This is a genomic window from Gemella massiliensis (genome assembly GCF_900120125.1).
In the GTDB taxonomy this organism is placed as follows: domain Bacteria; phylum Bacillota; class Bacilli; order Staphylococcales; family Gemellaceae; genus Gemella; species Gemella massiliensis.
Window position 1 is genome coordinate 114113 of sequence record NZ_LT635546.1, and the last position, 57671, is coordinate 171783.

Annotated in this window: 60 protein-coding genes and 1 other annotated feature (2 of these 61 running past the window's edge); of the genes, 45 read left to right on the forward strand and 15 right to left on the reverse strand. The window is 30.5% G+C overall.

The window, feature by feature from the left end:
- The 4 genes in view from BQ7358_RS05470 to tnpA are tightly spaced (at most 31 nt apart) and all read left to right on the forward strand, a layout consistent with a single transcriptional unit that may run on beyond the window.
- Positions 1 to 30, forward strand: the final stretch of a protein-coding gene (locus BQ7358_RS05470) for a recombinase family protein (protein ID WP_234971567.1). Its footprint begins 891 nt before the window's first position; only the last 30 of its 921 coding nucleotides appear in the window; its start codon lies beyond the left edge, outside the window; the stop codon is at positions 28 to 30.
- A 1-nt stretch (position 31) separates the two neighbouring features.
- The gene (locus tag BQ7358_RS05475; RefSeq protein ID WP_072520314.1) at positions 32 to 1576 is read left to right on the forward strand and encodes a recombinase family protein; all 1545 of its coding nucleotides are present in this window, start codon (positions 32 to 34) and stop codon (positions 1574 to 1576) included.
- Positions 1515 to 2606, forward strand: a complete 1092-nt coding sequence (locus tag BQ7358_RS05480; RefSeq protein WP_061115189.1) for an ORF6N domain-containing protein — start codon at positions 1515 to 1517, stop codon at positions 2604 to 2606. The genes BQ7358_RS05475 and BQ7358_RS05480 overlap by 62 nt, the downstream gene beginning before the upstream one ends.
- Before the next feature lie 31 nt (positions 2607 to 2637).
- Complete coding sequence (tnpA, locus tag BQ7358_RS05485; RefSeq protein ID WP_072520315.1) at positions 2638 to 3093, forward strand: IS200/IS605 family transposase; 456 nt, start codon at positions 2638 to 2640, stop codon at positions 3091 to 3093.
- Between the two features lie 190 nt (positions 3094 to 3283).
- On the opposite strand, the gene BQ7358_RS05490 is transcribed toward tnpA, so the two are convergent.
- A complete protein-coding gene (locus BQ7358_RS05490) occupies positions 3284 to 3622 on the reverse strand; it encodes a hypothetical protein (RefSeq protein ID WP_062174035.1) in 339 nt (112 codons plus the stop codon).
- Positions 3623 to 4023: 401 nt separating this feature from the next.
- Between BQ7358_RS05490 and BQ7358_RS05495 the strand changes: the two genes are divergently transcribed.
- Complete coding sequence (locus BQ7358_RS05495; protein WP_062174034.1) at positions 4024 to 5304, forward strand: solute carrier family 23 protein; 1281 nt, start codon at positions 4024 to 4026, stop codon at positions 5302 to 5304.
- Positions 5305 to 5520: 216 nt separating this feature from the next.
- Here the strand turns inward: BQ7358_RS05495 and BQ7358_RS05500 are convergent, their stop codons facing one another.
- The 3 genes from BQ7358_RS05500 to BQ7358_RS05505 form a co-directional block, all read right to left on the reverse strand.
- A complete protein-coding gene (locus BQ7358_RS05500) occupies positions 5521 to 6450 on the reverse strand; it encodes an MFS transporter (RefSeq protein WP_231723764.1) in 930 nt (309 codons plus the stop codon).
- 101 nt (positions 6451 to 6551) lie between these two features.
- The gene (locus tag BQ7358_RS09045; RefSeq protein ID WP_021752409.1) at positions 6552 to 6734 is read right to left on the reverse strand and encodes a hypothetical protein; all 183 of its coding nucleotides are present in this window, start codon (positions 6732 to 6734) and stop codon (positions 6552 to 6554) included.
- A 25-nt stretch (positions 6735 to 6759) separates the two neighbouring features.
- Positions 6760 to 7149 carry an ArsR/SmtB family transcription factor gene (locus BQ7358_RS05505; protein WP_234971568.1) on the reverse strand — a complete coding sequence of 130 codons (390 nt, stop codon included), beginning with the start codon at positions 7147 to 7149 and terminating at the stop codon, positions 6760 to 6762.
- Positions 7150 to 7461: 312 nt separating this feature from the next.
- Between BQ7358_RS05505 and yidC the strand changes: the two genes are divergently transcribed.
- Positions 7462 to 8349 (forward strand): membrane protein insertase YidC, encoded by an 888-nt coding sequence (gene yidC / locus BQ7358_RS05510; RefSeq protein ID WP_021752407.1) that lies wholly within the window; start codon positions 7462 to 7464, stop codon positions 8347 to 8349.
- Between the two features lie 431 nt (positions 8350 to 8780).
- Here yidC and BQ7358_RS05515 read toward each other — a convergent pair whose 3' ends face one another.
- Complete coding sequence (locus tag BQ7358_RS05515) at positions 8781 to 9764, reverse strand: DDE-type integrase/transposase/recombinase (RefSeq protein ID WP_072520185.1); 984 nt, start codon at positions 9762 to 9764, stop codon at positions 8781 to 8783.
- Between the two features lie 180 nt (positions 9765 to 9944).
- Positions 9945 to 10016 (forward strand) — a sequence feature (ribosomal protein L21 leader region).
- Between the two features lie 17 nt (positions 10017 to 10033).
- Here BQ7358_RS05515 and rplU point away from each other — a divergent pair.
- The 5 genes from rplU (at position 10034) to BQ7358_RS05540 (ending at position 17298) form a co-directional block, all read left to right on the forward strand.
- Positions 10034 to 10342, forward strand: coding sequence for a 50S ribosomal protein L21 (rplU, locus tag BQ7358_RS05520; protein ID WP_021752406.1), 309 nt, complete (start codon positions 10034 to 10036; stop codon positions 10340 to 10342).
- 2 nt (positions 10343 to 10344) lie between these two features.
- Positions 10345 to 10674 (forward strand): ribosomal-processing cysteine protease Prp, encoded by a 330-nt coding sequence (locus BQ7358_RS05525; protein ID WP_021752405.1) that lies wholly within the window; start codon positions 10345 to 10347, stop codon positions 10672 to 10674.
- Between the two features lie 5 nt (positions 10675 to 10679).
- Positions 10680 to 10961, forward strand: a complete 282-nt coding sequence (rpmA, locus tag BQ7358_RS05530) for a 50S ribosomal protein L27 (RefSeq protein WP_027130209.1) — start codon at positions 10680 to 10682, stop codon at positions 10959 to 10961.
- Between the two features lie 257 nt (positions 10962 to 11218).
- The gene (locus tag BQ7358_RS05535; RefSeq protein ID WP_062174032.1) at positions 11219 to 12853 is read left to right on the forward strand and encodes a Na/Pi cotransporter family protein; all 1635 of its coding nucleotides are present in this window, start codon (positions 11219 to 11221) and stop codon (positions 12851 to 12853) included.
- Between the two features lie 593 nt (positions 12854 to 13446).
- Positions 13447 to 17298: a Cna B-type domain-containing protein gene (locus BQ7358_RS05540; RefSeq protein WP_072520316.1), complete on the forward strand. Its 3852-nt coding sequence runs from the start codon at positions 13447 to 13449 to the stop codon at positions 17296 to 17298.
- A 198-nt stretch (positions 17299 to 17496) separates the two neighbouring features.
- Here BQ7358_RS05540 and BQ7358_RS05545 read toward each other — a convergent pair whose 3' ends face one another.
- Both BQ7358_RS05545 and BQ7358_RS09295 read right to left on the reverse strand, forming a co-directional pair.
- Positions 17497 to 18783, reverse strand: coding sequence for an ISL3 family transposase (locus tag BQ7358_RS05545; protein ID WP_106388776.1), 1287 nt, complete (start codon positions 18781 to 18783; stop codon positions 17497 to 17499).
- 179 nt (positions 18784 to 18962) lie between these two features.
- On the reverse strand, positions 18963 to 19121 hold the full coding sequence (locus BQ7358_RS09295; protein ID WP_021752421.1) for a transposase: 159 nt from the start codon (positions 19119 to 19121) through the stop codon (positions 18963 to 18965).
- Positions 19122 to 19633: 512 nt separating this feature from the next.
- Between BQ7358_RS09295 and BQ7358_RS05555 the strand changes: the two genes are divergently transcribed.
- The 16 genes from BQ7358_RS05555 (at position 19634) to BQ7358_RS05625 (ending at position 36320) form a co-directional block, all read left to right on the forward strand.
- Positions 19634 to 22066: a Cna B-type domain-containing protein gene (locus tag BQ7358_RS05555; RefSeq protein ID WP_072520317.1), complete on the forward strand. Its 2433-nt coding sequence runs from the start codon at positions 19634 to 19636 to the stop codon at positions 22064 to 22066.
- A gap of 265 nt (positions 22067 to 22331) precedes the next feature.
- Entirely contained in the window at positions 22332 to 24419 is a 2088-nt protein-coding gene (gene pnp, locus BQ7358_RS05560) for a polyribonucleotide nucleotidyltransferase (protein ID WP_072520318.1), read from the forward strand.
- Between the two features lie 11 nt (positions 24420 to 24430).
- A complete protein-coding gene (locus tag BQ7358_RS05565; protein ID WP_062174023.1) occupies positions 24431 to 24700 on the forward strand; it encodes a DUF2129 domain-containing protein in 270 nt (89 codons plus the stop codon).
- A gap of 60 nt (positions 24701 to 24760) precedes the next feature.
- Positions 24761 to 25312: a 16S rRNA (guanine(966)-N(2))-methyltransferase RsmD gene (rsmD, locus tag BQ7358_RS05570; RefSeq protein ID WP_072520319.1), complete on the forward strand. Its 552-nt coding sequence runs from the start codon at positions 24761 to 24763 to the stop codon at positions 25310 to 25312.
- Between the two features lie 2 nt (positions 25313 to 25314).
- Positions 25315 to 25806, forward strand: a complete 492-nt coding sequence (coaD, locus tag BQ7358_RS05575; protein ID WP_062174019.1) for a pantetheine-phosphate adenylyltransferase — start codon at positions 25315 to 25317, stop codon at positions 25804 to 25806.
- 2 nt (positions 25807 to 25808) lie between these two features.
- Positions 25809 to 26891: an undecaprenyldiphospho-muramoylpentapeptide beta-N-acetylglucosaminyltransferase gene (locus tag BQ7358_RS05580; protein WP_062174017.1), complete on the forward strand. Its 1083-nt coding sequence runs from the start codon at positions 25809 to 25811 to the stop codon at positions 26889 to 26891.
- A gap of 1 nt (position 26892) precedes the next feature.
- Positions 26893 to 27495, forward strand: coding sequence for a phosphatase PAP2 family protein (locus BQ7358_RS05585; protein ID WP_062174014.1), 603 nt, complete (start codon positions 26893 to 26895; stop codon positions 27493 to 27495).
- The gene (locus BQ7358_RS05590) at positions 27488 to 27733 is read left to right on the forward strand and encodes a YhdT family protein (protein WP_062174011.1); all 246 of its coding nucleotides are present in this window, start codon (positions 27488 to 27490) and stop codon (positions 27731 to 27733) included. The genes BQ7358_RS05585 and BQ7358_RS05590 overlap by 8 nt, the downstream gene beginning before the upstream one ends.
- A complete protein-coding gene (gene panF, locus BQ7358_RS05595) occupies positions 27733 to 29190 on the forward strand; it encodes a sodium/pantothenate symporter (RefSeq protein ID WP_062174009.1) in 1458 nt (485 codons plus the stop codon). The genes BQ7358_RS05590 and panF overlap by 1 nt, the downstream gene beginning before the upstream one ends.
- Positions 29191 to 29236: 46 nt before the next feature.
- Complete coding sequence (locus tag BQ7358_RS08805; protein WP_169721097.1) at positions 29237 to 29413, forward strand: DUF6501 family protein; 177 nt, start codon at positions 29237 to 29239, stop codon at positions 29411 to 29413.
- Between the two features lie 16 nt (positions 29414 to 29429).
- Complete coding sequence (locus BQ7358_RS05600; protein ID WP_062174007.1) at positions 29430 to 29894, forward strand: LysM peptidoglycan-binding domain-containing protein; 465 nt, start codon at positions 29430 to 29432, stop codon at positions 29892 to 29894.
- A gap of 384 nt (positions 29895 to 30278) precedes the next feature.
- A complete protein-coding gene (locus tag BQ7358_RS05605) occupies positions 30279 to 32084 on the forward strand; it encodes an ABC transporter substrate-binding protein (RefSeq protein WP_072520320.1) in 1806 nt (601 codons plus the stop codon).
- A gap of 267 nt (positions 32085 to 32351) precedes the next feature.
- On the forward strand, positions 32352 to 34097 hold the full coding sequence (locus BQ7358_RS05610; protein WP_062174004.1) for a 2-oxoacid:acceptor oxidoreductase subunit alpha: 1746 nt from the start codon (positions 32352 to 32354) through the stop codon (positions 34095 to 34097).
- Position 34098: 1 nt separating this feature from the next.
- The gene (locus BQ7358_RS05615) at positions 34099 to 34971 is read left to right on the forward strand and encodes a 2-oxoacid:ferredoxin oxidoreductase subunit beta (RefSeq protein WP_062174002.1); all 873 of its coding nucleotides are present in this window, start codon (positions 34099 to 34101) and stop codon (positions 34969 to 34971) included.
- 10 nt (positions 34972 to 34981) lie between these two features.
- Positions 34982 to 35257 carry a hypothetical protein gene (locus BQ7358_RS05620; RefSeq protein ID WP_021752928.1) on the forward strand — a complete coding sequence of 92 codons (276 nt, stop codon included), beginning with the start codon at positions 34982 to 34984 and terminating at the stop codon, positions 35255 to 35257.
- A gap of 1 nt (position 35258) precedes the next feature.
- The gene (locus BQ7358_RS05625; protein ID WP_062174000.1) at positions 35259 to 36320 is read left to right on the forward strand and encodes a M42 family metallopeptidase; all 1062 of its coding nucleotides are present in this window, start codon (positions 35259 to 35261) and stop codon (positions 36318 to 36320) included.
- Positions 36321 to 36420: 100 nt separating this feature from the next.
- Here the strand turns inward: BQ7358_RS05625 and BQ7358_RS05630 are convergent, their stop codons facing one another.
- A complete protein-coding gene (locus tag BQ7358_RS05630) occupies positions 36421 to 36675 on the reverse strand; it encodes a NifU family protein (protein WP_062173998.1) in 255 nt (84 codons plus the stop codon).
- Positions 36676 to 36815: 140 nt separating this feature from the next.
- On the opposite strand from BQ7358_RS05630, the gene BQ7358_RS05635 reads away from it, so the two are divergent.
- The 11 genes from BQ7358_RS05635 to BQ7358_RS05685 all read left to right on the forward strand — a co-directional run bounded on the left by BQ7358_RS05635 (position 36816) and on the right by BQ7358_RS05685 (position 47553).
- Complete coding sequence (locus tag BQ7358_RS05635; protein ID WP_062173996.1) at positions 36816 to 37181, forward strand: HesB/IscA family protein; 366 nt, start codon at positions 36816 to 36818, stop codon at positions 37179 to 37181.
- Between the two features lie 37 nt (positions 37182 to 37218).
- Positions 37219 to 38409 (forward strand): NAD(P)/FAD-dependent oxidoreductase, encoded by a 1191-nt coding sequence (locus BQ7358_RS05640; RefSeq protein WP_072520321.1) that lies wholly within the window; start codon positions 37219 to 37221, stop codon positions 38407 to 38409.
- A 268-nt stretch (positions 38410 to 38677) separates the two neighbouring features.
- Positions 38678 to 40252 (forward strand): aminotransferase class V-fold PLP-dependent enzyme, encoded by a 1575-nt coding sequence (locus tag BQ7358_RS05645; protein WP_062173993.1) that lies wholly within the window; start codon positions 38678 to 38680, stop codon positions 40250 to 40252.
- Complete coding sequence (locus tag BQ7358_RS05650; RefSeq protein WP_062173990.1) at positions 40252 to 40470, forward strand: DNA-dependent RNA polymerase subunit epsilon; 219 nt, start codon at positions 40252 to 40254, stop codon at positions 40468 to 40470. Before BQ7358_RS05645 ends, BQ7358_RS05650 begins: the two co-directional genes overlap by 1 nt.
- Positions 40463 to 42133 carry a ribonuclease J1 gene (rnjA, locus tag BQ7358_RS05655; RefSeq protein ID WP_062173987.1) on the forward strand — a complete coding sequence of 557 codons (1671 nt, stop codon included), beginning with the start codon at positions 40463 to 40465 and terminating at the stop codon, positions 42131 to 42133. Before BQ7358_RS05650 ends, rnjA begins: the two co-directional genes overlap by 8 nt.
- Before the next feature lie 3 nt (positions 42134 to 42136).
- Positions 42137 to 42805: an L-serine ammonia-lyase, iron-sulfur-dependent subunit beta gene (gene sdaAB / locus BQ7358_RS05660; protein ID WP_062173985.1), complete on the forward strand. Its 669-nt coding sequence runs from the start codon at positions 42137 to 42139 to the stop codon at positions 42803 to 42805.
- 11 nt (positions 42806 to 42816) lie between these two features.
- Positions 42817 to 43689 carry an L-serine ammonia-lyase, iron-sulfur-dependent, subunit alpha gene (sdaAA, locus tag BQ7358_RS05665; RefSeq protein WP_021752937.1) on the forward strand — a complete coding sequence of 291 codons (873 nt, stop codon included), beginning with the start codon at positions 42817 to 42819 and terminating at the stop codon, positions 43687 to 43689.
- Positions 43682 to 45694, forward strand: coding sequence for an ATP-dependent DNA helicase RecG (recG, locus tag BQ7358_RS05670; RefSeq protein ID WP_062173983.1), 2013 nt, complete (start codon positions 43682 to 43684; stop codon positions 45692 to 45694). The genes sdaAA and recG overlap by 8 nt, the downstream gene beginning before the upstream one ends.
- A gap of 11 nt (positions 45695 to 45705) precedes the next feature.
- Entirely contained in the window at positions 45706 to 46341 is a 636-nt protein-coding gene (locus BQ7358_RS05675; protein ID WP_062173981.1) for a sortase, read from the forward strand.
- Between the two features lies 1 nt (position 46342).
- Positions 46343 to 47320, forward strand: a complete 978-nt coding sequence (plsX, locus tag BQ7358_RS05680) for a phosphate acyltransferase PlsX (protein WP_072520322.1) — start codon at positions 46343 to 46345, stop codon at positions 47318 to 47320.
- Between the two features lie 2 nt (positions 47321 to 47322).
- Entirely contained in the window at positions 47323 to 47553 is a 231-nt protein-coding gene (locus BQ7358_RS05685; RefSeq protein WP_062173976.1) for an acyl carrier protein, read from the forward strand.
- Between the two features lie 185 nt (positions 47554 to 47738).
- Here BQ7358_RS05685 and BQ7358_RS09050 read toward each other — a convergent pair whose 3' ends face one another.
- The 5 genes from BQ7358_RS09050 to BQ7358_RS05705 form a co-directional block, all read right to left on the reverse strand.
- Complete coding sequence (locus BQ7358_RS09050) at positions 47739 to 48347, reverse strand: transposase (protein ID WP_231723783.1); 609 nt, start codon at positions 48345 to 48347, stop codon at positions 47739 to 47741.
- On the reverse strand, positions 48316 to 49092 hold the full coding sequence (locus tag BQ7358_RS09055; RefSeq protein WP_327058542.1) for an ISL3 family transposase: 777 nt from the start codon (positions 49090 to 49092) through the stop codon (positions 48316 to 48318). The genes BQ7358_RS09050 and BQ7358_RS09055 overlap by 32 nt, the downstream gene beginning before the upstream one ends.
- A gap of 228 nt (positions 49093 to 49320) precedes the next feature.
- The gene (gene arsS, locus BQ7358_RS05695; RefSeq protein WP_062173974.1) at positions 49321 to 50268 is read right to left on the reverse strand and encodes an arsenosugar biosynthesis radical SAM (seleno)protein ArsS; all 948 of its coding nucleotides are present in this window, start codon (positions 50266 to 50268) and stop codon (positions 49321 to 49323) included.
- Positions 50269 to 50274: 6 nt separating this feature from the next.
- Positions 50275 to 50616: an arsenosugar biosynthesis-associated peroxidase-like protein gene (locus tag BQ7358_RS05700; RefSeq protein ID WP_021752943.1), complete on the reverse strand. Its 342-nt coding sequence runs from the start codon at positions 50614 to 50616 to the stop codon at positions 50275 to 50277.
- Positions 50617 to 50883: 267 nt separating this feature from the next.
- Positions 50884 to 51567, reverse strand: coding sequence for a TIGR04283 family arsenosugar biosynthesis glycosyltransferase (locus tag BQ7358_RS05705; RefSeq protein WP_062173972.1), 684 nt, complete (start codon positions 51565 to 51567; stop codon positions 50884 to 50886).
- A gap of 120 nt (positions 51568 to 51687) precedes the next feature.
- On the opposite strand from BQ7358_RS05705, the gene BQ7358_RS05710 reads away from it, so the two are divergent.
- The 6 genes from BQ7358_RS05710 to BQ7358_RS09210 all read left to right on the forward strand — a co-directional run bounded on the left by BQ7358_RS05710 (position 51688) and on the right by BQ7358_RS09210 (position 55000).
- Positions 51688 to 52080: a GntR family transcriptional regulator gene (locus tag BQ7358_RS05710; protein WP_062173970.1), complete on the forward strand. Its 393-nt coding sequence runs from the start codon at positions 51688 to 51690 to the stop codon at positions 52078 to 52080.
- A complete protein-coding gene (locus BQ7358_RS09060) occupies positions 52064 to 52462 on the forward strand; it encodes an ATP-binding cassette domain-containing protein (protein ID WP_231723762.1) in 399 nt (132 codons plus the stop codon). Before BQ7358_RS05710 ends, BQ7358_RS09060 begins: the two co-directional genes overlap by 17 nt.
- Before the next feature lie 44 nt (positions 52463 to 52506).
- Positions 52507 to 52779 (forward strand): P-loop NTPase family protein, encoded by a 273-nt coding sequence (locus BQ7358_RS09065; protein WP_231723761.1) that lies wholly within the window; start codon positions 52507 to 52509, stop codon positions 52777 to 52779.
- A complete protein-coding gene (locus BQ7358_RS05720; RefSeq protein ID WP_062173968.1) occupies positions 52772 to 53404 on the forward strand; it encodes a hypothetical protein in 633 nt (210 codons plus the stop codon). The genes BQ7358_RS09065 and BQ7358_RS05720 overlap by 8 nt, the downstream gene beginning before the upstream one ends.
- A gap of 305 nt (positions 53405 to 53709) precedes the next feature.
- Positions 53710 to 54423, forward strand: a complete 714-nt coding sequence (locus BQ7358_RS09205; RefSeq protein WP_231723815.1) for an ISL3 family transposase — start codon at positions 53710 to 53712, stop codon at positions 54421 to 54423.
- Entirely contained in the window at positions 54392 to 55000 is a 609-nt protein-coding gene (locus BQ7358_RS09210; RefSeq protein WP_234971554.1) for a transposase, read from the forward strand. Before BQ7358_RS09205 ends, BQ7358_RS09210 begins: the two co-directional genes overlap by 32 nt.
- Positions 55001 to 55059: 59 nt before the next feature.
- Here BQ7358_RS09210 and rplA read toward each other — a convergent pair whose 3' ends face one another.
- Both rplA and rplK read right to left on the reverse strand, forming a co-directional pair.
- Entirely contained in the window at positions 55060 to 55752 is a 693-nt protein-coding gene (gene rplA / locus BQ7358_RS05730) for a 50S ribosomal protein L1 (RefSeq protein WP_062173966.1), read from the reverse strand.
- A gap of 13 nt (positions 55753 to 55765) precedes the next feature.
- Positions 55766 to 56191: a 50S ribosomal protein L11 gene (gene rplK, locus BQ7358_RS05735; RefSeq protein WP_062173965.1), complete on the reverse strand. Its 426-nt coding sequence runs from the start codon at positions 56189 to 56191 to the stop codon at positions 55766 to 55768.
- A 399-nt stretch (positions 56192 to 56590) separates the two neighbouring features.
- On the opposite strand from rplK, the gene rny reads away from it, so the two are divergent.
- Positions 56591 to 57671, forward strand: the 5' portion of a protein-coding gene (rny, locus tag BQ7358_RS05740; RefSeq protein WP_021752950.1) for a ribonuclease Y. The gene runs 473 nt beyond the window's last position; only the first 1081 of its 1554 coding nucleotides appear in the window; the start codon lies at positions 56591 to 56593; its stop codon lies beyond the right edge, outside the window.

Below are 57671 nucleotides of genomic sequence, written 5' to 3' on the forward strand. Positions count from 1 at the left end.
AAACTCGGTAGAAAGACAAGGAGGAGCTGATATGAATACAGTAGATTTTTATTTAAGACTTTCCTTAGAAGATGACGACTTAAAAGACGAAAGTAACAGCATTACTTCCCAAAGAGAAATCTTAAAAGACTATATCAGTTCAAGAGAAGAATTTACTGGAGTGAAGATAAGAGAACATATTGATGATGGCTATACCGGAACAAATTTTAATCGTCCTGCATTTCAAAAGATGATAGGTCTTGTGAAGAAAAATGAGATAAGAACTATTCTTGTAAAGGATTTATCACGATTTGCAAGAGATTATATTGAATCCGGAGCATATATTGAGCAGATATTCCCTTTTATGCAGGTTCGTTTCATCTCTGTGAATGACAATTATGACAGTAATAACAATGAGAATGGAATCAGCAGTTTAGAAATTCCTTTTAAGAATCTTGTCTATGACTACTATTCCAAGGACATTTCACAAAAAATCAGTTCATCAGTAAGAGTAAGACAGGATAGAGGGTATTATTTCGGTTCAAAAGCACCGTATGGATATGTAAAAGATGAAAAAGACCATCATCAGCTACTTGTCGATGATAGAGTGAGAAACATCATTGAAGAAGTCTTTGAAAGATACCTTAGTGGTGAAAGTATGCTTTCCATTTCTAAAGATTTTAATCATAGAGGTGTTCTGACGCCGGCAAAACATATAGGGCTTAAAAGAGGAAGTGGAGTATGGACAGGACAGATTATTAGATATGTTTTAACACAAAGAGTTTATACAGGAGCTGTTGTTGGTGGAAAGACAAGGGTACAGGAAGTTGGTTCTGATAATAGAAAATGGGTTGATAGCAAAGACTGGATAATTAGAGAAGATATGCACGAAGCTATTATATCCAAAGAGGATTTTGACAAAGTGCAGGATATGCTAAACAGCAATACAAAACATATCAGCAGGGAGCGGAAGCATTTTCATATTCTTCAAGACAAAGTCTATTGTGGTAAGTGCTATCATAAAATGACCTATACGGTTAATTATGGAAAAACAGATGGATATTGCTGTCTCTATCGGTACAAAGCAAAAGACTGTGGCTGCATGAAAGGGAAGATAAAAGCAGAAACACTGGAAGATATTGTTTCAGAAGAGATTAAACTTTATACAGAGAGTTTTCTTGAAAAAGAACAGACAAGAAAGATTGAGCATAAAGTTATGGAAAGCATTTGTGAAAGCCTGCTTGACAGGAAGAAAAGACTGGAAGCGGAAAAGCAAAAGATTCAGGTTTCCAAAATGCAGCTTTATGAAAAGCATAAACAGGACGAAATAGATAAGGAAGCATATTTATCAAAGAAAGAAGATTTAAGCAGAAAACTTAAAAATACAGAACAGGAAATAACCATCATTACGGACAAGATAAAAGAAAATACATCTTCAGGACATAACCTTAATGTTGATAAGCTAAGAGAAGCGGTTGCAAAAGGAGAGCTTGTTTTAGACTGGATCAACGAAGTCATAGACAGGATTTATGTTTATGATAAAGACAAGGTGGAGATTATTTGGAAATTTGAGAAAGGGAATGGAAAAGATGGATAAAAAAGACGAAATTATGCTTGTAAATCAGGAATCCCTTGCAGAAAAAATTTATATCATAAGGGGACAGAAAGTAATGCTTGACTTTGAACTGGCAGAGATTTATGGGTATGAAACAAAAAGATTTAATGAGCAGGTCAAAAATAACATTGAGAAATTTGACGATGATTTCAGGTTTCAACTTACAAAAGAGGAATGGGAAAATTTGAGGTCGAAAATTTCGACCTCAAAATCGGAAACAGGTTCAGGAGGAAGAAGATACTTACCTTATGTTTTTAGTGAAGCCGGAATCTACATGCTGATGACGGTTCTTAAAGGAGAGCTTGCTGTCAAGCAGAGTAAAGCCTTAATACGTACTTTTAAGCAGATGAAAGACTATATTGTGGAAAACCAAGGCTTGATTGGACAAAGAGAATTTTTACAGCTTTCCATGCAGATAACAAGTAATGTCGTAGAAATGCAGGATTTAAGACGGGATTTAATGAATGTGGAAGATAAGGTGGCAGGATTGGTGGACAATTTAGGTAGTGTTGTGCATAAATCCGAACTGTCAGAGTTAATTCTTGACCTTAGCAATCCTCAGCTAAAATATGGATTTTTGCTTTTAAATGGAGAGCCGATTGAAGCGAACCTTGCTTATAAGGACATTTACAGCATAGCAAAAAAGAGCATTTATATTGTAGATAACTATATCGGAGTTAAGACACTGGTACTGCTGAAAGATATACCCTCATCGGTAGAAATCACTATATTTAGCGACAATGTTGGTAAAGGACTTCATACCCTTGAATACCAAGATTTTTGCAAAGAATATCCGTTTAGAAAGATAAAGTTTCAAAAATCCGGTGGAGAGTTCCATGACAGGTATATTATCATAGATTGGAATACGGATAAGCAAAGGATATACCACTGTGGAGCATCTTCCAAAGACGCAGGGCAAAGAATTACAACGATTTCGGAAGTAGTTGACCAAGTAGTATATGCAGACCTGATAAACAAGCTCTTGAAAAATCCAATTTTAAAGTTAAAATAGAGTAAAAAAAGTTGATTGGAAATTTGAAAAAATATGTATCCAATGCTTGACACAAGGGTGGATATGTAAATACCATATTGTATTTACCCCTAAGTATAGACGAAAAATAGAATTTAATCAATACAAACGAGATATAGTAGATATAATAAAAAGGTTATGTAAGTATAAAGGAGTGGAAATAATAGAAGGACATATAATGCCAGATCATATACATTTGCTGTTATCAATACCACCAAAATATAGTGTATCAAGTTTTATGGGATATTTGAAAGGAAAAAGTTCACTGATGATATTTGATATGCATGCAAACCTGAAGTATAAGTATGGGAATAGAAAGTTTTGGGCAGAAGGATACTATGTAAGTACTGTAGGTTTGAATGAAGGTACAATAAGAAAATACATCAAAGATCAAGAAGCGCATGATATTGCAATAGATAAACTGACAACAAAAGAATATACAAATCCATTTGGAAATAAGAAAAAATAGATAAACCCGTTTGACGGGTAGTGGGCGTAAAAATACAATAGGGCTTGAACGAATGTGAAAGCCAGCGCCTTGAGGTGCGTGTTAGTAACAAAGGGTTATACCCGAAGAGAAAACCACCCCTTTTCAGGGGTGGTCATTATTTATAAAATTGTTATTTTTATAATATTAGAGCCAGAATAATATATTTCTTTTAACATGCATAGATATAGCCAGTATATGTAGCTGATACCAAGTGTGAAAGAAATCCTAGTACATTTCCAAATGGTATAGAGCCTGAATATTGTAAATATCCTTTATATAATTTACCACCAATCCACTCTTGATGATAGTAATAATTAGGTAGTGACCACGGTGCCATTACAACCTGTTTGCTTCTGTACATAGAATATCCGCCACCACCATAGTCCCAGTTCATAGAAGAACGAAATGATATATTATTATCATTATTATTATCTTTTGCAAATGTAGCTGGTGTTATTGAAATAAATAGTAAACTTGTAATACTTAATATTTTGATAAATTTATTCATTGCTATTTCTCCTTTTCGTTATTAGTTAATCCTTTTATTAAAAAGTAGATTCCTAAACATGGAGATAATATTATACCTATAATTTCAAAAGTAGAAAAATTACTCATAATTATCACCTATGATCCCAGCTCTATCTAAATATATTGTATACTTTTTTGTAAACGTTGTCAACACTTAAGCGTAAGTACTTTATAGTATTTATAATATTAAATTGATATAATGAACTTAAATTATAATTGCAAAGAAAGTATAGTGAACATTAATAAGTAAATTCCCAAAGTAAATTCCGTGAACATTAATAGAAGAAAAAATTTAAAAAAACTCTTTTAATATATTTACACATGTGGTATAATTATGAAAGTTTGAGTATAAATATATATTCTTATATAAGGAGAAGAAAGATGACACAGCAATCAAGAGTAAGACCAATCTTAGATGTTCATGAGAAACCCAAATTAGCCTTGTGGATAACGCTCAGTTTACAACATTTGTTTGCAATGTTTGGAGCAACGGTTTTAGTACCTATCTTAACGGGATTACCTGCCAGTACGGCACTTACAACATCAGGTATTGGTACATTAACGTATTTATTCATTACACGTGGAAAAATTCCGGCATATTTAGGTTCATCATTTGCTTTTATTAATCCTATTATAGCGTTATCAACGACGCATAATATTGAAACAGCAATGTTGGGTGCATTTTTAGCCAGTTTAGTTTACGGAGTTGTAGCATTGTTTATCTATAAATTTGGAGTAGGGTGGTTGTTGAAATTGTTGCCACCGGTAGTAGTAGGACCTATTATTATTGTTATCGGTTTAGGAATATCACCTACGGCGGTTAATATGGCAATGTATAAAACAGTGAATGGTGCTAAAGTATATGATTTAAAATACTTTTTAGTAGCACTCGCTACATTAATAATTACAATTATTTGTGCAGTAGCATTAAAAGGTTTTGCTAAACAGATACCGGTATTATTAGGTATCGTTTTTGGATATATTGTGGCGGTATTTGCTGGATTGGTAGATTTTCAGCCGGTAATAGATGCACCGTGGTTTAGTTTACCAAAATTTACGGTACCCTTTATTACTTATACACCGGAGTGGAATGTTGCGGAACTTGCAATGGTTCCAATAGCAATAGTAACAATTAATGAACATATAGGACATCAAATGGTATTATCAGAAGTAGTTGGTAAAAACTTTTTAGAAGATCCGGGGTTACACCGTTCAATTTTAGCTGATGGAACGGCTATGATGTTTGCTTCGTTACTAGGTGGTCCGCCAAGTACGACATATGGAGAAAATATTGGAGTATTGGCTATTACAAGAATATTTTCAGTATTTGTTTTAGGTGGAGCTGCGATATTTGCTTTGATTTTAAGCTTTATTGGGAAGTTTTCTGCTTTGATTTCTACTATTCCATCACCGGTAATGGGTGGTGTATCGATACTATTGTTTGGTATTATCGCTTCAAGTGGGTTAAGAATGTTGGTTGATGAAAAAGTAGATTTAAGTATTAACAGAAACTTAGTAATTTCATCAGTAATTATTGTACTGGGTGTTGGTGGTGCAATGTTGAAATTTGAAAGTATTAATTTCGAATTACCGTCTATGGTATTAGCGGCGATTACAGGTGTACTTCTTAATGCGTGTTTACCAAAAAAAGATAAAGAGTAAGTGAAAAAATATATAGGTAAATCATGTTCAAAAAATTTTCGGTAAAGAAGTTTAAAAAGTACTGAAAAAAATTGTAATAGTTAAAGTAGTTATGCTTAAATATAGAGAATAATTATCTGAAAATAAATAAATTGTATTTTGCTGTAATTTTTAAAAAGGATAGCTGGCAACTTATCATAGAATAAGTCGTCAGCTATTTTCTATTTAATAATGATGTTATACATAAAATTCTCCTATTAAATTTTTAAAATTGGTTAATTTTCGTATATTTTTATTGAAAACCCAAAATAGAGTAACACCTAAAATTAAACTGGCAATAATTATAATAATTATATTTTTACTATATTGGGTGCTTAAAATTCCGGAAAAAATTGCACCAAGAGGAGTGAATGTTATAGATAATCCAATCATAGAAGACATAGCAATATCTAATTTATCTTTTTTTACAATACTTTGAATCATAGTTTGGGAGTATGTATTTAATATATCGATTAATATCCACCCAATTAAAAAAAGTAAAAAAATGAGTATCATATTTTTAATAGAATTATTTTTAATTATGCTTAAAATTCCCCAAGAAAGAGAAAGTCCTAATGTAAAGAAAATATATAGTGAACCTAGTTTTTGATGTTTTAATTTTTCTAAGTTGGAAAGTAATGCACCTATCAATGTTCCTAATCCAGAAGCACTAAGTAAAATTCCATAGAATATACTGCTTTCAGAAAACTCCGGAAGTAAAGTTAACAAAGAACTCGTAGAGAAATTTATAATTATAATACCTATAAGCAGAGGTTTTAATATCGGAGTGTTCCAAATCTTTATTCCAGAATATAGTTTAGAAAAATAGTTTTCATTCTCCTTAATAAGTGTAGTTTTTTTAGAAATTTTGTTTGATAAAAACATGAACAATATAGCATTTATAATGAACGTAAAACTATTTATAAAGAATGAAGATATGGTTCCTAAGACTGTAATAATAAAGCCTCCTATTGAATTAAACAATGCATCACTACCTTGATAAGCAATAGAAAATAGAGAGTTTGCCTTTATTAGATCTTTTTGTTTAACAATTTTGGGAAGAAGCGAAAGCTGGATAGGATATACAATCTGATTAGCAAGGCTAATAAATGCTATTATAGATATCAAAGTATATATGTAATTTGTTTATAAACATTAAATAAGGTATAAGCAGCAATATAATAGATTGAGAAAGCTGCGAACATATCAAAAATAATTTTATATTAATTTTACTTATTATAGGTGATATAAATATTTGTAATATTGCAGTAAAATAATGTTACTCCGGTATAAAAAGTAGAATTAGTCATTGTATACACTAAAGTTAAGGTTGCTATTGAATAAATGCTATCACCAAAGTTTGTGATAAATCTTCCTAAAAGTAAAAGAGAAAAATCTTTATTTTTAAACATAATATAAACTCCTTTCTGTAATAAATTATAATTTAACGATAAAATTCAATTTAACATCAAAATATAATCTAACGATTATTTTTTTTTTTGACGGTTTATTTATTATATCAGTATCTTTCTTAGAGAAAAATTTATTTTCGAGCTGCTTTAATTCATACCAAAATTTTTCTTCGTTTTCTTTATCAATATTAAAGTTCAATGAGATATTGTTAAAGAAATCATTAAAAATATTTGGTGCTGGAATAAATGTATGAGTAGTTGGTAAATAGTATTTTTGAATTATTCCGTTGATAGAATCGGTATCAACAACTTCGATAAAATTAAATTCTTCTAATATATTAAGGTGATAATGAATTCTAGTTCTATTTATTTTTAATAGTTTAGCAAGTTGTTGAGAATTTTTTTTCTGTACCAAGAGCGGTAAGAATATTTATTCTCAATGGATCAGAAATTACCTTTAATTTTTCGATATCTGTTATGTAATGTATGTCTTTAATAATAATCACCCCTTTCTTTAATTTTAATTGTAATATACTCTCCTTATATTGTTAATATTTTTTTTTTTTTAAAACATTTTTTTGTTGCGGCAATTGAGTAATAAATAAAAGGTTTGACTACCTCTTTTATATCTGTTATAATTTACTAGGTGAAAATGATCTGTAATTAGTTTTACAGTGTAAGAATTAGAAAATTAGTTATAGAAAAATTAAAATTAAGGAGATTAAAATTGAAAAAATTATTTGCACTTTTATTAGGTTTTGCAGGTGTATTCGTATTGTCAGGGTGTTCTCCACAAGATAGAAGTGGTACGTTTTATGATACATTTGTCAAACCTATGGACATAGCCTTAAGCAAAATTCATGAATATACCGGAAGTTGGGGCTGGTCAATCGTAATTATTACTCTTATTATAAGATTATTAGTATTACCATTTATGTTAAATAATTACAAAATACAAAATAAAGCACGTAAAGGGCAAGAGTTGGCACGCCCTGAATTAGAAGTTATTCAAGCAAAACAAAAAGCTGCACGTGAAAAAGAAGCTCGTGCAATTTCTAATGAAGAAAAAATGCAAGCTCGCAGCGAATTGATGGAAATTCAAAAAGAACAGTTTGCCATTATGAAAAAATATGGAGCAAATCCAATGAGTTTAGGTGGATGTTTACCATTATTCATTCCTCTTCCATTCTTAACGGCGTTGTTTTATACATTATCTAATCCGTTGTATTCAGCAGGAATTATTGATTCAACATTTTTGGGTATTTTCAATCTTGGGACACGTTCATACACATTACCTGTAATTGCGTTTATTGTTTACGCTATTCAAACACGCTTATCAATGAAGATGATGCCACAGGTTACTCAACCCGGTCAAGAACAAATGCAACAACAGATGAAACTTATGCAATGGTTAAGCCCGGTAATGATTACAATATTCTCATTCTGGGTAGCCGGAGCGGTTGCGGTGTACTATATTGTGGGGGGACTATTTTTAATATTCCAAACTTATGTAGGACATGCACTATATCCACCATATGTTCCGGAAAAACAAAAGAAACAAACTTTTGATCCTAATAAGGTGACTTTAGTTTCTAATAAGAAAAAACGTAAATAAAATAGAATAGAAAGGTTTAGTAGTAATGCTGCTGAACCTTTTTTAAATCTTGATATTAATTCTAAATTGTAAAAATTATAGAGATAAAATAATAAAGAATGTAGTAAAATTTTGCTTTATGAATTTTTAACTTTACAATTTAGGACTTTAATAAAGTTTTGCATTATCATTTTATATTTTGTACATTTGTAAATGATGTGAGACAAAAAAAGTAAAAAATAAATACCGGATATAATAGAATTACATAGAAGCTAGCTTCTATGTAAACCGTATGAAGCCCCCGACGTAAATTACATTATTTGATTAGATTTGCCAGCTTTAATTCCTTAGAGAACATTTCAGATTTCTAAAACTTATTTGTCAAGGATTTGAAAAAGGCGTAGCCCTTGTCCTTGACAAATAAGTTGTGAAATCTATTATCTAACAAGGAATTAAAGCCGGCATATTTTTATAGACTCTTTCCGTAACTCTTTTCTTTTTTCAACAGGAGAAAGCCAATTTAAAGTCTGCATAGGAAGACGGTTAGAGCGATATAGATACTTTTTCATCTGAGATATAAGATCATCATACGAAAAGAAAGATAAACGCCTGTAAAAACGTTCATTATCATTTCTATGACTACGTTCAACCTTACCGTTATGTCTAGGAGTTCTAGGTCTAATAAGTTGATGTTTAATGCCAAGATTATTACACAATACATCAAAAGGGTGTATTCGTTTAGTATCTTTAAAATGTGTAAATTCAAAACCATTATCAGTTTGAATTATCTTGGGTTTATACCCAAAATAATCAATAGCCATTTTAACAAATTGAACAGTAGAGTATGATGATTGTTCTTTAAAAGGGAAAATAAATCTTTCCCTAGTAGCTTCATCAATGATAGTATATTGATAAAATTTATCAGGAATTTCTCCTACATAACAACGTTTAGGAACATATTTCACATCAAGTTGCCATTTTTTACCAATTTCAGTAGGTGTATTATAGGGTTTAGGTTTATAAGGAATTACTTTTTTCTTAGTATCTTTATAAAAGCCTAATTTTCTAAGCACTCTAAATAAAGAACAAGGATGTCTTTTATAACCTTTGTTGAATTTAAGTTTAGCATATAATTCAATCATAGAAATATTAGGATTACGTTTAATAAGATTTTTAATCCAAGACAATTCTTCAACTGTATGGGCGTTAGGGTGAATGGAATGAGGTCTATGAGACTTATCTATAAGAGACTCTTTAGTACCGTCATATTTTTTATTCCAACGCAAAAGAGAGGCTTTTGATATTTTATAGCGCCTACAAACAAAACGAATAGAGTTACCGTTTCTATAAGTTTTAACTGCAGCTATTCTTGTTTGTAAAGTATGAGGTATATATCGTTGTGTTTTTTCTATATTTTCTGTTATAATAGTTTTCATAAGAGTAAATTCCTTTTTTTGATTTGTAGGTAACTTCATTATACAGGATTTACTCTTCTTTTTTTTATTATATGTCTCACATCTATTGTAACACTACAAGTTTTGCATTATCATTTTATATTTTTTATTGACTAGCAGGTATATCTGTGGTAGAATTGTTAATGTTGAGTAGCTCCTAAATAGCTACTACAACCGCACGTGTAAGGTAATTAAGTGAGAAATCCACCTTATATGGCGAGTCTTAGTAAAAAATTTAAGGAGGTGCAGATATGTACGCAGTAATCGAAACAGGTGGAAAACAATTACGTGTTGAAGAAGGTCAAACTATTCTAGTTGAAAAATTAGCAGTAGAAGTTGATTCAACAGTAACTTTCGACAAAGTATTACTAGTAGGTGGGGAAAATGCTAAAATTGGTGCTCCATTAGTAGCGGGTGCAACGGTAACAGCTAAAGTTGTTTCTCAAGGTAAAGGTAAAAAAATAACAGTATTTAAATACAAACCTAAGAAAAACAATCACCGTAAATTAGGTCATCGTCAACCATTCACTAAATTAGTAGTTGAAAAAATTAACGCTTAATTATGATTAAAGTCGAAATAACAAAAGGGGTTAATAACATAAAACAAATCATTGTTGATGGTCATGCAAATTTTGCTGAAGAAGGTTCAGATATTGTTTGTGCGGGTGTTTCAGCGATTATTTTTGGATTGATTAATTCGATTGATGAACTTGATGATGAGGTAGTGTTTGATATTTCAGTTAGTGAAGATGAAACAGGACATTTAACTTATCGTTCATTAAAATCTACAATGACGGAACAACTTCTTTTACAAGCGATGTTGGTATCGCTAAAAACAATTGAAGCAAATTATGCAGATTATATAACTATTGAAACAAGAGAGGTGAATTAGAGATGATGTTAAAATTAAATTTACAATTCTTCGCATCTAAAAAAGGGGTAGGTTCTACTAAAAACGGACGTGATTCTGAATCTAAACGTTTAGGTGCAAAAAGAGCTGACGGTCAGTACGTAACTGCAGGTTCTATATTATACAGACAACGTGGTACAAAAATTTATCCTGGAACTAACGTAGGAAAAGGTGGAGATGATACACTATTTTCACTAGTTGACGGAGTTGTTCGTTTCGAAAGATACGGACGTAGTCGTAAAAAAGTTTCAGTATATCCACAAGCATAATATATATGAAGAGAATTTTTATTTATGGTTAATCTTAAATAAAAGTTCTCTTTTTTATTTTTTCAATTTTTAGAATATATAAAATTTTTAATTTTTACTCAATATAGTCTTTAATATTTCACAAAAATACATTATGAAAACACTTTATTTATGTAATAATATTTTAATACTTTTATTAGTTGTATTTTTAATTTATATATGTTAAACTCTATTTGTGCATTTGACAGTGTACAGATATATTTTCAGGAGGAAAAAAAGTGTCAACATTAGGACAAGAAATTTTATTTTCTTTTTTAGGTGGACTGGGTTTATTTTTATTTAGTATTAAATATATGGGAGATGGTCTACAACTAATAGCAGGGGACAAGATGCGTTATGTGTTAGATAAATATACTTCTAAACCATTGATGGCATTATTCGCCGGGGTGTTAGTTACAGTTCTTATTCAGTCAAGTACCGGAACAATCGTTATTACGGTTAGTTTGGTAGGTGCCGGTTTATTAAAGACAAAACAGGCAATTGCAATTGTAATGGGATCTAATATCGGTACAACATTAACATCATTCATTATAGGTTTTAATGTATCGCATTATTCATTACCGCTTATATTTTTGGGAGCAGCATTTTTATTTTTTACAAGAGCAAAACTCATTAATAATATAGGGCGTGTAATTTTCGGTTTTGGTGGAATATTCTATGCTTTAAAAATGATGTCAACGGCCATGGGACCACTAAAAACTATGGATTGGTTTCAAACGATTTTAACACATATTGATGATAGTGCTTGGGTAGGTGTCGGAGTTGGTACATTGTTAACGGTAATGATTCAATCTTCTGCTGCAACTATCGCTATCCTCCAAAATTTATATGCCGAACATGCACTTAATTTACATGGTGCTATCCCCGTTATTTTTGGTGATAATATAGGGACTGCAATAACAACGGCAGCGTTGGCTATTGTTGGAACTAATATTGCAGCGAAACGTGTAGCAATTTCACATATTATGTTTAATGTAATAGGGACGGTAATATGTTTAATACTTTTAGAGCCGTATATTATGTTTATTGGGTATATGGAAAATCTGCTGGGGTTAGAACCGAAAATGGCAATAGCTTTTGGGCATGGTACATTTAATATATTTAATACCGTTTTACAATTCCCATTCATTTGGCTATTGGTTAAAATTATTACTAAAGCTATTCCCGGTGAAGATGAACAAATTAAATATACTACACAATATCTTGATAAGTCGTTAATAACAAGTGCACCGGCAGTAGCACTTGGTCAAGTGGAAAAAGAATTTGTGGAAATGTTAAAACTATCTAAAAAAAGCTTAAAAAATTCGGTTGAATATTTTATGACACGAGAAGAGCAGTTCAATGAAAAAGCTGAAACATTAGAAGAAGCTATTAATAATTTTGATGAGGAAATGACAGACTACTTAACTTTATTATTTAGAGAAAAACTAAGTCCAAAAGAGGGGTTACACGCGTCAGTTCTTCTAGATGGGACACGTGATATTGAACGTGTTGGCGATCACGCTAGAGATATAGTAGGATCTGTAAACTATCAAATTAAAAAGAAATTAAAATTCTCAGATGATGCGAAAGCAGAAGTTCAAGAAATGTTTGAATTATCAAACGGTATAATTGAAAAAACAATTAAATCATTAGAAGAAAAAAACATTGCAATTGCCGGTGCGGCACTGGCTGCTTGTGGAAATATTTATGAACTTGAGAAAAAAGCTCGTAAAAAGCATACACAGCGTATGAAAGACGGTGAATGCGAAATTCCGGCAGGAGTTGTATATATGGATTTAATTCAGCATTTTACAAGAATTTGTGAACACTCTAGAAATATTTTGGAAAAAGAAATTCAAGGAAATATTTAGATATGACTAATAAACAAAAGATGTATTTTATATTATTTGTAATAATATTATTAATAGTATTAGTTTTATATAAATTATATCAAATTCAAATAAGTTAAAGTAAGAATAACTAAAAAACGAAAGTGAAATTCCACTTTCGTTTTTTAATTATTAATAACTTAATTCAGGTGAAAAGATAAAGTACAGGATAAAAATACTTGCTATATGAAAAAAGAGAACTATATATAATAAAAATTATTCTTTTTTTGGTAAAAAAATATGGAGGCACAAGTCCCATGTTATTATGAGTATTTTCTCTAAGTGTAAATAAAATAGTATTTAATTTATGTAAAAATAATTCAATAACCATAACAAAAGGTTTTTATAAACAGTATAACTGTGTTCAAACACAAAATCAGTTTAATTAAATGGATATAAAAATAGGATTTATTTTACAATAAAACTACAGTATGTTACAATATATTTTGGGGTAGGTTGTTAGTTTGCATTGCTAATATGAGTGTGTTTGTCTTGTCAGGTATGTTATAATATATATCATATTTAAGGTGTAAAATAAATCCTACTTAAAAATACAAAGAAAGGAAGTATTATTCATGAAAAAGAAGATTTTTATATGGATAACGACTGTGCTTTTAATATGTAGCACAATATTGACTACAGTTATAAGCTCAAATACAAATATTGCTAGGGCAGAAGGTGGAAAACAGGGAGAGAATTTAACTACAAGTACAAAAGTACAAAAAAATGCAGTTAAAAAAGAAACTCAAGGCAAGAATACCGAAGCTACAGAAAAAAAAGTTAGCGATAAAGTTGATAATACAGCAAAAACAAATAAAAAAGCTGACAATACTGCGGACTTAGGTGTTAGTGCTAAAGGGACTACAAATATTGTATCAGAGAAAAGAGGTGAAACCGAAAATATCTCTGATAATATAATAAAATCTCTGGCAAGAAATGCTGCAATACATAATGATGTAATTACTAAAATGTATATTAAAAGTTATGATGGAGGGACAATACCTAATAATACGGTCGAAATGTGGAGAACATTTAGGGTATATGCGGAGTTTTCTCTTCCTAATAATAAAGTGAAGAAAGATGATACAACCACAATAAAATTACCTGAACAACTAACATTTGGCGGGAGCGCAATAAAATTTGAAGTAAAAGATGCTGATGGTAATTTAGTAGCAAATGCTGTAATAGATCCTAATACTAAAACTATTACTTTAACATATACGGATTATCCAGAAAAACACTCAGATGTAAAAGGGGAACTATTCTTCTACGCAAGGGTTGATGAAACTAGGGTTAAAGAAGAAAAAAATATTGATCTTAAATTCACTATAAGTAATGATGTAACAATTTCTGCAGGAACATTACATTATAAAGGTCCTAACCCAAAATATCATTCTATAATAGAAAAAGTTGGTTGGCAAGATAAAGATAATAAGAGTCTTTTTCATTATAGTATAGCCATTAATGAAAGTGAAGAAGATTTGAAGGGGGTAAGGGTTCAAGATAGACTGGATGATAATACTTATGGTGTGAAAATGTTACAAGATACTGTTAGGATATACAAAGTTAAATGGTATTGGGACAATGGACATTGGAAACATAAAGATGATAAAGATGTTACTAATAATTATAAAGCTAAGATAAAATGGGATCCTGACCAAAAAGGTTTTTCTCTTGAATTAGGAGATATTGGGAAAGAGGGCTATTATATAAAATATGATATAAAAGCTGATTATACCCCATCAGATGGAGAAATATTTAAAAATAAAGCTACATTAAAATATAATGGAAAAATTAATACTGATGCAGAATTCACTTTAAACTATTTGGCAGCCGGAGGAAAAGCGGAAGGATATGTATACTCTATTAATTTACTTAAAAAAGATAAAGACGGAGGAAAAGCACTAAAAGGTGCCGAATTCCAAGTAACACGTGATGCAACCGGACAAGTAATAGGGAAGTTTACAACAGATGCTGACGGAAAAATATCAATTAAAGGATTGTTAAAAGATAACTATACTATAAAAGAAACTAAAGCACCGGACGGTTATAAATTAGATCCGACAGAAATAAAAATCGGACCAAATGATTTCGGTAGTGATAAATCAGTAACTAAAGAAGTCCTTAACGAAAAAGCTAAAATAAAAATCTGTGGAACAAAAACATGGGACGACAACAATAACCAAGATGGGAAACGACCAAGTAAAATCAAAGTAAAACTACTAGCAGACGGAAAAGAAGTAGATTCAAAAGAAGTAACGGAAAAAGATGGCTGGAAATACAGCTTTGATAACTTGGACAAATACAACAAAGACGGAAAAGAAATTAAATACACAGTAGATGAAGAAGTAGTAGAATTCTACGAAAAAACAGTAGACGGCTTTAATCTAACAAACAAACACGTTCCTGAAAAAACAAAAGTTGAAGGACTAAAAACATGGAACGACAATAACAACCAAGATGGAAAACGACCAACAAAAATCAAAGTAAAACTACTAGCAGATGGAAAAGAAGTAGCTTCAAAAGAAGTGACAGAAAAAGACGGCTGGAAATATAGCTTTGATAACTTGGATAAATACAAAGACGGAAAAGAAATCAAATACACAATAGATGAAGAAGTAGTGGAATTCTACGAAAAAACAGTAGATGGCTTCAATCTAACAAACAAACACGTTCCTGAAAAAACAAAAGTTGAAGGACTAAAAACATGGAACGACAATAACAACCAAGATGGAAAACGACCAACAAAAATCAAAGTAAAACTACTAGCAGATGGAAAAGAAGTAGCTTCAAAAGAAGTGACAGAAAAAGACGGCTGGAAATATAGCTTTGATAACTTGGATAAATACAAAGACGGAAAAGAAATCAAATACACAATAGATGAGGAAGTAGTAGCGGGATATACAAAAGAAATAAACGGGTACAACCTGAAAAATAATTACACACCGGAAATAGTAAATATAGCCGGAACAAAAACATGGGACGACAATAACAACCAAGATGGAAAACGTCCAAGCAAAATTAAAGTAATTCTAAACAAAACAGTGGATGGAAACACAAGTAAAGTTGCAGAAAAAGAAGTAACAAAAGACAACTGGAATTACGAATTTAAAAACTTACCAAAATATGAAAATGGGAAAGAAGTTAAATACACAATAGATGAAGAAGTAGTGGAATTTTACGAAAAAACAGTAGATGGTTTCAATCTAACAAACAAACACGTTCCTGAAAAAACAAAAGTTGAAGGACTAAAAACTTGGGATGATAATAATAACCAAGACGGAAAACGACCAACAAAAATCAAAGTAAAATTACTAGCAGACGGAAAAGAAGTAGCTTCAAAAGAAGTAGCGGAAAAAGATGGCTGGGAATACAGCTTTGATAACTTGGATAAATACAAAGACGGAAAAGAAATCAAATACACAATAGATGAAGAAGTAGTGGAATTTTACGAAAAAACAGTAGATGGTTTCAATCTAACAAACAAACACGTTCCTGAAAAAACAAAAGTTGAAGGACTAAAAACTTGGGATGATAATAATAACCAAGACGGAAAACGACCAACAAAAATCAAAGTAAAATTACTAGCAGATGGAAAAGAAGTAGCTTCAAAAGAAGTGACAGAAAAAGACGGCTGGAAATACAGCTTTGATAACTTGGATAAATACAAAGACGGAAAAGAAATCAAATACACAATAGATGAAGAAGTAGTGGAATTCTACGAAAAAACAGTAGATGGTTTCAATCTAACAAACAAACACGTTCCTGAAAAAACAAAAGTTGAAGGACTAAAAACTTGGGATGATAATAATAACCAAGACGGAAAACGACCAACAAAAATCAAAGTAAAATTACTAGCAGATGGAAAAGAAGTAGCTTCAAAAGAAGTGACAGAAAAAGACGGCTGGAAATACAGCTTTGATAACTTGGATAAATACAAAGACGGAAAAGAAATCAAATACACAATAGATGAAGAAGTAGTGGAATTCTACGAAAAAACAGTAGATGGTTTCAATCTAACAAACAAACACGTTCCTGAAAAAACAAAAGTTGAAGGACTAAAAACATGGAACGACAATAACAACCAAGATGGAAAACGACCAACAAAAATCAAAGTAAAACTACTAGCAGATGGAAAAGAAGTAGCTTCAAAAGAAGTGACAGAAAAAGACGGCTGGAAATACAGCTTTGATAACTTGGATAAATACAAAGACGGAAAAGAAATTAACTATACAATAGATGAAGAAGATGTAGCAGGATATACAAAAGAAATAAATGGTTATAATTTAACAAATAAATTATTACCACCGCCACCAACACCGCCACTACCAAAAACAGGACTAACAGACAGTGGATTAGGAAACTTAGGAATAGCATTGTTGGCAGCTGCGTTATTAATAGTAGGTAGAAAAAAATATCTACGATAATTAATATCTTTGTAATAAAGTTAATGGAATAAATTATACAATAAAATTTAGTATGTAAATTTTGGTTCTATGTCAAATACGGGGCATAAGAAAAAATAAAGGTGAAATGCTAAGCAACACAATGTTGCTTAGCATTTTTCAAATCGCCCTTAAAAGGAATATTATTTTTATACTCAGAAACAAATAACCTGGAAACAACTAAAATACGTAATCTAAAGTTATAAAAGCTATTTTATAACCATAAGAAACTCTCTTTAAAACCTTAATCTTATTATTAATACCCTCTAATGAACCGTTAGAAATAGAATGTCTAACACTATTAAGCATATACTCCTTATACTTTCGCATTGTATTAACAGCCTTACAAACACCAATAGATAATCCGGAAGTAGATTCATCTATCAAATAACTAAGTAAGGTATTATTCCTATACTTAATCGCATATCTAATATCCTGAACCCTCTCATAGCTAGCCTTAAATATACAATCTAATCCTAATAAATAATCCAAAATATCACGGCTAGTAACTAAACTCCTAAAACTCCTATTAAAGAAAAACTTACCATGAGTAACATTACTTTCATCTTCTAATATCAACTTCCAATTATTCTTCAAAAGAGTATAATTAATGCCTTTTTGACCTTTAAAACAATTCATTAACTTAACTGTCTTATTAAGCTCTCTATTAATATTTTGGATAATATGAAGCCTATCTATAACAATTTCAGCATTAGGAAACTTACTTTTAATTAACTTCATATACGGAGTATAAATATCAATACAAATAGCCTTAACATTATATCTAGCCTCCTTAGAAAATCTGGAAAAATAATTATTTAAAATATACTCGGTTCTACCATCGACTGTATCAATAATCTCACGAGTTAAAGCATTAGAAAAGATAAAGCTCATACCATTTTTACTATCTTTAGTAAACTTTAACTCATCAAAACATAAATACTCAGGTAAGAAGGAATAATTAGTTATATCAACATGAGATTTACAATCATAAAGAGTTCGTATAACAGTATTAATCGATACATTATTCATTTTAGCAATTTGTTTAAAAGAAAGAGTATCAGCTAAATCACTCATTATAGAAAACTTAACATTTTTAGAAATACTACAGTATTTATCTACAAAAGAAGTAGTAGCTACAAACTTTTTATTACAAGATTTACATTTAAAACGTTGTTTTTTTAATTCCAAATAAGCAGGAATACCAGATATTTTTAATAGATTAATTCTAGTAAGTTCATTAAAGCCGTTTTTAACTACAGTATAACCTTTATTAAGACAACCACAGCATTCACACTTATTAGGAGTATAGGATAAAGTACCTTTAAATACAAAGAGCTTTTGATTATTTTTTATAATTTCGTTATGTGTTTTCTCAATAGTTATGTTTTTATCTTTTATTTGTAGTAGGTTTTTAATGAATTCTCCCTCTTTTATTTCTTTTGATTTTGTGTTAAAATTATTCATGACAGATATCCTTTCGTAGTTTATTTTTTTGCACTTTAATTATATTGGATATTTGTCTTTGTTTTGTTGTATTATTAGTCTTTTCATCCCATTATCAGCACTGTTTGCTAAAATATCACTCTCCATTTTTAAACTTTTGATTTTCTTTTCTTAATCGTAGTAGTTTTTTTCTTTTTCTATTAAGTTATCTGCGTGTTTGAATGAACATGTTTTTTTGATTGTTTTATCCATCTAGCTAGTGTGCTTGAGGATAATTCATATTCTCTCATTATCTCGCTTTTTCTTTTTCCTGTCTTGTATAATTCTACTATTTGTTTTATAAATTCTTGGCTAAACACTCTTCGTTCTCTTCGGTTTGACTCTCCTTTTTTTATTATATCTTTCTTACTAATATCTGTCTAGTTTATTCTAGCCCAATCACTAATAAAAAATATAATTGGATATTTATTAATTATAATAAAGAATGAAAATTAAAAATATGTAGAAGAGAAATAATAAAATAGTATGAAGAATAAATAAAAAATAATTGTAGATAATCAAAATCTCTAACACAGTAAAATTATATGAAAATTAGTAATTATTAATATTAAAAATAACTATTTTGAAATTATTTTATATAAATTATTCAACAATTTAAGGTGAAAAAATAATAAGAAAACAAAAAAGTATTATAATGAAACTCAAGAATTATTTTACAATATAATTTTGATGTGTTATAATCTACCGCATAGTGGGAATACTAGTTTGCACTATTTTATTAGATTAAATTAATTTACTGGTGTTTTATAATATCGTAAAAAATGTGTAAAATAAATCCTACTTAAAAATATAAAGAAAGGAAGCATTATTCATGAAAAAGAAAATTTTTATATGGATAGCAACTATACTTTTAATATGTAGTACAATACTAACTACAATTATAAGTTCAAATTCAAATATTGCTAATGCAGTAGGGGGAGAGCAGGGAAGAAATAGTGCTGGTGTGCTAAAAAAAGAAGTTAAAGATAAAGATTCCAAAGAACCTACAGAAAAGAAATCTAATGATAGAGCACTGGAACAGTTAAGAAATATAAATAAAGGGATTGAAAATATAACACTGAAAAAAAGAGATGATGTTAAGAATATTTCAGATAATATAATTAATGATCTATCTAGAGATGTTATGGAGAGAGATAATGTCATAAAAACTTTTAATGTAACAGATTTAAATGGGAAACCACTTAGTGGTGAAGTTGAGAAGTGGCAAAATTTTAAAGTAACTGGAACATTTGAATTGCCTAATAATGTAGTTCGAAAAGGAGATACAACTACAATAAAGTTACCTGAACAATTAACCTTTGGTGGGGGATCACTAAATTTTAGTATAAAAGATTCTAAAAATAATGTTGTTGCTAATGCTTTAATAAATCCAAATACTAAAACTATTACCTTGACGTATACAGATTATCCGGAAAAATATTCAGATGTAAAGGGAGAATTTTACTTTTATGCAAGGGTAGATGAATCTAGAATTAAGCAGGAAATAGATATAGACCTTAATTTTACTATAAATAATAAAGTAATTATTTCTTCTGGAAAATTACATTATAAAGGACCTAAAAGATATAATACTACAATGGGAAAAAGTGGTTGGCAAGACAGAAAAGATAAGAGTTTGTTGCATTATGATATCTCTATTAATAGAAGTATGATAGATTTGAAAAGTGTTAAGATTAAAGATAGATTAGATGATAATGTTCAAAATGTAAAAGTATTGCCGAATACCATTAAGATATATAAGTTAGACTGGTATTGGGACAAGGTGCGATGGAAATATAAAAATTTGGAAGAAGTTACAGCTAATTTTAAGGATAAAATAAAAGTAGATAATGATCAAAAAGGTTTTACTATTGATTTAGGAGATATTGGAAAAAAAGGTTATAAAATAACCTATGATATAAGAGCCGGTTATACACCCGCTGATGGAGAGATAATTAAAAATAAAGCTACATTAAAATATAATGGAAAAATTAATACTGATGCAGAATTCACTTTAAACTATTTGGCAGCCGGAGGAAAAGCGGAAGGATATGTATACTCTATTAATTTACTTAAAAAAGATAAAGATGGAGGAAAAGCACTAAAAGGTGCCGAATTCCAAGTAACACGTGATGCAACCGGGCAAGTAATAGGGAAGTTTACAACAGATGCTGACGGAAAAATATCAATTAAAGGATTGTTAAAAGATAACTATACTATAAAAGAAACCAAAGCACCTGACGGTTATAAATTGGATCCGACAGAAATAAAAATCGGTCCAAGTGACTTCGGTAGCGATAAATCAGTAACTAAAGAAGTCCTTAACGAAAAAGCTAAAATAAAAATCTGTGGAACAAAAACATGGGACGACAACAATAACCAAGATGGAAAACGTCCAACAAAAATCAAAGTAAAACTACTAGCAGACGGAAAAGAAGTAGATTCAAAAGAAGTAACGGAAAAAGATGGCTGGAAATACAGCTTTGATAACTTGGACAAATACAACAAAGACGGAAAAGAAATTAAATACACAGTAGATGAAGAAGTAGTAGAATTCTACGAAAAAACAGTAGACGGCTTTAATCTAACAAACAAACACGTTCCTGAAAAAACAAAAGTTGAAGGACTAAAAACATGGAACGACAATAACAACCAAGATGGAAAACGACCAACAAAAATCAAAGTAAAACTACTAGCAGATGGAAAAGAAGTAGCTTCAAAAGAAGTGACAGAAAAAGACGGCTGGAAATACAGCTTTGATAACTTGGATAAATACAAAGACGGAAAAGAAATCAAATACACAATAGATGAAGAAGTAGTGGAATTCTACGAAAAAACAGTAGACGGCTTCAATCTAACAAACAAACACGTTCCTGAAAAAACAAAAGTTGAAGGACTAAAAACATGGAACGACAATAACAACCAAGATGGAAAACGACCAACAAAAATCAAAGTAAAACTACTAGCAGACGGAAAAGAAGTAGCTTCAAAAGAAGTGACAGAAAAAGACGGCTGGAAATACAGCTTTGATAACTTGGATAAATACAAAGACGGAAAAGAAATTAGCTATACAATAGATGAAGAAGATGTAGCAGGATATACAAAAGAAATAAATGGTTATAATTTAACAAATAAATTATTACCACCGCCACCAACACCGCCACTACCAAAAACAGGACTAACAGACAGTGGATTAGGAAACTTAGGAATAGCATTGTTGGCAGCTGCATTATTTATAGTAGGTAGAAAAAAAAATCTACGATAATTAATATCTTTGTAGTAAAGTTAATGGAATAAATTATACAATAAAAACTTGATGTATGGATTTATATGTATAATAAATTTAAGGGTATGGATTTTTTTCCATACCCTATATTTATTATACAACCGAAAATTTTAAACATACTTAAAGAAAAAATGTTACCGTCGTTACTTCTATTCTTTTTTTTCTTTGTAAAAAAATGTATTCATGATATAATAAAATAGTCGATTTATATAAAGATTAGAAAAAATATTGAAAGGAAATAGAGATGTTTCAAGAGAAAAAAATTTATACAACTCAATGGGCAGGGAAACGATTAACTGTGGAGTTAGGTGAGATGGCGAAGCAAGCTAATGCAGCAGTAGTAGTTAAATATGGGGATACTGTTGTATTAACGACAGCGGTTGCTTCTAAAGAAGCAAAAGATGTAGATTTCTTTCCGTTAACAGTAAACTATGAAGAGAAAATGTATGCTGTCGGAAAAATTCCGGGCGGTTTTTTAAGACGTGAAGGACGTCCGGGGACAGAGGCGACGTTGGCGGCACGTTTGATTGATAGACCGATTAGACCATTGTTTGAAGATGGTTTTAGAAATGAAGTACAGGTTATTTCAACAGTCTTGTCAGTAGAGTATGATAGTGATCCGGTAATGGCAGCAATGTTAGGCAGCTCATTAGCATTATCAGTATCTAATATTCCGTTTAAAGGACCTATAGCCGGTGTTACTGTTGGATTTATAAATGGAGAATATATAATTAATCCAAGTGTTGAACAACTTGAAAAATCAGAAATAGATTTAAAAGTAGCCGGAACAATAGAAGCAATTAACATGGTTGAAGCCGGAGCAAAAGAGGTATCGGAAGAAGTAATGTTAAATGCTATTATGTTTGGACATGAAGAAATTAAACGTCTTATTACTTTCCAACAGAAAATTGTTAACGAAATTGGTCAAGAAAAAATGGAAATTGAGCTGAAAGTCATTGATGAAACTATTTATAATGAAGTGTTGGAACTTGCACTAACCGATATGAAAACTTCAATAGCAATAAAGGACAAACAAGAACGTGATGAAGCTATTAATTCTGTAAAAGAAAGAGTAACAGCGATATTTGAAGAACGTGTAAGCGATGAAGATGAACTAGATATAGTTAAAGAAGCAAAACTTTCATTAGATAAGATTGTAAAAGATGAAGTTCGTCGTGAAATAACTGAAGATAAAGTAAGACCTGACGGGCGAGCTTTAACGGAAATAAGACCACTGGCATCACGTATTGATGTATTACCGAGAACTCATGGATCAGCCTTATTTACTCGTGGACAAACGCAATCGTTAGGTGTCGTTACGCTAGGCAATATATCTGACGAACAAATAATTGACGATTTGACACAAGAAGAAAATAAACGTTTTATGCTTCATTATAATTTTCCGGCATTTTCTGTAGGTGAAGTAGGGTTCAGTCGTGCACCTGGCCGTCGTGAGATAGGACATGGTGCATTAGGTGAACGTGCATTATCACAGGTTATACCGTCAAAAGAAGATTTTCCTTATACAATTCGTGTTGTATCGGAAATTTTGGAATCAAACGGTTCAAGTTCGCAAGCAACAATTTGTTCAGGGTCTATGGCACTTATGGCAGCAGGGGTTCCAATTAAATCACAAGTAGCCGGTATAGCCATGGGACTTGTAAAAAAAGATGAACATTATACTATTTTAACGGATATTCAAGGTATGGAAGATCATCTTGGAGATATGGACTTTAAAGTAGCCGGGACAGCAGAAGGTATAACAGCACTTCAAATGGATATAAAAATTGATGGGCTTAGTGAGCAAATATTAAAAGAATCTTTGGAGCAAGCCCGTATAGGAAGACTTCAAATTCTAGCACACATGAATGAAGTAATTTCTGAACCACGTCAAGATGTTTCAGTATATGCACCAAAAATTAAAATTATTAAAATTAAACCTGAAAAAATTAAAGATGTTATAGGTTCCGGCGGTAAGGTTATTAATGAAATTATTGAACAAACAGGTGTTAAAATTGATATTGAACAGACGGGAGAAGTATTTATTTCATCACCGGATTTGGAGCAAATTAATAAAGCAATAGATATTATTGAAAATATAGTAAGAGAAGCAGAAGTAGGGGAAATTTATTTAGCGGAAGTAAAACGTATTGAAAAATTCGGCGCTTTTGTTGAGTTATTCCCCGGTGTCGACGCCCTTGTACATATTTCGAAATTAGCTAAAGAACGTGTAAATAAAGTGGAAGATGTTGTAAAAATCGGTGATACTTTAAAAGTTAAAGTTATAAAAATTGACGAAAAAGGTCGTGTCGATGCCACTGCTAATTTCTAGGAGAACAAGTTATGGAATTATTTGAGAAAGAAAGACGTGGTATTTACGTTTATTTTAAAAGTTTTAAAGATTTAAACAAATTAGAGAAATATGGGAATTTTATTTCTTACTCTAGACGTGGGAGATATGCCTGTATTTATGTTGATGAAAGTAGAATAGAATCTATTATAGCAGATTTGAAAAAGAAAAAATTTGTGAAAAAAATAGAATTATCACAAATGTCAGATCTGCACCTTAGCTTTGAACATTTAGATAAAAATTTATCTTTATCACAAGGATAGAATAAAGGAGGATATTAACCTCCTTTTTGCAAAAATTACTAAATATTTGTGTGAGGAACAATGAGAGTAATAGCAGGAAAATATAAATCTATAAAATTAAATGCTGTTGAAGGGATGAACACCCGACCGACAACTGATAAAATAAAAGAAAATTTATTTAACATGATTGATTGTTATGATCTTAAAGTATTGGATCTTTTTGGTGGAACAGGAGGACTAGGTATAGAAAGTCTTAGCCGTGGAGCAAAACATGCTACATTTATTGATGGAAGTAGTAATGCTATAAAGACTATTCGTTCGAATGTGGAAAGATGTAAGATTGATAAAAAAAATTATGAAATTTATTGTAACGACTATAAGAGAGCTTTAAAAATTTTTTGGAAAAAAGAAGAAAAGTTTGATTTGATTTTTTTAGATCCTCCTTATAATAAAGGTCTTATTGACTGCAGCTTGCAAGCTATATTAGAAAATAATATATGTGCAAATAAGTGTTTAGTTGTTTGCGAAAAGAGTAATACGGAAAAAATTACAATAAAAGATAAAAAATTGGAGATTATAAAAGAAAAACAGTATGGCATAACAGACATAATAATCTTTGAGTATGGAGAATGAAAATGAAGAAAAAGATAGCAATCGTACCCGGAAGTTTTGATCCAATTACATATGGGCATATTGATATAATAAAAAGAAGCGTAGAATTGTTTGATGAGGTAATAGTGGCTATTTTGGTCAATCCTGACAAGAAGTACCTATTTACTCTTGAAGAACGTGTTGAAATGATAGAAAAATCAATAGAAAATATAAAAAATGTTAGAGTTGATTCGTTTTCAGGGTTATTAGTTAATTATGCGAAATCGGTAGGATCTAATGTAATCGTAAGAGGGCTAAGAGCCGTTTCAGATTTTGAATATGAAATGCAGCTGACTTTTATGAATAAGGCACTTGATGAAAATATCGAGACTTTTTATATGATGGCAAACAAACAATACTCATTTATAAGTTCCAGTATTGTAAAAGGTGTATCAGGATTTGGAGCGGATTTATCAAAATTTGTTCCAAAAAATGTGGAAGAAAAATTAGAAATGAAAATGAAAGAGAGAGAATAAAAGTGAATAAGGTTCTTTTCACAGGTGGTGGATCAGCGGGACATGTTTCCGTTAATGTAGCACTTATACCTGAATTTAAGAAAAATGGATATAAAATTTCTTATATTGGTAGTAAAAAAGGTATAGAAAAAGAAATGATTGAAAAAATTTCTGATGTAAAGTATTATGCTATTAGTTCAGGGAAATTAAGAAGATATTTTTCGTGGGAAAATTTTGTAGATCCATTTAAAGTTTTAAAGGGAATAATTGATGCAATCTTAATATTAAAAAAAGAGAAACCCGATTTTGTGTTTTCTAAAGGTGGATTTGTAAGTGTTCCGGTTTGTATAGCGGCGAAACTTTTAAAAATACCGGTTGTTTTGCATGAATCAGATTTAACACCGGGGTTGGCAAATAAAATTAATATTAAATTTTGCGATCATATTTTTACGACTTTTGAGGATACTATAAAATATTTACCAAACGGCAAAGCCAGTCTTATCGGAGCAATAGTAAGAGATGACATTTATAGCGGGAAAAAAGAAAAAGGTTATGAATTTACCGATTTTAATGAAGAAAAACCCATTATATTGGTGATGGGAGGCTCACTCGGTTCTAAAATATTAAACGATTATATTTGGAATAACATTTCAGAACTTGTTGAAAAATATCAAATTATTCATCTGGTAGGTAAAGGTCTAATAAATGATAATATTGTAGCACAAGGTTATAGACAGTATGAATTTTTATCAAAAGAGCTGTTTGATGTATTTCAAATAACCGATTTTACGATTTCAAGAGCCGGAGCAAATGCTTTATATGAGTTTTTAGCACTTGAAAAACCGGCTATTTTAGTACCGCTCGGTATTAATCAAAGTCGAGGAGATCAGATTGAAAATGCTAAATTTTTTGAAAAAAATAATTTTTCTAAAGTTATATTTGAGGAAGAATTTGTTGATTTAGATTTAACCGAAATTGGTGAATTTTATAATAATTTAGACCGATATAAAAAGTCTATGATTGAATATAAAAAAGAAAAGAAAGTTATTAATAATGTAACAGATTTTTACAAAAAAATATTAAATATAGTAGGAGTGAGAAAATAATATGAAAAATATAAAACTCTTAACTTATGTCAAAGTGGTGTGTTTTTTGCTATTATTGGTAGTTGCGATAAAATATCCGACAAATTCATTTGATAAAATTATAGCTGATTTAATTGAAATAAAATTATTAGGCTCATTAGCTAAAATAATCTCGCTAGTTTTTAATGATAAATTGTTGCTGGTCATTATGATTTTATTATCAGTATTTCTTGCATGGATAAAAGAGTTACCAAAAGCGGTGTTTATGTTTTTTACTGCAGGATTTGGCGGCTTATTATTAACTGTTGTTAAATATAGCGTTCAAAGAGTAAGACCGCTCCCAGATGTTCATGACGGTTTTAGTTTTCCTAGTGGCCATTCTACTTTTGTAATATTATTTTTCTTAGCATTAACTTTTATAATTAATAAGAAAAATTTGGTTCGTGTTATTGGAATTTTTGCGATAATTCTTGTACCTATATCAAGATTAATATTGGGAGCACATTTTTTAACGGATGTAGTGGCAGGGCTGTTACTGGGCAGTATAGTTGTAGATTTAATGAAAATATATTATATTGATATATATAATATACTAATGGGGGTAATAGGAAGAAGAAATGAATAGATTAAAGAATAAAGAGGGAGTAGTAGCAGTCGGGTTGGTTATAATCAACTTTGCTTTATGGTATTATTTCGCTTATATAAGATATAGTGACGTTGATGTAAAAGATTATAAATATATTTTAGGATTACCGGAATGGTTTTTTTACAGTTCAATAGTGGTTAGTGTTTTTATAATAATTCTTGTAATTATTTTTGCAAATCTATTATTTAATCGTGAAATAAAAGAGGAGGAAAAATAATGAAATATACAGTAGATTATAAAATATTAATTTTATTTACGGTAATATTTTTAACTATTATACTATTACCACTTATCTTAAACAGATTTAGTCATTCGGGACAACGACATATTGGTTTTTTTGAGAAATATTATTTAGCTGACAGAAAAGTAAGTGGGATAGTATTGGCGATAACGTTGATGTCAACATATGGTTCGGCTTCAACATTTTTAGGTGGACCGGGTGTAGCGTATAAGTTAGGTTATGGTTGGGTGCTTTTAGCGGTTATTCAGGTGGTAACCGGATATTTCGTACTTCTTGTTCTTGCTAAAAAGTTCAGAAAGGTAGCCAAAGAAATAAATGCTATTACCATTAGCGATTATTTAAAAAATAGATATAAATCAAATGTTGTTGCTTATTTATCATCATTGGCAATGATAGTATTCTTGATTGCGGCAATGTCGGCTCAATGGGTCGGCGGTGCAAAGTTACTGTCAGCTTTTATGGGGATAGAATATAAAACCGGGATATTTCTTATTTCTGTCATTATTATTTTTTGCGTTGTGTTCGGTGGGTTAAAAAATATTTTAATTACCGACATGATACAAGGGTTAATTATGGTGTTTTCAACAATTATTTTATTATATGCGGTTATTCACTACGGTGGAGGAGTTGAAAATATTACCAATAATTTATTATTAACAAATGAGAAAATACTATCACCATTTGGAGCGGATGGCAGTTTGACAGCAAAGTATGTTAGCTCGTTTTGGGTATTAGTCGGTGTAGGTGTTATAGGTATTCCGCAAATAGCTATTAATTCTATGTTATATAAAAATAAGCGTAGCTTAAAACAATCGATTATTGTTGGAAGTATAGTAATTTTTATAGTTATGTTTGGGGTACATTTAATCGGTGTTATGGCACGTGGAGTTTTTCCGGATATAAAAGATTATGATTCTGTAATTCCGATTATTACACTTAAAATATTGCCGTGGTATTTGGCAGCTTTAGTATTGGCTGCACCTATGGCGGCGATAATAACGACTGTTAATGCTCAATTTTTATTAATTTCATCTGCATTAATAAAAGATGTACTTTTCAATAATAAAGCAATAAAAGAAAAGATAACAGGAAAAAAAGTTCCGGTATTTGTGTATACAATTAATATCCTTGTTATAATTTTAATTATGTTTATCAGTATGCAACCGCCAAGTTTGATTGTTAATGTTAATCTTTTTGCATTTGGTGGTTTAGAGGCTACATTTTTATGGCCTATTTTACTGGGATTATATTGGAAGTATGCGGAGAAATATGGTGCAATTATGTCTATTGTATTCGGTTTAACAAGTTATATAATTTTTAAAAAAGTGTACATTGTGAAATCAATAGAGCCGGTAGTTATTTCATTAATAATATCTTTAGTTGTTTTTGTACTTATTTCATTAATTAACTCTAAGAAAACAATTGAAAAATAAATAATATTATAATAAAATAAAAATGTAAGTTAAGGAGGCATAAGCAATGATGAAAAAAGTTATAGTAAAACATACAGATGCGAAGAAATTTACAGTGAGTGATATGTTGACTGTTGGAAAAGAATACGAAGTTGTTAATGTTACGGAAGAATATATTTTTGTAATCGATAATAGCGGTAAAGTTGGCGGTTACTATCATGAATATTTTGAAGAAGTAAAATAGAGGTGTGGTGAACGCTATGAGCAAAAAATCTGTTAAAAATATGGTTTTAGTGGTAATGTTTGTTATTTTAGCACCGGTTATTCTTTTAGGTATGACAGTTTTAGGTAATTCGATAACAGGAAAATCAAAACAAAACCCGACCGTCCAAACTACAAATACTACACAGACGGCCAAGGTCCCGGAGGAAAACAAAGCTACTGATAGCAATATCCCAAAGGCCAATGAAGAAAAAGTGTCAAATAATGCTTCTAACAATACTTCGAATAACAACAACACGAATAATTCAACTGCAAATACATCAAAAAAAGCGATTGCAGGTCAGGAATATACTGTAAAAACAGGGGATACTTTATTCACTATAGCTGCGGCGGCATACGGAGAAAGTAATACTAAAGCGGGTGTTGAAAAAATAAAAGAAGCTAACAATATGCAAAATAATAACTTAAATGCCGGGCAAAAAATTCAAATACCAAAATTGTAATTTTGTAAAATAAAAAATTGTATTTCATATTGACAAGATTTTCTAAAATTGATATACTAAATGTCACAATAGATTACACAATGAAAAGAAAAGTAAAAGTGGAAAATTTATTTAGAGAGTCTTGGTAGCTGAAAAGAGATTAAATTAAAAACTTTGAAGATGGTCTTTTGGTGTTAGTAGTTGAATAATTAAATTACTACGGTAAAGCCCGTTATAGCTTACGGTATTTAGAATAAAAATTAATTCTTTGTACTTAGTGAGTTAATATTTGTAAAAATATTATAAAACAAGGTGGTAACACGCTAAGGCGTCCTTGCAGAGCAATTGTTCTGTGAGGATTTTTTTATTTTGTAATCAAAATATAGAAAAGAGAGGTATATAATTATGAAAAAAAATATGTTGAAGGTGTTTAGTTCAACGGTGGCACTGTCTTTAGTGTTGGCCGGGTGTTCGACTAGCCAGAATAAGAAAACGAGAGATGAAACGAAACCGGCGGTAGAATTTAAAACATCTGTAGATAACGGCGGTAATACAATTAATAATGGACATTTGAAAATCGGTATTTTGTCAGCTGATCCGTTAACAGGAATGTTTAACCCAATTTTCTTCTTGCAAGCGACAGATTATTATATAATGAGAGATACAATGTTATATACATTTGCGTTAGATAAAGATTATCGTTTAAAACAAGATGATGGTAATGCGCCGGCTAAGTTTCATTTAGATAAAGATAAAAAAGAAGCAACTGTAACTTTACGAAGTGATTTGAAATGGAATAATGGACAAGATGTAACAGCAGATGATATTGTGGCAACTTATCATTTAATGGGAAATCCTAAGTATGTTGAGAATATTAGATATTCTGAAGATTACGAAGTAATAGAAGGAATGAAAGAATATCATAACGGAAAAGTAGATAGTATTTCAGGTATTACAAAAAAAGATAATAAGACTGTTGTTATTAAATATACGGAAGTAAAACCGTCAATATTATGGGGAACAGGATTTTTAACGGTATTTTTAAATAAAGATCAAATAGCTGAAGCATCAAAAGATTTTGGAAAATTCTCGGGTGCGGAATTGAATACAAAACCATTATCTTATGGGCCGTATTATCTTGATAAACAAGTCAATGGAGAAAGTGTCTTAGCAAAACAAAATCCATATTATTATAATAAAGATAAAGTAAAAGTTAAAGAAATCGAATTTAAAGCTGTTTCTCCGGCACAAGCAGCCGCAGTTATAAAAAATGGTGATGTTGATTATATTCGTGCTTTAAGTCCTAATATTTGGGGAAATGTAAAAGATGCAAATAATGGTTCAATACTAGGGCAAACAGATCTTTACGTATCATATGTAGGATTTAAACTGGGAAAACTTGATAAAGAAAAAGGAAAAGTTGTAACAAATTCAAATGCAAAACTGGCTGATGTTAAAGTAAGACAAGCATTTGGATATGCTGTTGATTGGGATCAAATTAATGAAAAGTTATTTAAAGGGTTAAGATATACTCCAACAGGTTCCGGTTTTTTCCCTCCGCGTATAGAATTAGCAGAAAATCCTAATGGAAAAAAATACAAGAAAGATGTGGAAAAAGCTAAAAAATTATTAGATGAAGCCGGATTTAAAGATAAAGATAATGACGGTATTCGAGAAGATAAAAACGGAAACAAAGTATCATTTAACTTTGCTGTTCGTAATACAGGAAGTGATTTGGATCAAGCACTTGCAGATAATTTCATAAAATCTTGGAAAGAAGTTGGCTTAGATGTAAAATTAGTAGACGGTAAACTATTATCGGCAAAAGATTGGTCAACACGTGTTCAAGCGGATGATTCTGAGATAGATATTTTCCAAGGAGCATGGGGATTCTTTAACAATCCAAATCCGAATTACATAGCCGGAGAAACATCGAAATTAAATTTACCGCGCTATATTGATGATAAGCTGATAAAAGATTTAGAACAAATAGATTCTATAGATTCATTTGATGATGCTAAAATAAAAGAAGCATTTAATAAATTTGATGAAGATTTTGCTGCTGCTAGTCCGTGGTTGCCGTTGAGTTGGAATACCGATATTGTTTGGGTAAATAAACGTATAAAAAATCTTGACTTAAAAAAATATAACACTTTTGATCAGCAATTTTATGAATTGGAACTAACAGCAGATAAAGGTGTCAAAAACTAATTAAAAAATTAAGAATACTGTAGCATTATTAAAATAGTGTTACAGTGTTCTTTAATTATTATTTGTTTTCCTAAATATAATACAAAATTTAGATAAAAATTAAAATTAATATTTAAGATAATTAGCTGCGAATATTGTTAATAATAACTGGTTTGTGCCAATTGATAATAAATATTATTAAATGGAAAAATTTTCCTAAATATGTTAAAATAAAGTATTAAGAGATCAACGGATAAATTTCTAATGAAAGAGATTAAAGGAGATTATATGATAAATAAATTAGGATGGAAAATAGGTGGAGAACAAGGAGAAGGATTAGAAAGTACGGCGGAAATTTTCTCCACTGCTATAAATACACTTGGATACCACATGTATTCTACCAGAGATTTTGCTAGTAGAATTAAAGGTGGACATAGTAATAGTAAAATATGTATTTCAGAAGAAAGAATTAATGTAATAGATTATAAAACAGATATTTTAATAGCTTTTGACCAGGCGACACTTGATAATTATATTGCAGAGTTGGATGAGCATAGTATTATTATTGTTGACGAAAAAATTAAACCTGTTTTTTCAGAAGAGATTAAGAGTATAATCGCTGTATTTCCAATTACGGATTTGGCTAAAGAAATTTCTAATCCCATTATAAAAAATATTATAACACTTGGTATATGCTCAGCACTTTTGAATATAGAGGATAAGATATTTTATGAAATGATTGAAACAAAATTCTCAAGCAAAGGCGAAGAAATAGTAAATACGAATATTCAGGCATTCGATAAAGGATGTGAAATTATGACAACCTTTATGAATGAAAACAATATCGGTAATAAATACTATCTTAAAGAATTAGAGCCAAAGGAACAAAAAAATATGTGGCTTGTCGGTAATCATGCAGCAGGTTTTGGAGCGTTGGTTGCCGGATGTAGATTGTATTCAGGTTATCCAATTACACCGGCTACAGAAATAATGGAGTATTTATTTGATAAGTTACCAACTGTAAAAGGCGCTTATATTCAAACGGAAGATGAGATAGCCGCACTAGGTGTAGCTATTGGGGCTAATTTCGCCGGGGTTCGTGCCATGACGGCTACATCAGGTCCCGGTATTTCACTTATGACAGAGTTTCTAGGGATGGGCGTTATGGCGGAACAACCGGTAGTTATAGTAGACGTTCAGCGTGGCGGTCCATCGTCCGGACTTCCGACAAAAACTGAACAATCGGATATTTTTCATGCTGTTTATGGTGGGACAGGTGATGCTTCAAGGATAGTTCTTGCTCCTATTTCTGTAGAAGATTGTTTCTATATTATGATAGATGCATTTAATATGGCTGAAAGATATCAAACTCCTGTTATCGTATTAATGGATTTACAACTTGGAATGAATAAGGAAACTGTTCCGAATTTTGACTTTAGCAAAGTAAAAATAGACCGTGGTCAGTTATTAAAACAAGAAGATATTACAGAAGAAGATATTATTTATTTTAAGCGTTATGCTACTGATGTTCTTGTTTCTGACAGAACAATTCCGGGGCAAAAAGGAGGAATACACAATGCCAACAGTTATGAGCATTCTATTGTCGGACTTCCGTCAGAAGTAAAAAGAAATACAGTGCGTCAAAAAGAAAAACGTTCCAATAAAATTGAAAATGCTTTGTTGGATAAACCGTTTGTGTTACATGAATACAATGATGAAAAAGATATATTATTAGTGGGTGTAAATGCAACTTACGGTGTTCTTAATAAAGCTGCTAAACAATTAAAAGAACAAGGTATGAAGATAGATACTATGCAAATAAGACAAATCTATCCGGTAGCACAGGAAATTCGTGATACTTTTGATAAATATAGAAAAGTCTATATTGTAGAACATAATCATAACAAACAACTTCGTACTGTTATTGCAAGTAAATATCACAACTCACATAAATTGGGTAGTTTATTAAAATATGACGGTGATATTTATTATACTCACCAACTTATAGAACAAATATTGGAGGAGGAGAAATAATTTGAAAGTAACATTAAAAGATTATAAAAATGATGTTAAACCCGATTGGTGTGCCGGTTGTGGTGATTATTCAGTTCTTGCCGGAATTAATAGAGCTATTGTCAATTTAGGTATAAAGCCGGAAAATGTTGTTATTTCTGCCGGTATAGGTTGTTCCGGGAAAATTAGCGGTTACACAAAGGCATATGGCGTACAAGGGCTTCATGGACGTTCATTACCTGTTGCTCAAGGAATAAAATTAGCAAATCAAGATTTGACGGTTTTTGCAATGGGGGGAGATGGAGATGGTTATGCTATCGGTATAGGGCATGCGGTTCATGCAATGAAACGAAATATTAATATGACTTATGTGGTAATGGATAATCAACTTTATGCCTTAACTAAAGGGCAAATGTCACCGAAATCGGATGAAGGACTTATTACAACAACGACATTAGAAGGCGTAATGGAAAAACCTTTATCCGCTATGAAGATCGCTTTATCTTGTAAAGTAACTTTTTTAGCACAGGCATTTACCGGAGATATGAAACAAATGATGCAGATTTTTGAAGAAGCGGTACAACATGATGGGTTTTCATTAGTTAATGTATTTAGCCCATGTAAAACTTATAATTACAAAAACACACCGGCTTGGTATAAAGAAAACCTAACTAAATTGGATGACATAGAAGGTTATGATAATACAAATAAGTTAGAGGCATATCGTATATTGGAAGAATATAATGATTTGGTCACGGGTGTTATCTATAAAAATACGCAAAAAAAACATTATGAAGATATATTAAAAAATTATAAACGTGATGAACCCGTTGCACATCAAAATTTGAATTTTAGTGAAGATTTGTTTAATAAATTATGTGATGAATTTAGATAAGAGGTTTCGAATGAAAAAAAGAAAAATATTATTAGTATTAGGACTAGCGGCAGTTACCAATTATTATCTTTACAAAAAATACAATGAAATCATTGAAGATAATGAGCATATAGATAGATGCCGTAATAAATTAATAGCGAAAGGTTTCGAGGTTAATAATAGTTATTCATTAAATTTGAAAGAGAATAACTATCTGATGTTTTATTTTGATGAAAAAGAAAAAAGTTATGAGGTGAAATATAGTAAGGAAAATGAAGAAATAGAATATATAAAAGAGGTAGAATAAAATGAGCAGTGCATTAAAAAGATTTGAAGAGCTAACAATGTTAGACGGAACATCAGGATTTGAAAACGAAATTTCTAAATATTTAGAAGAGAATTTATCAAAATATGCTGATGAAATTAAATACGATAATTTAGGTGGAATTTATGCAATAAAAAAATCAAAAAAAGAAAATGCTAAAACTGTCATGATAGCAGCACATATGGATGAAGTCGGTTTTATTGTAACAAAAATTTTACCGAACGGGATGTTAAAATTTGAAACACTTGGCGGTTTTAGAGAAGATGTTTTGTTAGCACAAACTTATACTATAACTTCATATGAGGGTAAAAAATTTACCGGGGTAATAGGCTCTATACCGAAACATTTTACAGCAGGGATAGCACAAAATGTTAAAATAAACGATATGACGATAGATCTTGGAGCTGCTTCACGAGAAGAAGTTTTAGAAATGGGTATTAGAGAGGGTGCTTTTGTAACACCGAAAACCAATTTTGAACAACTTACAGAATATCGTTTTATGAGCAAAGCTATAGACAATAGATACGGTTGTGTAATTATTACTGAAATATTAGAACAGTTTGCTGATAAAGAGTTGGATATTAATTTGGTGGTTTGCGCCACTGTTCAAGAAGAAGTGGGATTACGTGGAGCAAGTGCGGCGGTTCATATGGTGAAGCCCGATGTTTGTTTTGTTGTTGATTGTAGCCCTGCTAATGATATGGACGGTTCTGCTACCAGTAACGGTCGTCTGGGAGAAGGATTTTTAGTAAGACTTGTTGATAGAACAATGGTACTCCGCCCAAATATGAGAGAAAAAATAGTGGAACTTGCAGAAAAAAATAATATAAAATATCAGTATTTCACATCACCCGGTGGAACGGATGGTGGAAATATTCATCAGGCATTAACGGGAGTACCGACTACCGTAATAGGGATTTGTGCCAGATATATTCACACACATAATTCAATTTTTGACATAAGAGATTATTATGCGGCAAAATCAATTTTAGAAAAATTAATAGAAACGATTGATGATAAATTTATTGAAGATATAAGAAAATAGAAAATTAGAAAAATCAGACTTGTTGAATGACAGTCTGATTTTTTTATAGAATAATTAAAAGATTAAATTGTTGTGTAAAATAATATATTGAATATATTTACTATACAATTTTAAGTTTGACCTCAGAAACTTTTTTGACCTCCGGAATTTTTTCTTTTATATTTTTTTCAATGGCATATTTCATAGTAATATGTGACAGCTCACAGGTTGCGCATTCACCCTTAAATCTTAATTTTAGAATCCCGTCTTTAAAGTTAATAAATTCTATATCGCCACCGTCTGCAATTAATTTTGGACGAATTTTGTCTAATTCAAGTTTTATTTTATTTATAGTATTAAAATATTCTGTATTCAAAATAACACCTCATCAGTAAAAATATATCATATAAAGTTATATATTTTAAAAATTATATAAAATTAAGACATTATACTATTATTTTACCAGAAAAACGGTTATAATAATAGTATAAAATAAAGTAAACGAGGGAAAATATTATGACTAACACAGTAGATCAAATAATAACTGTAACAGATATAGCTGTTAAAAAATTTCAAGAGTTACTGTTTGATGCTAATAAAAAGGACAGTTATTTGAAGATAGCTATAGTATTAGATGGGACACAAATGCAATATAGCATGGACATTAAAGACGAATTAATTGAAGGAGATAAGGTTTATACATTTAACGAGTTAAAAATGGTAGTAAACGAAGAAGATGAATTGCTTCTAAAAGGTCTTGAGATTGATTATGTACAAGACGAGTTTGGAAGTGAATTTACGTTGCATAATCCTAACATGATGGAAATTTATGATGATGAAGATGGAGGCTGCTGTGGTGGCTGCTGTTGTTGTGGGCATTAATAATTTAAGAAATATATAAATAAAAGGAGAAAATATCATGAAAAATGTAGTAATTTTAGGAGCGGGATACGCAGGTTTAACAACGCTGAAAGGCTTGAAAAAGGCTATTAAAGCAGGAGAAGTAAAAGTTACTTTAGTAAATAAAAATTCTTATCATTATGATACAGTCAATTTACATGAAGTTTCTTCAGGGAATATTCCTGCAAAAGATATTACAATCGAAATAAAAAATATTTTACCTGCCGGTGCGGATTTTATCCAAGATGAAGTTATCAAAATTGATACCGAGAAAAAAATAGTATTAACTAAAAAACATGAGCTTGATTATGATATATTGGTAATCGGTTTAGGCTTCCAATCAGAAACATTCGGTATCGAAGGAATGGCAGAATATGCGATGCCGATAACAAATGTCAAAGCAGCTGAAAAAATTTCTACAACTATTGAAGATAATTTTAGAAAATATGCGACATCTGAAGAAAAAGATGAAAAAGATATTTCCATTATAGTTGGAGGAGTAGGATTAGCCGGTACTGAGTTTCTTGCAGAGTTATTACATAGAAGAAAAGAATTGTGTTCTAAATATGGTATTGATGAAAAATTGGTGAAAATTCGTGCTTTTGATGCAGCACCAAAATTGTTGCCAATGTTTACTAAAGAATATAGCGATTATGCTAAGAAATTTTTAGAAGATCAAGGTATTGAGATTACTTTAGGAGCGGGTATTAAAGGTGCAACTAAAGATGGTTTCATCGTTGAAATAGACGGGGAAAGAAAAGAACCTAAAGCTAGCACATTAGTATGGACTGCCGGGGTACGAGGGAATAAACTTATGGATGAAACGTTCCCTGAATTGGCAAAACGTGGCCGATTAATAACAACTCAACAGTTAACGGTTCCCGGAATGGACGATGTATATGTAATTGGTGACTGTGCAGCATTTATAGAAACACGTCAAGAAAGACCTTACCCTACAACAGCACAAATTTCTAACCAAATGGGACAATATGTAGGAGCAAGAATTAGCGGAAAACAAGTTGGAGATTTTAAATATATTAATCGCGGTGTAGTATGTTCATTAGGAGCTAAAAACGGAATAGCAGATGTAATGGGCGGTAAAAAATCAAAAGGATTTAAAGCGGCGAAATTGAAAAAAATAATAGAAGCAAAAGCAATTTATGAATTAACGGACTTTATGACCGCTCTTAAAAATCAACGTATATTATAATCTAATTATTAAGTATGATAGACAGCTGAGGAAACTCGGCTGTTTTTATTTTTTAATAAAAATATTATTTATCGAATAGTTGTAATAAACAGTTAAGTTTGAATATTTTATTGTTATGATAATTACATCAAAAAATATAGTACTAAAATTTTTTGTCAAATTAGAGATAATTATAAAATACCATGTTGCTGTAATTGAAAAATATTTGTAAGTGTGATAATATATAGGGTAGAGAAAATTCAACCAAAAACAGTTATGGGGAAAAATTATGATTTACAAAATAGCAAATACAATAGAAGAATACGAACAAATTTTCAAATTAAATTATGAAACTTTTGTTGATGAAATTCCTCAGCACGAAAAAAATGATACTGGAAAATTAAAAGATAAATTTCATGATAAAAATATTTATATTATTGCTAAAAAGGAACAAGAAGTAGTCGGAATGATTGCATTATCAGATACAAGACCATTCTCACTAGATTTAAAATTAAATGATATAGATAAATATTATGAAGGTAGCTATAAAAAACCAGTTGAAATAAGATTATTATCGATTAAACAACAATATAGAAAAACAAAAGTATTTACAGAATTAATTCAAAGAACATTTAATTATATTATTCAGAATGCTTATGATATTATTTTTATCTCAGGAACTACTCGCCAAGAGAAATTATATCGTCATTTGGGATTTGTTAAGTTTCATGAAAATGTCGGAACAAAAGATGCTGAGTATATGCCGATGTATTTAGATTTAACAAAAGATAACAGAATAATAGATAAATTATCAAAGGCACAAAGAATTAACTTTTTGCCGGGACCTGTTGATTTATCAGAAGAAGTTGTGAAAAAACTATCTAAAAAGTTATATTCACACAGAAGCAATGAGTTTGTCAGTTTGACAAAAGATACATTAGAAAAAATAGAAACTATTTTGGATGTTAGAGAGGCGACAATTTTACACGGTTCTGCAACATTGGCAAATGAAGCGATTATGGCACAATTAAAAGGTCGCAGTTTAACTAACGGTTTAGTGTTGGCAAATGGAGAATTTGGGAACAGATTAATAAAAGAAACAAAACGTCATGGTTTGAATATAGAAAGTTATAGTGTAGGTTTTGGAGAAAGTTTTGATTTGAAAGAAGTAGAAAGAAAACTTTCCTCTAAAAATTATGACTTTGTTTATTTAGTACACAATGAAACCAGTGTCGGAATTTTGAATGATTTAGAAGAAATCACTAAAATTGCTAAAAAATATGGTATTGTTTTAGCGGTGGATGCTGTTTCTGCCGTGGGTGCGGTGAAATATAGTTATAAAGATGTTGATTATGTTGCCTGTTCTTCAGGAAAAGCATTTTGCTCAGTGGCAGGTCTTGCAATAGTTGGGTCTAATTGTGACTTAGTAGAATTAAAAGATACACCATTATATTTAGATTTAGGTTATGCTCATAAAATGACCTCAATACCGTTTACTCAACCGTCAATATTAATGGAAGCATTAAATACAGCATTAGATGTATTTAAGACAGATAAAAGATATGGTGTGGTAAAAGAAAAGTATTCATATATGAAAAAAGGTTTAAAAGAATTAAATCTCCCAATTATGAAAATAAAAGAAAAAGAAATTTCACCGGTGATTATTACCGTGGAATTACCGAAAGAGATTTCTTCTTTGAACATTGGAGAATCATTTGCGATTAATAATATATTTATTCATTATAAAAGTTCATATCTCCAAGAGAGAAATATTATACAGTTCTCATTTATTAATGTAAATACAGATAAAAAAGAAATAGATTATACATTAAGTATATTAAAAGAAATGATAGGAGAAGAATAATGACAGTATTTAAAGTGTTTTATCAAGAAAACGCACAAGAAATCCCCGTAAGGGAAAATACTCAAGTATTGTATGTAGAAGCTGACGGGATACCGGAGGTTAGAAAATACTTGGATGACAGAAATTACAATATAGAACTTATTCAAGAATTAAGTGAAGCATATTTAGAGTTTGAAAAACAATCTGAAGACTTTAAATTGGAGAAAGTCTATGGATAAAATTATCAAAAAACACGAGGTAGGTATCGCTGCTATTGGCGGCTTAGGAGAAATCGGTAAAAATACCTATGCTATTCAATATCGTGATGAGATTATTATTATTGATGCCGGAGTAAAGTTTCCCGGTGATAATATATTGGGGATAGATTATGTTATTCCGGATTATTCATATATAGAGAAAAATGTAAATAAAATAAAAGCACTTATTATTACTCATGGGCATGAAGACCATATTGGCGGCTTACCATTCTTATTAAGAAAAGTCAGTTTGCCGATTTATGGTGGGCCACTAGCGATAGGGCTTATAAAATCAAAACTTGAAGAACATAATCTTCTTGGCAAAGCGGAGTTAAATATTATTGACGAAGATACTAAATTAAATTTTAAGTACTTAAAAATTTCATTTCATAGTACTTCTCATTCTATTCCGGATTCGTTCGGAGTTATTGTTAATACTCCCCAAGGAAATGTTGTCCACACAGGAGATTTCAAATTTGACTTTACTCCGGTAGGTCAAGGTTCTAATTTACATAGAATGGCTAAGGTTGGAGAAGAAGGAGTTCTTTGTCTATTATCAGATTCGACCAACTCTGAAAGAACGGAATTTACTCAAAGTGAAAAAGAAGTAGGAAAAACAATATCTAATATTTTACGTAAAGAAAAACATAGAGTTATTTTTGCGACTTTTGCCTCTAACGTCTATCGTGTAAAACAAGTAGTTGAAGCATGTATTGAACATAATAGAAAAATAGTAGTTTTTGGTCGTTCAATGGAGAAAGCGATAAAAATAGGGACAGAATTAGGATATATAAAAGCTCCGAAAGATACTTTTATCAACAGTAAATATTTAAACCAAGTAGATCCTAATAAATTACTTATTTTATGCACAGGTACTCAGGGTGAAGAACTTGCGGCTCTTAGCAGAATAGCAAACGGTACACATAAAAAAATTACGATAATGCCGACCGATACTGTAGTTTTTGCGAGTTCAGCCATTCCGGGGAACACATTATCTATTAATAAAAATATAGATTTGTTATCTAAGTTAGGTGCTAATGTTATTACATCAAGTGTAAATAATGTTCACACATCGGGGCATGGTTCTAAAGAAGAACAAAAATTAATGTTCAGACTAATAAAACCAAAATATTTTATGCCTATTCATGGAGAATATCGTATGCAGGTGATTCATGCAAAAACCGCAGCGGAGTGTGATATACCATTAGAGAACTCATTTATTTTAAAAAACGGTGATGTACTGGCATTAACAAAAGACAGTGCAAGAGTTGCGGGGAAATTCGACGCATCTGATGTCTACGTTGACGGTTTGGGTATTGGAGATATTGGAAATGTGGTTATTAAAGATAGAAGAGAGTTATCAGAAGAAGGGGTTGTTGTAGTTTCGGTAGCAATTGATTTCAAAACTAAAAAACTACTCAATAACCCGGATATTATCAGTAGAGGATTTGTTAACATTTCAGAATCAACAGAGCTGTTGAATGAATGCAAAAATGTTGTGAAAAATGAAATGCTTAATATTTTAAAAGAAGATAATATAACCGTCTACCAAGTAAGACAAAAATTAGTAGAAATTTTAGGGAAGTTCCTAAATAGTGAAATAGGAAGACAACCTGTAATATTACCAACTATTTTGGAGGTATAAATTATGAAGTATAGAAGTGTATTCGATATAATAGGACCTATCATGGTAGGTCCTTCAAGCTCTCATACAGCCGGAGCTGTTCGTATAGGCTTATTTACAAGACATATTTTCGGCAAAGAACCTGAGAAAGTAAGAATTACACTATACGGTTCTTTTAAAGAAACTTATAAAGGGCATGGTACTGATATAGCGTTAATAGGTGGATTATTAGGATATAATACATCTGATAAACGAATAAGAAACAGTATGGAAACTGCCAAAGAAAAAGGTATAGAATTTGAATTTATAGAAAGTGAAGTTGAGCATATTCATCCTAATACTGCAAAGATAGAGGTATCGGCAGAAAAAGACAATTTAGATTTAGTTGGGAAATCTATTGGTGGCGGAAAAATGGTTATATTTGAACTATTGGGTTTTGATGTCAATTTATCAGGAGATTTTTCAACCTATTTTATCTTTTATAGATTTAATCAAGATAATAAAGAGCAGTTAAGAAAAGGTATAGAAGATATAATCTCCGATAAGATAGTAACTGCAAATTATTCAAGCTCTATTTTAGAAGGAATAAATCTTTTAACTGTAGAATCTTTAGAGATATTGAGTGAAGAAAGTATAGATAAATTAAACAAACTACCATACGTAGTTGAGATAAAATTTGCAGATAGATTGTAGGGGGATAGGTTATGTTTACTAGTTTGGAAGACATAGTAAAAAAATCACAGTTAGAAAATAAACCGGTGTCGGAACTTATGATTGAGCAAGAAGTTGAGCTTAATGGAGTAAGTAGGACGGCAGTTGAAAAACTTATGAAAAAAAATTTAATGGTAATGATGCAGGCGGTAGAAGAAGGAATCGCAGGTGTTAGTTCAAAAACAGGTTTAACCGGTGGTGATGCAAAAAAAATAAAAAATTATATTGATAGTGGAAAATCTATAACCGGAGCGGACTTTTTAACAGGAGTAGCGGCTGCTGTTGCTACCAATGAAGTCAATGCTTCGCTGGGACTTATTTGTGCAACTCCAACGGCAGGTTCTGCCGGTGTGCTTCCCGGTTGTGTTCATGCTTTAAAAGAGAAGTTTAATATAGATGAAGAAACACAGTTGAGAATGTTATTTACAGCAGGGGCATTTGGTTTTGTCGTTGCTAACAACGCCTCTTGTGCCGGAGCGGAAGGCGGTTGTCAGGCAGAAATCGGTTCAGCAAGTGCTATGGCAGCGGCTGCTATTGTTGAAGCTATGGGAGGGGATGCTGCAATGAGTGCGCACGCCTTTGCTATCGCTATGAAAAATATGTTAGGTTTGGTCTGTGATCCTGTAGCAGGTCTTGTAGAGGTTCCTTGTGTTAAAAGAAATGCAGCAGGGGCTTCAATAGCTATGATGGCAGCGGATTTGGCATTAGCAGGTGTGGAAAGTCGTATCCCGGCAGATGAAGTGTTAGAAGCAATGTATAAGATAGGTTTAGAAATGTCAACGAAATTTAAAGAAACTGCCAAAGGTGGCTTGGCTATAACAGCAACCGGCGAGAGATATAGGAGTTTATTATTCGGTAATGATTAATATATTAGAAAAATCAGTAGGAACTGTAAAAGGTGTTGGAAACAAATATTTACAAACTTTAGCGGAGTTAGGTATATTTACTATCGGTGATGTTTTGTATAATATTCCATATAGACTATCAAGTTCCACTGATTTCTCTTTTTCTGTAAAAGATAATGATAAAGTTATAACTACGGGGAAAATAGAAACAAGAGTTACAACTCAATTTTACGGGAATAGGAAAAGTCGTTCATTTTTTTCCCTACTTACTTCGTCCGGAAGTGTTAAAATAATATTTTTTAATCAACATTATTTGAAGAAAAATATTATCGAAGGAAGAGAGATAGTAGTTAAGGGAACATATAATGCGGCAAATAATACTATAACAGCCTCCAGTATATCATTTAGTGTAGAAGAAAAAGAAAAGAGTGATAATGCCAATATACAAGTTTTTTATCACCTAAAGCAAGGGATTACCCAGAAAAAATTTGTTAATTTAGTTAAAGAGATATTTTCAATGGTAGATAATGAAAATGTTATTTTAGATTTAGTCCCTAAAAATTTTAAGGGGATTTGGGAACTTGATAAAATACTTTATACTTTGCATTTTCCAACAGATATTGAAAGCTTTGATAGAGCCAAAAAGATGTTCGCTTTTCACGAGTTATTTAATTATCAATTAAAACTTCAGTTGCAAAATATAAATAATAAAGTACCGAATAGTAGATATGCCGTTAATATAAAAAATGTTGATGTGGAAAAAATTAAAAACAGTTTACCATTTTCTTTAACTAATGCACAAAATAGAGTTATTTATGAAATGGTTCAGGACTTAAATTCTCCTTTTAGAACAGAACGACTATTACAAGGTGATGTAGGAAGCGGAAAAACTGCTGTTGCGGCTGTATGTATGTATGGAGTTATCAAAGCAGGTTATCAATGTGCTATAATGGCACCGACAGAAATACTTGCCAATCAACATTTTGAAACTTTTTTTGAATTTTTTAAAGAAATGGGTGTTTCAATGGCATTGCTGACCGGCAGTACCTCTAAGAAAGAAAGGAATACCATTTTAAGTTTACTTGAAGTAGGTGAGATAGAATTAATAATTGGAACACATTCTCTTATTCAAGAAGGTGTGAAGTTTAACAATTTGAAATTTGTTATAACTGATGAGCAACATCGCTTTGGTGTAAGACAACGTAATATGTTGAACAAAAAAGGCGATAGCGTTAATTCCGTAATGATGACTGCGACACCAATTCCGAGAAGTTTGGCTATTACACTTATAACTGATATAAAAATCTCTACAATTGATGAACTTCCAAAAGGTAGAAAAAAAGTTCAAACTTATAAAGCGAATAATAAGAGTTTTTATAAGGTTCTTGATAAGATTGTGGTAGAACTTGATAATGGAAGACAGGGATATGTGGTCTGTCCTTTAATAGAAGAATCGGAAAAAATGGATTTGCAAAATATCGAAGAAACTTATGAGAATATAAGAAATTATCTACCTGAACAGTATAAGGTAGCAATTCTTCACGGTAAGATGCCGAACAAAGAAAAAGATGAGATAATGAATAAGTTTTTAAAAAAAGAAATTCATATACTTATTTCTACAACGGTTATTGAAGTTGGAGTTAATGTCCCCAATGCCACGTTTATGATTATAGTTGATGCACATAGGTTTGGTCTTGCAACACTTCATCAGCTACGTGGAAGAGTAGGGCGAAGTAAGTTTCAATCATATTGTATTTTAATTACCGATTCTAAAAGTGAGAGAATTGATATAATGTGTTTAGAGAATGACGGTTTTAAAATAGCAGAATTTGACTTAAAACAACGAGGGCCCGGAGATTTTTTTGGTACGAAACAAAGTGGTATTCCCAGTTTTAAAGTTGCGAATTTGATAGAAGATGTTGATTTAATGTATCTTGCTAAGAAATTAGCCTTAAAGATAATAGAAGTTACAGATGATAAAGAAAGGCTATTTAGTTATATTGGATTTAATGATACAATAATATAGGAGGTTGTATAATGAGTAAGAAAACGAAAAATAGAATACTGAATGTGATAATAGCCTTGTTACTATTAACATCGGCAGTTTTAATATTTAAAAATCAAATTAGAGAGTATTTGACAGGAAATGTTAATGATAAAATAATAACAGCGTACAAAAATGGTAAAGGAGAGGTTGATATACCGTGGTGGCAAAAATTGTTTACAGATAATCAATCTAAAATCAAACTAACAGATTCAATGTTAGGAATTTTAAAAATTGATGATGTAAAAATAGAAGAGCCGATTTTCCAAGGGGTAACAGAAATAAATCTTATAAATGGTGTAGCAACAGCACAAGAACCATCTACATTAGATGCTCAGAATGTTGTTATAGCAGGGCATAGTGTTCAGGGGGTTGGAATTCGTTTTAATAATTTGAACAAAATTAAAATGGGTACTAAAATTCAAATTATTTCAAAAGATAAGTTAAGAACCTACGAGGTAAGTAAATTATATGATGTAGCACCGACGCAAGTTGAAATCTTAGATCAACATAATGATCAACCTAAAAAATTAACTATGTTTACTTGTGATAACTTTAATCCAAAAACTGGAGAATGGGATAGCCGATTTGTAGTTGAAGCGAAATTAATAGGAGAAGAAAGTGCATAACATGAAAATAGGAATAGATTTATTGGGTGTGGACGACACGCAAAAAATTATAAATTTTATAAACAGTTATCAGGATAATGAAGTAGAATTATTCGTTTACGGTAGAGAAGAAGAGTTGAAAAAAATTACAAATAGAGATAATATTATAAAAAATATCTGTACAGAAGTAGTTCTTATAGAAGATGATTCAGCACGTGTACATCGTAAGAAAAAAGATGCTACTATGATACGACTTTTAGAAGATTTAAAAAATAATGTTGTAGATGTCGCTATTTCCGGTGGAAGTACAGGAGCATATATGGCAAGTGCAATCTTTATGGTTGGAAGAATTGAAGGTATATCAAAACCGGGACTTGGAACAATGCTACCGACAAGATCTGAGCATAAATTTTTGCTAACAGACCTTGGAGCAAATGTTGAGGCAAAACCGGAAGATTTATTAAACTATGCAAAACTTGGACAACTATATGTTAAACATATCTATAATATAGATACTCCGGAGGTTGCACTTATAAATGTTGGTTCAGAAGAAACAAAAGGAAATAAGGTCTATAAAGAAGCACATAAATTGTTAAAAACAGAGATAGCAAATTTTAAAGGTAATATTGAAGCACGAGAAATATTAGAACATCAGTACGATGTCGTTATAGCAGATGGTTTTTCCGGGAATGTTCTGTTAAAAACAATAGAAGGTGTTGCTCAAACATTTGGAAAAATGATAAAAGCAATTTTTGTAAAAAATCTAATCACTAAAATAGGTGCAATTTTAGTAAAAGGCGGAATAACCGACTTTAAGAAAAAATTTGATTATAGTGAGTATGGCGGAGCGTTTTTGCTGGGATTGAAAAAACCAACTATAAAAGTTCATGGAGCAGCTGATGAAAAAGCATTATATTATGCAGTTCAACAAGCAAAAAAAATACATAAAACAAAACTTTATGATATAATGATAGAAACGATGGAACAAGGAGCAGAGTGATAATGGCAATTTTTGAAGAAGTAAAAGATATAATTGTTAAATATATAAAAATAGATAAAGATAAAATAACATTAGATTCAAAATTAAATGAAGATTTAGATGCTGATTCAATTGATATAGCTGATGTAGTAATGGATATTGAAGAAAAATATGGTTTTGAATTTTCGGATGAAGATGCAGAAAATATTACAGAAATCAAAGATTTAGTAAAAGTTATTGAAGAAAGAAAATAAAAATAGAGAAAAAACCACGAGATATTTAAAAATTTGGTAGGTTTCAAATTACTTAATACTCTTACTAATAAGGTCAAAGATTTATAAACTCAAGGCTTATATATACTAAAACTAAAATTCACTCAATGTTAAAAAATTGGGCTCTGTGTCAAATACGGGGCATGAGAAAAAATAAGGATAAAATGCTAAGCAATGCAGTGTTGCTTGGCATTTTTCAAAACGCCCTTAAAAGAAATATTATTTTTATACTCAGAAACAAATAACCTAGAAACAACTAAAATGCGTAATCTAAAGTTATAAAAGCTATTATAACCATAAGAAACTCTCTTTAAAACCTTTATCTTATTATTAATACCCTCCAAAGAACCATTAGAAATAGAATACCTAACACTATTAAGCATATACCCTTTATGTTTTCTCATAGTATTAATAGCCTTACTAACACCATCAGATAAATCGATAGTAGATTTTTCAATTAATTCTTTAAACTCCAACTCATTTCTATACCTTATTGCATATCTAATATCCTGAACTCTCTCATAGCTAGCCTTAAATATACAATCTAATCCTAATAAATAATCTAAAATATCACGTCTAGTAACTAAACTCCTAAAACTCCTATTAAAGAAAAACCTACCATGAGTAACATTACTTTCATCTTCTAATATTAACTTCCAATTATTTTTTAAAAGAGTATAATTAATACCTTTTTGTTTTTTGTAAATATTCATTAGCTTAACTCTAGTTCTATTAAGTTCTCTATTAACATTTTGAATAAAGTTCTCTATTAACATTTTGAATAATATGAAACCTATCTATAACAATTTCAGCATTAGGAAACTTATTTCTAATCAACTTCATATAAGGAGTATAAATATCAATACAAATAGCCTTAACATTACTTCTAGCCTCTTTAGAAAATCTGGAAAAATAATTATTTAAAATATACTCAGTTCTACCATCAACTATATCAATAATCTCATGAGTTAAAGCATCTAAAAAAATAAAACTCATACCATTTTTACTATCTTTAGTAAACTTTAACTCATCAAAGCATAAATACTCAGGTAAGGTATTATAGTTAAGAATGTCTACATGGGATTTACATTTATAAAGAGTTCTTATAACAATATTAACCGATACATTATTCATTTTGGCTATTTGTTTAAAAGATAAAGTATCAGCTAAATCACTCATTATAGAAAACTTAACATTTTTAGAAATACTACAGTATTTATCTACAAAAGAAGTAGTAGCTACAAATTTTTTATTACAAGTTTTACACTTGAAACGTTGCTTTCTTAGTTCCAAATAAGCAGGGATACCTGATATTTTTAATAGATTAATTCTAGTAAGTTCATTAAAGCCGTTTTTAACTACAGTATAACCTTTATTAAGACAACCACAGCATTCACACTTCTTGGGTTTATATGTTAAGGTACCTTTGAATACAAAGTACTTTTGATTATTTTTTATAGTTTCGTTATGTGTTTTCTCAATAGTTATATTTTTATCTTTTATTTGTAGTAGGTTTTTAATGAATTATCCCTCTTTTATTTCTTTTGTTTTTGTGTTAAAATTATTCATGACAGATATCCTTTCATAGTTTATTTTTTTTGCACTTTAATTATATTGGATATTTGTCTTTTTGTATATTAAAAAACAATACGGGGTATGGATTTTTTTTCATGCCCCGTATTTATTATACAACCAAAAATTGAGTGAATTTTTCTATAAGCATAACCTATGCTAACAAGTTTCGCCACCTCAAGAAGAACCCGCCCCTGCGGTACATCCATAACAGTGGATACCTGTAACAATACGTCTGACACCTGTATGTTCTTTAGCAAGCTCATTTACATGTTTTATACGACCGGAAACATTTAGTTTTTCTATCAAATTAAAATCACAATCATATAAAGAACCGTCCGGTCCAACAGAAATCATATTGCGACACATAAGCCCCGGTAGAGTACCGGGATTATATGCTTTATATAACTTGTTCATGTAACCATCGTACAAACCTTCTCTATGTAAAAATTCTGAAAAACGACCAATAGGGTTATTAGTAATAACAAATAAATTATTAAACACTATTTCAAAGCTATCAAATAATTTTTTCTTATATGTTTTTTCAAGAGTTTCCTGTTTCGGTGGAAGATACGCTCCATTAGGATTATATACAAGATTAAGAACTAATTCTTTATCCTTTCCGTAACCTAATTCATTAAGCCTTTTTAATACTTCAATAGATTTAGGAAATACTCCTTTACCACGTTGTCGCTCCACAACTTTTTCATTATAGTAGGGTAGTGATGCTACCACTTGAACTTTTAAATCACGGTATAATTCAGGAATATCTCTGTAGGCAGGTACTGACAAAATAATAAGGTTGGTACGAACAATAATAGTTTCCGCAAAAGGTCGAATTTCTTTTAAAAACCATCTGAAATTCGGATTCATCTCCGGAGCACCACCGGTAATATCCATAGTCTTGTATTTACCGATTTTGAATGCTTCAATAATTTGTTCAAAAGTTTCTTTTACCATATTATTTTTTCGGGTAGGACCGCCGTTTACATGACAATGACTGCAAGTGATATTACATAAACTTCCAACATTAATCTGCATAATTTCGGGGTATTCTACCGTAAGCAAGTATTGTTTATCTTCTACTTGTTCAAAAAATGGGGGAATATTATTTTTTTCTGTCATAATGAATTAACGATTAGTTAGTTTATCAGACAATTCTTTACTTTGTAAACCATGAACAAGTGTAATACCGGCTTTCATAGCTGCAGCTACATGTATCGCTTCTGCTATTTGATCTTGGTCGCAGCCTTCTTCCAGACATGTATTTGTATATGCCTCAATACAATAAGGACAACCCTCAGAATGAGCAATAGCGATAGCGATAAGTGCCTTTTCACGAGAAGTCAATTCACCATCTTGCATTGTTGTACCGTAATAGGTCATAAAGTTTTTCCAAAGTTCCGGAGCATCTTCTCCAAATTTTCCTTCTCCAAATTCTATTAAATGTTTCTTTTTAAAATAATCTGCCATATTCGCTCTCCTTTTAATAGTTATTATAAATCTATTATAATGCAGAAAAAAAATATATTCAAACAAAAATGATTTAAAGAATATATTTTTATATAATTAAATATTATAGAGTATATTTTTTTTAAAAAAATTATTAGTAATAGTTGCGAAAAATAAGAATATTATAATTGTATAGGTTTAATTTCAAAGTTTGTCAAATAATTTTAAATTAAATATTTTTTAAATTAGAATTTTCCTTACTATTTAATTTTCAAGAAAAATTATATGTTATCTAACATCTTTGTATTGTTCAGCTATTTTTTCGACCGAAACTCCTTGACGATACATACGTTGAAATTTTTGCATTTGATACATTGTACGAAACTTCTTCCCTTTGTAGCGTCTGGCAGAAGTAGTGATGAAACTATTGATAACCGTTATTTTATAACCATGTGCAGTTAAATCTTCGGAAATACGATAATCTTCCATTATTGGCATATCTTTGTAACCGCCAATTTGTTCAAAAACAAACCGCTTCATAAATAGACCTTGATCACCAAATGCAATATTTGTTATACTGGCTCGAAGTTTTGAAACTAGGGAGTTAATTTTCATTGAAAAGCTGTTTGGGTAAAATCTAATTTTAAGGCAACCTACTTCAGTAGGGCAAGATAAAATTTTTGAAATAACGTCTTTTTGAAGAACACTGTCAGCGTGAACAAACCAAAGTATATCGCCTTTAGAAACACTCACTCCAAAATTCATTTGATTAGCACGTCCTTTTTTATCGGAAGTATAATAGTTATATCCAAAATAGCTGAGTTTTTTTAATATCAAAAGGGTGTTATCCTTGCTACCGCCGTCTACAAAAATAATTTCGTGTTGTTGGATATTATGTAATTGATAAAGGTTATAGATGAAATCTTGAATAGTTTTCTCTTCATTATATATCGGTACAATTATAGAAATCATAGTTACACTCCATATAAATTAATACTATTATTATATCATGATTTAAAAAAATAATAAAAATATTGACGAATAAACTGTGTCTATTGTATAATTACAGTAGATACAAAAAGAGGTGATGATGTGGATATAAAAATTTCAAATTTATCTGATGTTCCAATTTATCAGCAAATAGCATCTCAAATAAAAAAATATATATTAAATGGTATTATTAAGGAAAATGAGCAATTACCATCAATAAGAAATCTTGCTAAGGAATTAGAAGTAGGTATTATAACGATAAAAAAATCATATGAAGTGTTATTGGCTGAAAATTTAATATACAGCAAAGGTGCGGTTGGTTATTTTGTAAGTAATATTAACATTGAACAAATTTTATTAATAAAAAAAGAAGAATATCTAAATGAATTATCTATACTAATAGATAGAGCATTAAAAGATGGGTTGCAGATATTTGATATTAGAAATATTATTGATAATATTTTAGAGGAGAAAGATTATGTTAACAATAAATAATTTAACAGTGGTAAAAAACTCATTCAAACTGGGGCCGGTAAATTTAGATATTAAGAATGGGTATGTTTATGCAATTGCCGGTAATAGTGGAGCAGGAAAAACTGTATTTTTACAGAGCATATTAGGCGGTTTTGATATTAGAAAAGATATGGTTTATTATGATAAATTAAATTTTAATGATAATGAACTGGAAATAAAATTTCAATATTCATATATAGCAGATAAACCATTATTTTCGGATAAGTTACGTGTTGATGAATTAATAAGTAAGTTAAAAAAATTAGATGAACGTTTAAATATAGAGAAATGTTTTAAATTATTAAAAAAATATAAAGTATATCGTCAAAAAAAAAAATTTACGAATTATCGCAAGGTCAAATAAAAATTTTACTATTTTCGATTGGAATTAGTACTAAGTCAAATATTTTGGTATTGGATAATCCATTTTCAGGTGTAGGGCTTATAGAAAAACGAGAAATGTTAGCGTTACTTCGTGAATATATAACAGATGATAAGATAATTATTATTGTAACAGAAGAAATGAATGTTATTCAGCATTTTGCTGATTATATTATTGTTTTTGAAAATGGTAAGGTTATATTAAATGAAGATATAGTTTCATTACAGGAAAAATTTAGTAATACTAATGTTGAAGAAATACTAATAACAATTCTGCAAGGAGGAAAAGGAAATGAATAAAGAATATAGTAGTACGAAGATTGGAGCCTTAGTTAACTTGATTTCCGGTAGAAACTATGAAGAACCTATGATATATAAGTTTTTGTATTATTTGTATTATCTTGTTTTAATAATAATTTTTTCAGAAATTCTATTTGATAAAAGTTATATGATTTTGAGTGTATTAGGAGCATACATTTTTATTAACACCGGTAGAAACTATGAGGACAAAGAAAATCATATTATCCAATATTTACCTCTTAATTATAAAATAAAAATTCAATATATTTATTTTATTATGTATTTATCCCTAATAATAGTAACGGTATTGGACTTTATTACTCAATATTTTTACAATAAAAATTGTATAATAGAATATTTGTATATGTTTATTGTAATGTATATTTTATCAAATATTGCAGTTGTTCAAATGATTATGACAAAGTACTCGCCTATTTGGTTTTTTATAGTTGATACAATAGTATATGTGTTAATCATTATAGTTATGTGTGTAATATTATCCGGTAATACATTAAAACCATTTAATAATAATCAGTTTAATTCAGTTAAATTAATATTGCTTATAGTTTTAGCAATAATTGTACAATTTATCTGTTTACAAATAATAAAACGTGTTAGAAAATGATAGAACTTTAAATGGTTAGTATTATAAGTAGCAAAAAGGAGATTTGAATTTCAAATCTCCTTAAATTATGGTTGTATAATAAATACGGGGCATGAAAAAAAATCCATACCCCGTATTGTTTTTTAATATACAAAAAGACAAATATCCAATATAATTAAAGTGCAAAAAAAATAAACTATGAAAGGATATCTGTCATGAATAATTTTAACACAAAAACAAAAGAAATAAAAGAGGGATAATTCATTAAAAACCTACTACAAATAAAAGATAAAAATATAACTATTGAGAAAACACATAACGAAACTATAAAAAATAATCAAAAGTACTTTGTATTCAAAGGTACCTTAACATATAAACCCAAGAAGTGTGAATGCTGTGGTTGTCTTAATAAAGGTTATACTGTAGTTAAAAACGGCTTTAATGAACTTACTAGAATTAATCTATTAAAAATATCAGGTATCCCTGCTTATTTGGAACTAAGAAAGCAACGTTTCAAGTGTAAAACTTGTAATAAAAAATTTGTAGCTACTACTTCTTTTGTAGATAAATACTGTAGTATTTCTAAAAATGTTAAGTTTTCTATAATGAGTGATTTAGCTGATACTTTATCTTTTAAACAAATAGCCAAAATGAATAATGTATCGGTTAATACTGTTATAAGAACTCTTTATAAATGTAAATCCCATGTAGACATTCTTAACTATAATACCTTACCTGAGTATTTATGCTTTGATGAGTTAAAGTTTACTAAAGATAGTAAAAATGGTATGAGTTTTATTTTTTTAGATGCTTTAACTCATGAGATTATTGATATAGTTGATGGTAGAACTGAGTATATTTTAAATAATTATTTTTCCAGATTTTCTAAAGAGGCTAGAAGTAATGTTAAGGCTATTTGTATTGATATTTATACTCCTTATATGAAGTTGATTAGAAATAAGTTTCCTAATGCTGAAATTGTTATAGATAGGTTTCATATTATTCAAAATGTTAATAGAGAACTTTATTCAAAATGTTAATAGAGAACTTAATAGAACTAGAGTTAAGCTAATGAATATTTACAAAAAACAAAAAGGTATTAATTATACTCTTTTAAAAAATAATTGGAAGTTAATATTAGAAGATGAAAGTAATGTTACTCATGGTAGGTTTTTCTTCAATAGGAGTTTTAGGAGTTTAGTTACTAGACGTGATATTTTAGATTATTTATTAGGATTAGATTGTATATTTAAGGCTAGCTATGAGAGAGTTCAGGATATTAGATATGCAATAAGGTATAGAAATGAGTTGGAGTTTAAAGAATTAATTGAAAAATCTACTATCGATTTATCTGATGGTGTTAGTAAGGCTATTAATACTATGAGAAAACATAAAGAGTATATGCTTAATAGTGTTAGGTATTCTATTTCTAATGGTTCTTTGGAGGGTATTAATAATAAGATAAAGGTTTTAAAGAGAGTTTCTTATGGTTATAATAGCTTTTATAACTTTAGATTACGCATTTTAGTTGTTTCTAGGTTATTTGTTTCTGAGTATAAAAATAATATTTCTTTTAAGGGCGTTTTGAAAAATGCCAAGCAACACTGCATTGCTTAGCATTTTATCCTTATTTTTTCTCATGCCCCGTATTTGACACAGAGCCTAAATTATTACTCTTATTTAAATTCAGCAGTACTAACTTTAACTCCCGGTCCCATAGTCGTAGTTACGGCTACAGATTTGAAGTAAGTACCTTTAGCAGCTGCCGGTTTAGCTTTAGTTAATGCTTCTTGAACAGCATTGAAATTTTCTACTAAATCTTCAGTTGAGAATGAAACTTTACCGATTAAAGTGTGAACAACACCGGCTTTTTCAGCACGATATTCTACTTTACCAGCTTTAATTTCGTTAACAGCTTTTGTAACGTCCATGGTTACTGTACCGGTTTTAGGGTTCGGCATTAGACCTTTAGGTCCTAAGACACGACCAATTTTACCAACTTCTCCCATCATATCCGGAGTAGCTACGATTACATCAAAATCAAACCAACCTTGTTGAATTTTAGTGATGTATTCACCTTGTCCAACGTAGTCAGCGCCTGCTGCTTCTGCCTCTGCCGCTTTATCTCCTTTAGCAAAAACTAAAACTTTAGCAGTTTTACCAGTTCCTTTAGGAAGAACTACGGCTCCACGAACCTGTTGATCGTTTTTACGAGTATCAATTCCTAAACGGAATGCAACTTCTACTGTTGCGTCAAAATTTACTGTACTTGTTTTTTTAGCTAATTCGATTGCTTCTACTACTGAGTAAAGTTTAGAAGAATCTACTAACTTAGCCGCTTCAAGATATTTTTTACCTTTTTTCGCCATTATAATTATCCTCCTATTCTCCTATCAAGATACCCATACTTCTAGCAGTACCTTCAATCATACGCATTGCCGCTTCAACAGATGCAGCATTCAAATCAGCCATTTTTAACTCAGCGATTTCTCTAACTTGAGCTTTTGAAACTGTTGCAACTTTGTCACGGTTTGGAACAGAAGATGCTTTTTCAATTTTAGCTGCTTTTTTAAGCAATACTGGAGCAGGTGGTGTTTTAGTAATGAAAGTAAATGAACGATCTTCATATACTGAGATTACTACCGGAATAATTAATCCTGCTTGGTCTTGTGTACGAGCATTAAATTCTTTACAGAATCCCATGATGTTAACACCGGCTTGACCTAACGCCGGACCAACCGGTGGAGCTGGGTTAGCTTTACCTGCTGGTACTTGTAATTTAACTACTTTTATAACTTTTTTAGCCACGATAAAACCTCCTATTTATTTTTCGTGATGTGGTCTTAGAACGTTTAAAATTTTCGTTCTCCCACTCAATCAAGTTGTGTATTTTTACATACTTGTCTATTCTAGCATATATAAATATATATTTCAAGTATTTTAATATAGTTTTTTCCTGATTATATCGTAAAAAATAGACCATTATTGTAGCCGATAAAAGAAAATTTTAGAGAGATAAAGCATTTTAAAAACAGCATTAAATAAGCCGCGGATAGCATTTTCATAAAGAAAGTGTCTATTGACTTTTTAATAGTTGTGGTGTAGAATGGTAGTTGTGAAATGTTTACCATAATGTTAAGAAAATTAATCTTACATGGGTAAATTATTCATAATAAAAAATTTTCTTTAATAAAGAGAGGTTGCAAAATGATTTATGGGATAATCAGTGTTGCAGCTTTACTTGTTGGACTTTTATTGGGATATATTATTTCGAAAAATTCTATTCAAAAAAGGCTAGAGTTATCAAAACAAGATGCGGAACATATAGTAGGCGAAGCACGAAAAGAAGCTCGCTATATAGTAGAGAAAGAAACTACTATTGCAAAAAAAGAAGCTGAAGAGATAATTAACATTGCTAGTAAAGAGGCGGAATTTAAAAAACAAGATATTCAAAGACAAGAAGACAGAATTCTTCAAAAGGAATCATCACTGGAACGTCAAACAGAACTTCTAAATAAAAAAGATGAATTAATAAGTTCCAGAGAATTGAAACTGGAAGAGAAATCACAGTTACTTGATGAAAAAAGTAGTGAAGTAAATCAACTGAAAATTCAACAAGAAACAGAGTTGCAACGTATTGCAAATCTAACTGAAGAACAAGCTCGTGAAGAGATAATGGCTACAGTGGAAACTGATATGGCTAAAGATATGGCGATTTATATAAGAAACAAAGAACTTGAAGCGAAGAACATCGCTGATAAGCGTGCGAAAGAACTTATCGTTCAATCATTACAGCGTTTTGCTTCGGATGTGGTGAGTGAAACTACGGTGTCAGTAGTTGATCTTCCGTCAGATGATATGAAAGGACGTATTATTGGGCGAGAGGGGAGAAATATTCGTACACTAGAAACATTAACTGGAGTAGATTTGATAATTGATGATACACCGGAAGCGGTAATATTATCAGGATATGATCCTATACGTCGTGAGATTGCCAAAACAGCTATTAAATCATTAATTGATGATGGGCGTATTCATCCGTCAAAAATTGAAGAAGCTGTTGATAAGGCACGTAAAAATATTGATCAAGTTATTCGAGATGCGGGAGAACAAGCAACATTTGATCTAGGTATTCATAATATGCATCCGGATTTAGTAAAAATAGTCGGTAAACTGAAATATAGAACAAGCTACGGACAAAATGGTCTACAACACTCAATGGAGGTAGCATATATTTCCGGTTTAATAGCTGCCGAATTGGACTTGGACGTTCAGTTGGCACGTCGAG

Excerpts from the sequence above, each read along its gene's own strand:
- BQ7358_RS05475 (WP_072520314.1), top strand. The coding sequence starts at position 32 with ATGAATACAGTAGATTTTTATTTAAGACTTTCCTTAGAAGATGACGAC.
- BQ7358_RS05480 (WP_061115189.1), top strand. The coding sequence starts at position 1,515 with ATGATAAAGACAAGGTGGAGATTATTTGGAAATTTGAGAAAGGGAATG.
- BQ7358_RS05490 (WP_062174035.1), bottom strand. The coding sequence starts at position 3,622 with ATGAATAAATTTATCAAAATATTAAGTATTACAAGTTTACTATTTATT.
- BQ7358_RS05495 (WP_062174034.1), top strand. The coding sequence starts at position 4,024 with ATGACACAGCAATCAAGAGTAAGACCAATCTTAGATGTTCATGAGAAA.
- BQ7358_RS09045 (WP_021752409.1), bottom strand. The coding sequence starts at position 6,734 with ATGTTTAAAAATAAAGATTTTTCTCTTTTACTTTTAGGAAGATTTATC.
- BQ7358_RS05515 (WP_072520185.1), bottom strand. The coding sequence starts at position 9,764 with ATGAAAACTATTATAACAGAAAATATAGAAAAAACACAACGATATATA.
- rplU (WP_021752406.1), top strand. The coding sequence starts at position 10,034 with ATGTACGCAGTAATCGAAACAGGTGGAAAACAATTACGTGTTGAAGAA.
- BQ7358_RS05525 (WP_021752405.1), top strand. The coding sequence starts at position 10,345 with ATGATTAAAGTCGAAATAACAAAAGGGGTTAATAACATAAAACAAATC.
- rpmA (WP_027130209.1), top strand. The coding sequence starts at position 10,680 with ATGTTAAAATTAAATTTACAATTCTTCGCATCTAAAAAAGGGGTAGGT.
- BQ7358_RS05540 (WP_072520316.1), top strand. The coding sequence starts at position 13,447 with ATGAAAAAGAAGATTTTTATATGGATAACGACTGTGCTTTTAATATGT.
- BQ7358_RS05545 (WP_106388776.1), bottom strand. The coding sequence starts at position 18,783 with ATGAATAATTTTAACACAAAATCAAAAGAAATAAAAGAGGGAGAATTC.
- BQ7358_RS05555 (WP_072520317.1), top strand. The coding sequence starts at position 19,634 with ATGAAAAAGAAAATTTTTATATGGATAGCAACTATACTTTTAATATGT.
- pnp (WP_072520318.1), top strand. The coding sequence starts at position 22,332 with ATGTTTCAAGAGAAAAAAATTTATACAACTCAATGGGCAGGGAAACGA.
- BQ7358_RS05565 (WP_062174023.1), top strand. The coding sequence starts at position 24,431 with ATGGAATTATTTGAGAAAGAAAGACGTGGTATTTACGTTTATTTTAAA.
- rsmD (WP_072520319.1), top strand. The coding sequence starts at position 24,761 with ATGAGAGTAATAGCAGGAAAATATAAATCTATAAAATTAAATGCTGTT.
- coaD (WP_062174019.1), top strand. The coding sequence starts at position 25,315 with ATGAAGAAAAAGATAGCAATCGTACCCGGAAGTTTTGATCCAATTACA.
- BQ7358_RS05585 (WP_062174014.1), top strand. The coding sequence starts at position 26,893 with ATGAAAAATATAAAACTCTTAACTTATGTCAAAGTGGTGTGTTTTTTG.
- BQ7358_RS05590 (WP_062174011.1), top strand. The coding sequence starts at position 27,488 with ATGAATAGATTAAAGAATAAAGAGGGAGTAGTAGCAGTCGGGTTGGTT.
- panF (WP_062174009.1), top strand. The coding sequence starts at position 27,733 with ATGAAATATACAGTAGATTATAAAATATTAATTTTATTTACGGTAATA.
- BQ7358_RS08805 (WP_169721097.1), top strand. The coding sequence starts at position 29,237 with ATGATGAAAAAAGTTATAGTAAAACATACAGATGCGAAGAAATTTACA.
- BQ7358_RS05600 (WP_062174007.1), top strand. The coding sequence starts at position 29,430 with ATGAGCAAAAAATCTGTTAAAAATATGGTTTTAGTGGTAATGTTTGTT.
- BQ7358_RS05605 (WP_072520320.1), top strand. The coding sequence starts at position 30,279 with ATGAAAAAAAATATGTTGAAGGTGTTTAGTTCAACGGTGGCACTGTCT.
- BQ7358_RS05610 (WP_062174004.1), top strand. The coding sequence starts at position 32,352 with ATGATAAATAAATTAGGATGGAAAATAGGTGGAGAACAAGGAGAAGGA.
- BQ7358_RS05620 (WP_021752928.1), top strand. The coding sequence starts at position 34,982 with ATGAAAAAAAGAAAAATATTATTAGTATTAGGACTAGCGGCAGTTACC.
- BQ7358_RS05625 (WP_062174000.1), top strand. The coding sequence starts at position 35,259 with ATGAGCAGTGCATTAAAAAGATTTGAAGAGCTAACAATGTTAGACGGA.
- BQ7358_RS05635 (WP_062173996.1), top strand. The coding sequence starts at position 36,816 with ATGACTAACACAGTAGATCAAATAATAACTGTAACAGATATAGCTGTT.
- BQ7358_RS05640 (WP_072520321.1), top strand. The coding sequence starts at position 37,219 with ATGAAAAATGTAGTAATTTTAGGAGCGGGATACGCAGGTTTAACAACG.
- BQ7358_RS05645 (WP_062173993.1), top strand. The coding sequence starts at position 38,678 with ATGATTTACAAAATAGCAAATACAATAGAAGAATACGAACAAATTTTC.
- BQ7358_RS05650 (WP_062173990.1), top strand. The coding sequence starts at position 40,252 with ATGACAGTATTTAAAGTGTTTTATCAAGAAAACGCACAAGAAATCCCC.
- rnjA (WP_062173987.1), top strand. The coding sequence starts at position 40,463 with ATGGATAAAATTATCAAAAAACACGAGGTAGGTATCGCTGCTATTGGC.
- sdaAB (WP_062173985.1), top strand. The coding sequence starts at position 42,137 with ATGAAGTATAGAAGTGTATTCGATATAATAGGACCTATCATGGTAGGT.
- sdaAA (WP_021752937.1), top strand. The coding sequence starts at position 42,817 with ATGTTTACTAGTTTGGAAGACATAGTAAAAAAATCACAGTTAGAAAAT.
- recG (WP_062173983.1), top strand. The coding sequence starts at position 43,682 with ATGATTAATATATTAGAAAAATCAGTAGGAACTGTAAAAGGTGTTGGA.
- BQ7358_RS05675 (WP_062173981.1), top strand. The coding sequence starts at position 45,706 with ATGAGTAAGAAAACGAAAAATAGAATACTGAATGTGATAATAGCCTTG.
- plsX (WP_072520322.1), top strand. The coding sequence starts at position 46,343 with ATGAAAATAGGAATAGATTTATTGGGTGTGGACGACACGCAAAAAATT.
- BQ7358_RS05685 (WP_062173976.1), top strand. The coding sequence starts at position 47,323 with ATGGCAATTTTTGAAGAAGTAAAAGATATAATTGTTAAATATATAAAA.
- BQ7358_RS09050 (WP_231723783.1), bottom strand. The coding sequence starts at position 48,347 with ATGTTAATAGAGAACTTTATTCAAAATGTTAATAGAGAACTTAATAGA.
- arsS (WP_062173974.1), bottom strand. The coding sequence starts at position 50,268 with ATGACAGAAAAAAATAATATTCCCCCATTTTTTGAACAAGTAGAAGAT.
- BQ7358_RS05700 (WP_021752943.1), bottom strand. The coding sequence starts at position 50,616 with ATGGCAGATTATTTTAAAAAGAAACATTTAATAGAATTTGGAGAAGGA.
- BQ7358_RS05705 (WP_062173972.1), bottom strand. The coding sequence starts at position 51,567 with ATGATTTCTATAATTGTACCGATATATAATGAAGAGAAAACTATTCAA.
- BQ7358_RS09060 (WP_231723762.1), top strand. The coding sequence starts at position 52,064 with ATGTTAACAATAAATAATTTAACAGTGGTAAAAAACTCATTCAAACTG.
- BQ7358_RS05720 (WP_062173968.1), top strand. The coding sequence starts at position 52,772 with ATGAATAAAGAATATAGTAGTACGAAGATTGGAGCCTTAGTTAACTTG.
- BQ7358_RS09210 (WP_234971554.1), top strand. The coding sequence starts at position 54,392 with ATGTTAATAGAGAACTTTATTCAAAATGTTAATAGAGAACTTAATAGA.
- rplA (WP_062173966.1), bottom strand. The coding sequence starts at position 55,752 with ATGGCGAAAAAAGGTAAAAAATATCTTGAAGCGGCTAAGTTAGTAGAT.